Raw genomic sequence first — 57671 nt, forward strand, 5'->3', positions numbered from 1 at the left:
GACGCCGACGCGCTCGCGCTGGCGCTCGATGCGCGCGGCCGCTTCGAGAGCGACGAGGAACGCCAGCGCGTCGAGCGCATGCTGCCGCGTCTGCTGCGCCGCGCCGGCCAGCGCGTCGAACGTGCGGCAGCCGCGGCCGACGTGCCGCGCGAGACGCTCGTGCTCGCGCGTCCCGACGCGTTCGTCAGCGTCGAATTCGCGGTGCGCGATCATCTCGCGCAGCCGGCGGCGCCGGTCCATTACGTCGAAAACACGCTGATCAATTCGCTGTTCGGCCTGCTGTGCTGGGAGCCCGTGTTCGCGGCCGTGCCCGGTGCGTTCTTCCACCCGTTCCAGCGCGGCCCGGCCGACCTGCACGCGCCCGATTTCGCCGTGCGCCGGGCGGACGCATTCGACGCCTGTTTCGCGCAGCTCGATTCGGGCGCGTACCGTGACACGATCCGCCGGCATTTCGCGACGAAGGCAGGGTTGCAGTCGCCGTTCGTATTCTGGGGCGTGCTGACCGACGCGCTGCTCGAAGAGGCGCTCGCGTGCCTGCCACCCGAGCACCTGCGGCTGTGGTTCACGCGCCTGCTCGCGGATATCCGCAGCAACCGCTCGGGGCTGCCCGATCTGGTCCGCTTCTGGCCCGATGAGCGCCGTTACGAGCTGATCGAGGTGAAAGGCCCCGGCGACCGGTTGCAGGACAACCAGACGCGCTGGCTCGCCTACTGCGTCGCGCACGGCATGCCGGTGCGCGTCGTCGACGTGGCATGGGCCGGCGAGGGCGTGGCGCGCGCGGAAACGGCGGGGCTGTCCGCATGAGCTACGTCGTCGCGGTGCGTGCGATGTGCGAGTTCACCGCGCGGCGCGGCGATCTCGACCTGCGCTTCACGCCCGCGCCGACCGCGCTCGAAGGCATCGCCGGCCACGGCGCGGTTACGTCGAAGCGCGGCGCGCGCTACGAAACCGAGATCGCGCTGACGGGCACGTGGGGCACGCTCACCGTGCGCGGCCGCGCGGACGGCTACGATCCCGTGGCGAACCGCATCGAGGAAATCAAGACCTATCGCGGCAGCTTAGACGCGATGCCGGCCAACCACCGCACGCTGCACTGGGCGCAGGCGAAGGTCTATGCGCACCTGATGTGCGACGCGCGCGGCCTGAAGGAAATCGACGTCGCGCTCGTGTATTTCGACATCGTGTCCGAGCGCGAGACCGTGCTGACCGAGACGCTCGATGCCGGCACGCTCGCCACGTTCTTCGCCGAGCAATGTGCATGCTTCGTCGGCTGGGCCGAGCGCGAAACGGCTCATCGCGCCGCACGCGACGCGGCGCTGCGTGCGCTGGCATTTCCGCACGGGCAGTTCCGCAGCGGCCAGCGCGAGCTGGCGGTCTCGGTCTATCGCGCGGCGCGCGACGCGCGCTGCCTGATGGCGCAGGCGCCGACCGGCATCGGCAAGACGCTCGGCACCGTGTTTCCCCTGCTGAAGGCGTGCGGCGAGGGCGAACTCGACCACGTATTCTTCCTGACCGCGAAAACGCCCGGCCGGGCGCTCGCGCTCGAAGCGGCGACGACGCTTGGCGCCGGCACGCGCGCGCTGCCGCTGCGCGTGCTGGAACTCGTCGCGCGCGACAAGGCGTGCGAGCATCCGGACAGCGCGTGCCATGGCGAATCGTGCCCGCTCGCGAAAGGCTTCTACGACCGGCTGCCGGCCGCTCGCGATGCGGCGATCGAGGCCGGGCTGCTCGATCGCGATACCGTGCGCACGGCCGCGCGGGCTCACGACGTCTGTCCGTACTACCTGTCGCAGGAACTCGCGCGCTGGTCGGACATGGTGATCGGCGACTACAACTACTACTACGACGGCAGCGCGATGCTGCATACGCTCGCGCAGCAGAACCAGTGGCGCGTCGGCGTGCTCGTCGACGAAGCGCACAACCTGCTCGACCGCGCGCGCAGGATGTACAGCGCGTCGCTCGATCCGTTCGCGTTCGCGGCCGCCCGCGAAGCTGCGCCGGCGGCGCTGCGCAAGGCGTTCGACCGGCTCGCTCGTGCCTGGGGCACGGTCAATCGCGCGCAGACCGAGCGTTATGCCGCGTATCCGGACGTGCCGGGCCCGATCGTGTCGGCCGTGCAGAACCTCGTCGCGGCGATCGGCGAACACCTGACCGACGCGCCGCGCGCGAACGGCGATGCGCTGCTGCGATTTCATTTCGACGCGATCCAGTTCGGCGTACTCGCCGAAGCGTTCGACAGCGCATCGATCTTCGACGCGACGCTGCATGGCGAACCGATGCCGCGCCAGCCGGCGCTCGATGGCGTCGCCTCGGCGAGCCGGCGCCGCCGCGTCCAGTCGACGCTGTGCGTGCGCAACGTGATTCCGGCCGGCTTTCTGGCCGCGCGCTACGACACCGCACGCGCGACCGTGCTGTTCTCGGGCACGCTGAGCCCGTTCCATTTCTATCGCGACACGCTCGGGCTGCCGAGCGATACCGGCTGGCTCGACGTCGACGGGCCGTTCCGCGCCGAGCAGCTGACGGTGCGCGTCGCGAGTCACGTGTCGACGCGCTGGCGCGATCGCGACCGGTCGCTCGAACCGATCGCCGACCTGATCGCCGCGCAATACGCGACGCGGCCCGGCAACTACCTCGGTTTCCTCAGCAGCTTCGACTACCTCGGGCGCGTGGTCGCGCTGATGCAAACGCGCCATCCCGACGTGCCCGTATGGGCTCAGGCGCCCGGCATGGCCGAAAGCGAGCGCGACGCGTTTCTCGCGCGCTTCGACGCGGGCGGGCGCGGCGTCGGCTTCGCCGTGCTGGGCGGGGCGTTTTCGGAAGGCGTGGACCTGGTCGGCGAACGGCTGATCGGCGCGTTCATCGCGACGCTCGGGCTGCCGCAGGTCAACGACATCAACGAGCAGATGCGGCGCACGATGGAGGCGCGTTTCGGCAACGGCTACGACTACATGTACCTGTATCCGGGCTTGCAGAAGGTCGTGCAGGCGGCCGGGCGCGTGATCCGCACCGAGCACGACGAAGGTGTCGTGCACCTGATCGACGACCGGTATCGCAGGCGCGAAGTACGCGACCTGCTGCCGCGATGGTGGCGGATCGGATGACGGAGCTGGTGGGGCTGCCCGCCGCTACAGCACGTTGAGCATCGCGAGTGCGGCTTCCTGCAGGTGCGGCAGCACGCGCCGCACGGCTGCGTCGGCCGTCTCCGCGCCGATCGGCATGTTCGTGCTCAGTGCGGCGACCACTTCGCCGTGACGGTTCTTCAGCGGCACCGCGATCCCGCGCACGCCGACCTGCAATTGCTGCTCGATCGCCGCGAAACCGGCGTCGCGCGCATGGTCCACCTGTTCGAGCAGCCGCGCCTTGTTGGTGATCGTATGCGGCGTGAACGGCGGCAGCTCGGTTTCGTCGAGCCACGCGCGCACGGCCTCGCGATCGGGGTGATGGGCGAGCAGCACGACCCCCGGCGACGTCAGCGGCGCCGGCACGCGTGCGCCGAGCACGAAGCCGGTCGTCATCACCCGCGACACGCCATTGCGCGCGATGAACACCAGTTCCCAGCCATCGAGCACGCTGACGTACGCCGATTCGTTCAGCGACGCGCTCAGTTGTTGCAGATAGGGCTGGACCGTGCGCGGCAGACGCGCCGAATCGAAGTACGACCAGCCGACCCGCAGCACGCGCGGCGTGAGGCCGTACAGCTTGCCGTCGGTGTACACGTAGCCGAGCGATTCGAGCGTCAGCAAGTAGCGCCGCGCGGCCGTGCGCGTGAGGCCCGTGCGGGCGGCGGCCTGCGTGGGCGTCATGCGTGCGTGCTGGCTGTCGAAGGCTTCGAGGATCATCAGGCCTTTTTCGAGGCCGGCAATCCAGTCGCGTCGGTCGAGCTCGGGCTTTTTCATCGGTGGATGGCGGAACGCGTGTGCGCGGTGAGCGCGCAGAATTGGGCGATTATCGCGCAGATCGACCGGGCTGGCGAAGCCGCGCTAGAATCGCCGCTCCGACTGGAACAGAACAATGAAAATCCGAGAATCCGCCCTGGCCGCGCTCGTCGCGGCCGTGCCGCTGCTTGCCGCGGCGAATCCCGCGACTGGCGACGCAACCCTCTCCAAACCGGCCGTCGACATCCGTGCGTGGCCCCGCATGGCGTCGCCGGCATTCGGCTGCTACGTCGAAACGACGTTCGGTTACCGCGACAAACGCTTCAATTGCGCGCTCAAGAAGTACCGGAACGCGGGCGACGCATGCAAGAACACGAAGGCGTACTACGAAGGCCCGGCGTTCCCCGACCGGCTTGCGGCCAGCGTGCATCCGCTCGCGACGAAGGTCGACCTGGACTGGGAGCATGGCAACCTGCAAATGGTCACGGTCACGCTGAAGGGAACGTGGAACGAAGCGGAGGTGCGCAAGGCATTCGGGCTGCCGCGTGCGGAGGGAAGCAAGCTGACCGAGGCGGAACTGCGGTCGCAGCCGGGCAATGTGATGGATACGAGCGTCCAGTATCCGTCGGCCGCGCTCGATGAACGCCTCGCGAAGCGGCCGAGCGACCCTGCACGCGGCACGACGGCCGTGATGCTCAATGGATTCGACCACATGGGCGCCGGCGACGCCGATTGCAGTGGCGGCGAATAACGCGGGAAGGGGGCCTGGCAGAGGCCGGCGGCCGGTCAAAGCCGCCACGTGAACGCGGCGCCCGAATCGTGCGCGCCGCGTGCTTCAGCGCGTTACTCGCTGCTCGTCCACTCGACGTTCGCGCCGACCGACCGCAGGTTCTCGACGAAATGCGGATGCGCGCGGCGAATCGGCAGCGCGTTCATGATTTCCGAGCGGCCTTCGATGCTCGCGGCGACCATCAGCAGCGCGATCGCGACGCGGATGATGTATGGGCTCTCGACGCGTGCCGGCGTCAGTTGCAGCCCGCCGAACGTGATCAGCCGGTGCGGATCGGACAGCAGCACGTGCGCGCCGAACTTCGACAGCTCGCCGGACCAGCCGAGCGCGCCGTCGTAGACCTTGTTCCAGAACATCGCGCTGCCTTCCGCCCGCACGCCGAGTGCGATGAAGATCGGCAGCAGGTCGACCGGCAGGTACGGCCACGGCGCGGCTTCGACCTTGGTCAGGATGTTCTGCGTGAACGGCCGGCGCACGCGCAGCGGGCCGTCGCGTTCCGCGCGCGACCAGCCGTCGCGGTGCGTGACGTTGACGCCGAACTTCGCGAACGTGCGATCGATCAGCGGGAAATGCTCGGGCGACGAGTTGCGCACCGTGATGTCGCCGCCGGTGATCGCGCCGAGCGCGAGGAACGTCGCGATCTCGTGGAAATCCTCGGCGAAGCGGAACTCGCCGCCGCCGAGCTTGCCGCCGCCCGTCACGCACAGTCGCGACGTGCCGATGCCCTCGATCGTGACGCCGATCATCGCGAGGAACTGGCAGAACTCCTGCACGTGCGGCTCGGACGCCGCGTTCATCAGCGTCGACGTGCCGCTCGCGGCCGTCGCGCACAGCGCGAAGTTCTCGGTGGTCGTCACCGACGCGTAGTCGAACCAGTGATCGTTGGCCGTCAGCGGGCCGTCGGTGCGAACGATCAGCGAATCGGGCGTGCGCTCGATGTGCGCGCCGAAGCGCTCGAATACCTCGACGTGCGGGTCGATCTCGCGCACGCCGAGCGTGCAGCCCTTCACGTCGTTCTCGAGGCGCGCGACGCCGAAGCGCGCGAGCAGCGGCGGAATCAGCATGATCGACGAGCGCATCGCCTCGGGCAGCCGGTGGACGGCCGGATCGAACCTGGTGTTGCGATGGTGGAGTTCGAGCAGGCCGGTCGTGAAGTCGACCGACACGTCGCTGCCGAGCGTGCGGAAGATGTCGAGGATCTTGCGCACGTCGGTGATGTCCGGCACGCCGACGAGGCGCAACGGCTGATCGGTCAACAGGGTGGCGCACAGAATCGGCAGGACGGCGTTCTTGTTCGCGGACGGCTTGATGTCCCCGCGCAGCGGAGTGCCGCCGTGGACGATGAGATTCGACATGATATGGGGGCGTATCGGTGACTGACGTAGGCCCATATGATGCCATTGGTCGGCCGGTGGCGTGGAATGTTCAGAAGGGAAAAGGGGGAATCGGGCGCGCGATTGACGGTGTTTGACGTTGGCCCGCGATACGGCGGTCGATTGCCCGCCGACGCACGAAAAATGGCCGGCAGCGAGTCGGGCCGGCCACGCACTCATTCCATCACCCCGCCGCGCGCATTCGCGCGGCGACCACCAGCGAGATCAGGCAGCCCACCGCGAGATAGCCTGCGACCAGGTGCCACGAACCGCCGGCCAGGCTGACGAGGCCGACCGCGATGAACGGCGTGAACCCGCCGCCGACGACGCTCGCGAACTGGTAGCCGACACCCGCGCCGCTGTAGCGGTACTCGGCGCCGAACAGCTCGGTGAACAGCGGCTGCTGGACGCTTACGACCATGTCGTGCGCGGCGTTCGCCAACAGGATCGAGAAGATCACGATCCAGGCGATCGACCGCGCCTCCAGTGCGACGAAGAACGGCACCGCGGACGCGAGCCCGATCAGCGCGCCGATCAGGTAGATCCGGCGCAGGCCGTAACGGTCCGCCAGCCACGCGAAGCACGGGATCGTCACGCAGCTCACCGCGCCGACCAGCAGGCCGATGTTCAGGAACAGGTCGCGCGACATGCCGAGGTTCGTCGTCGAATAGCTGAGCGCGAACGCGGTGACGATATACATCGTGAACAGTTCGGCGAGCCGCAGCGCGATGATCAGCAGGAACGCCTTCGGATGGCGCGTCAGTGCTTCCAGCACCGGCAGGCGAAGCTTGCGATTGCCGTGCTCGACCTTCTCGACGAACTCCTGCGACTCGTCCATGTTCTTGCGGACCCACAGCCCGATCAGCACCAGCACGATGCTGAACACGAACGGCAGGCGCCAGCCCCACGACTTGAACGCGGCCTCGCCGAGCGTATGACTCAGGATCGACACGATGCCCGTTGCCAGCACGAGGCCGACACCGTAGCCGACCTGCACGCCGCTGCTGTAGAACGCCTTCTTTTGCTTGGGCGCGCTCTCGACGGCCATCAGCGCCGCGCCACCCCATTCGCCGCCGACCGCGAAACCCTGGATCGCGCGCATCAGCACCAGCAGCACGGGCGCCCACCAGCCGATCGTCGCGAATGTCGGCAGCAGGCCGATCGCGACCGTCGACAGCCCCATCAGCATCACGGTCAGCACCAGCATCCGCTTGCGCCCGAGCCGGTCGCCGTAGTGACCGAACACGACGCCGCCGAGCGGCCGGAACAGGAAGCCGACGCCGAACGTCGCAAACGCCGCGAGCGTGCCCATCGTCGGACTGACTTTCGGGAAGAACTCGGAATTGAATACCAGCGCGGCGACGATCCCGTACAGCAGGAAGTCGTACCAGTCGACGACGGCGCCGACGAAGCTGCCGATCGCGGCCTTGCGGGCCTGGTTGCGAGCTCGGGCGCCGGCCGCGGCGTCGAGGGTGTCGAAGGTTGGGGTCATGGCGGTGTCTCCTGGCACGGCGCATCGTGGAATCGTGGCGGCGCCGCGTTCGATGCTGCATTCAAGTCGATGGGTGAACGGAGAATAGGGTGCGCGCCGCATGGCGGCAATTGGCCAAACGGACGAAATGCGCGATTATCGTTCAAATTCGTGCGATTATCGAACGCTTTTCGGGTTTGCACTAGGCGTCGTGACGATATCCCGTTCGGCCAGGGTGTGCCGTCGTGAACGATCTGGTTAAAATCTGCAGCATCGACAATTCGCCCGTTCGGCGCGGATGCGTGGCCCACCATCAGCCGCGCACGCCGCACGCGACGGGCGCCATCCCCATCGACCGCATGCCCCCGGAGACTGGAATGCCCGGCAATTCCCACCCCCTGCCCAGCGATACGCCGCCCGTTGCCGATCCGGCCGCCAATCCGCTCGGAATGGCCGGCCTCGAATTCGTCGAATTCGCTGCGCCCGTGCCGGAGGCGCTCGCGCAGCGCTTCGAGCAGCTCGGGTTCAAGGCGATTGCACGCCACGTCAGCAAGAACGTCACGCTGTACCGGCAGGGGCAGATGCACTTCCTGATCAATGCCGAGCCCGATTCGTTCGCCGCGCGCTATGCGGAGGAATACGGGATGGGCGTCTGCGCGATCGGGTTGCGGGTGGCGAGCGCCCGGCGCGCGTTCGAACGCGCGATCGAGCTCGGCGCGTGGGCGTTCGAGGGTGAAAAGGTCGGCGTGGGCGAGCTGAAGATCCCGGCGATCCAGGGCATCGGCGATTCGCACCTGTATTTCGTCGACCGCTGGCGCGGGCGGGGCGGCCAGCGCGGCGGCGTCGGCGACATCTCGATCTTCGACATCGATTTCCGGCCGATCGACATCGCCACCGCGCACACCGATCTCGACTGCGTCGGCGTCGGCCTGCAGCAGGTCGACCACTTCACGCAAACCGTCGGCGCCGGGCGCATGCGGGAGTGGCTGGATTTCTACCATGACCTGCTGCATTTTCGCGAGATCCACGAAATCGATGCCCACTGGCATGTGTCCGAGGAATCGCGTGTGATGGTGTCGCCGTGCGGCGCGGTGCGGATTCCGGTCTACGAGGAAGGCACGCGGCGCACCGAGCTGATGCACGCGTATCTGCCCGATCATCCGGGTGAGGGCGTGCAGCACGTCGCGCTGGCCACCGACGACATCCTGTCGTGCGTCGATGCGCTGCGTGCGAACGGCGTCGAATTCATCGAGCCGCCCGCGCGCTATTACGACGACGTCGATGCGCGGCTGCCGGGGCACGGCGTCGATCTCGATGCGCTGCGCCGCCGTGCGGTGCTGGTCGACGGCGAGATCGGCAGCGACGGCGTGCCGAAGCTGTTCTTCCAGACCTTCGTGAAGCGCCGGCCCGGCGAGATCTTCTTCGAGATCGTGCAGCGCCAGGGGCACCACGGGTTCGGCGAAGGAAACCTCGCGGCGCTCGCCCGCGCGCGCGCCGCCGGCTGAGCGGTCAGGCGCCGGAGCACACGGCGCGCACGTACCCGCGCGCGATCTTTTCGAAGACGGGTGTCACGCGGCAGGCAACGCTCATGCGGATTCCGCTCGGAAGTGCGGTGCCGCTCGGGGAAGTGGCCGGGCTATCGGCATCGGGCGAGGGGTCGTGAATTGCGCGGTGGCGACGGCCTTCTGCAAAAGAGGCTCGCACCGTGCGAGCCTCTTCTTCATTCCGTGCCGCCGAGGGCATGTATCGGACGTTCACCCCGCCGCGTTCACGATCCGCGCGTCGATCGATTCGCCCACCCGACGAGCGCCGGCCATTGCGAGCAGCCGCGCCGGACGAATCCGACGCCCGTGCGGATCACGAGCGCGCCGATCGCGAGCGCGGCCACGTCGTCAAGGCGGGCGAAGCCGACCAGCGCCGCGCTCATCGCGAGCGCCGCCAGCAACGACGACAGCGCATCGGTACGCACATGCCAGCCGGTTGCCTCGAGCAGCGCGGAACCGGTCTCGCGCGCCTTGCGCAGCATCCAGTGCGACAACGCGGCCTTGCCGACGAGCGTGACGGCAACGAGCGCGAGCGTCGCCGCACCCGGCTGCACGACGGGTGGCGCATCGAACCGGTTCATCGCCTGCCAGATCATCTGCGCGCCGGTCGCGACGAGCAGCGCGCCGAGGCCCGCGAGCGCGAGCGGTTCGTAGGTCGGACGCCGCTCCGGCGGCAGGCGTGCGTCGAGCCGGCATGCGACGAGGATCAGCGCATCGGCCGCGAGGTCGATCGCGGCATGCGCGACATCCGCGAGCAGCCCCGACGAATGCGCGGACCACGCCGCGGCCGTCTCGGCGGCGAGCAGCATCAGGTTGATCGCGAGGCTGACGGCGAGGGCGCACGACGTGGCCGCATAAAGATGGGGCGTGGCGCGAGACGTGCGCTGCATGGCGGATTCGTCTGTCGATAGCGTGGGTCAGCCCCGAACGCTACCGGTCGACGGTGGCAGATCCATGACAGTCGACTCGGCGTGACCGTCTGCGCGACCCGGGCATCGGCCGGGCTCCGCGATATTCGGTTTTTCAGTTGACACCGCAAGGCAGGGGCGGCCGGCTTTCCAGCGCAGCTGTAGCAGCGTGTTTGCCATGCAGCCTGGGGCAAGGCGAAAGCGAGGCAGTCGATCATGTGCCGCGATATCGAACAGGAGAGCGACGCCCATTGAATTCAACATTATAGAAATAATGTCAAATTAATCCCCATGATTGATTGGATATTTAACGGTTTACGTTATATTATTTACAAAATTCCCGACGAACACCGCCATGTCCGACCTCGCTGCCGACGAACCACGCTTGACCGCCGAAATCGAGCGCCTCAAGGCCGACTTCCCGAAAACCCGCGAGCTCTACCGCGAAGCCTGCGCGCTGCTGTTCTTCCGCTTCGGCATCACGCCTACGGCAAACCGCCTGTATCAGCTCGTCCGCAAGGGCAGCATGAGCACGCCGACGGCCGTCCTCGGCGAGTTCTGGGCCGAGCTGCGGGAGAAGAGCCGCGTGCGCATCGAGCATCCCGATTTGCCGGCCGATCTGCAGGCGGCAGCCGGCGAGCTGGTCGCCGCACTATGGAGCCGGTCGAGCACCGATGCCGCTGCCGCGCTCGATGCGCTGCGCGCGGAAGTCGAAGCAGAGCGCGCCGCGGCGAAAGCGGAGGTCACGACGCGGCAGGCCGAGCTGGCCCGCACCGAAACCGCGCTGGAGCAACGCACGGCTGCGTTGCTGGCTGCGCAGGTACGCATTCAGGAACTGGAGCAGGCGAGGGCGGCCGACGAAGCCTCGCGGCAAGCGCTGCAAGCGGATATCGAACGCCTGAAGGCCGACAACACGGAAGCCGACCGCGCACTCGCGCAGGCACGTGCGGATTTCACGACCCAGCTCGACCGGTTGCGCGACGACGCGGGCCGCGCCGAGGAACGCCTGCGCGCGTCGGAAAAACGGGCGCTTCAGGAGATCGATCGCGAGCGGCTCGCGGCCGCGCGATTGCAAAAGGAACTCGACGCGACCGCATCGCGCATGGAACAACGCGATGCGCGGCACCGAAAGGACATCGCCGACCTGCAGACGCAACTCGGCGACGCGCTGCATCGTTGCGGCGTGCTTCAGGGGCAACTCGACGGCGCGCAGGCGACCGATGCGGCACGCGTCAAGGAACTGGATACGTTGCGGCGCGAGATGGCGGTACTCGCCCGCCGGGCGCCGCTGCGCGGCGTCAAGACGGCACCTGCCGCGCAGCGGGAAGAGCGGAAGGCCCGCACGAGAAAGCGCACCGGCGAAGCGGCGGGTTGACCGCCTACCCGCGAGCATGTGCCGACCGATGTCGACGCACGCCTCGAGCGCCGACCGGCAGCCGCCCCGACGCAACGCAACGCAACGCATTCGAACGCGAAACGGCTCGCTCCGACTCCGCTCAACTCGTCACATACCGAGACAGCAACGGCGGCGCATCGGCCGGAATCGTCACGAGCGACGTATTCAGCCAGCCCTGCGGCGTACCGTTCGACTGCGCATAGGCGCCGACGTACGGCATCATCCGCGTCGTCTGGTAGACCTGCGGCGTCCAGCCGGCCGGCGCGAGGAAGATCGACGTCGCGCGCTTCTCGCTGTACGCGGACGCGCCGTACGTCGAGATGTTCCACAGCGTCTGCTGATACGTCGCGTAGTCGGCGTTGTGACGTGAGCCGCCGGCCTGCCATCCTTCGAGCTGGATGAACGTGTTGTACGTACCGGCACCCGCGAGCAGGTTGTTCACGGTGCGCCCGTACAGGAACGACAGGATCAGCCCGCAGTTCACCGGCGCGAAATCGTTGCCGACGCTCAGGTAGTAACGGCCCGTCGTGTTCACGACCGACGCATAGTGCGAATTGCCGATATCCGTCGACGTCGTCAGCCCGCTCGCGCCCATGAAGCTGTCGAACGCCTGCATCGTGACGCCCGCCGGCAGATCGCTCGTCGCACTGATCGCGACGAGGTGCGAACCGGCCGCCAGCAGTGTTAGGAACGCGGACAACGTCGCCGCGACCCAGTTGCCCTGCGCGTCGACGAACGGAAACGCGCGATAGCCCGTCAGCGAGAAAACCGCCGGATCCGTGCCGGCCTGCCACGCGATCTGCGGCACCCACATCGTCAGCGGGCCGGCGTTCGACGCGCTCGACACGTACTGCTTCAGCGCATCGACGAGCTGCGCATCGGCGCCGGGCAGCACGGTGTACGACACGCCTTTCTGCCAGCGCTGCACCCATTGCGCGACGAAGCCCGCGAGCTGGCCGCCGGTGAAGTCGGCAGGCGGCACATAGCCGAGCGGCCCGGTGCCCGGGTACGCAGACTGGATGGCCGCGGCTGTGCGCACGCCGCTGCCGAACATGCTGTTCGCGAAATCCTGGCAGTTGTTGGACGGCGGCGTCGCGAGTTGCGCGAGCGGGACGACCCATGCGCCGTTCGCGGTCGCGACGCCCCGATACAAGGTGAGATTCGCGACCGAGTCGTGGCCGGGAAACGTCGCGGCGTCGGCGCCCGACACGTAGCCGGCCGACGGCGTGACGCCGACGGTGGTCGGCTGCGAGCCGAACGGATGCGTGTAGGCAATCGCGAACGACGCGTCGCCGCCGGCGAGGCTGAACGACCCCGTGCAATCGCCCCAGCTGTTCGATGCGCGGACGGCCGTCGATTGCCCGGTTGCGACCAACGCTTGCGATGCCTGCGGCGTCGAGCCGCTCTGGCTTGCCGCATTGCCGAACGCGAGCGACGTCGACGGGATCGCATTGGTGACGTTGATCGTGATCGAGCGGTCGGCGATGCCGTAGCTGCGCGCGGCCGGATTCGCGCCGCCGGTCGCGGCCAACGACGACGCGGATGTCGTGTTGCCGTCGCCGCCGCAAGCGGCCAGCGTGCCGACGAGCGGCGACAGGGTCAGCGCGGCGCCGCGCTGGATGAAGCGCCGGCGGGTCGGCGCGGGCGGGCGAGCGGGTTTCGAGGCGGTCATGGGGCGTTCCTGGTCACGGGTTCGAGAGGAGGCAACGACGGTCCGGCGCATTGCACACGTGTGCAATGCCGGCTGCTGTTGGGCCACCGCCGGCACTTGCGCCGCGCGTATTTAAGCGGGAGATCGATGAAACGCCTGCGACGAAACCGAGTCGCCCGTGTGACGCCGCGCACGCCGTGGCGGGGGGAACGCCGCCGGGCATTGGGCGCGCGCCGGGGATCGGGTAAAGTGCCGCTCAACATGCCGGTTCGACGTCGCTAGACGACCGGTCTAATCGTTGCTACCATACGCCATCATGAATGCATCTTCAGGCGCGGAAGTTCGCCAGCACATCCTGAATATCGCGAAGCCGATCATGCTCCACAAGGGGTTTTCGGCGGTCGGTCTGAACGAGATTCTCGCTGCGGCGGGCATCCCGAAGGGCTCGTTCTACCATTACTTCGGCTCGAAAGAGGCATTCGGCGAAGCGCTGCTCGAATCGTATTTCGAAGGCTATCTCGCGCATCTCGACAACCTGCTCAAGCAGCAGGCCGGCACCGGCGCCGAGCGCCTGATGACGTACTGGGGCAACTGGCTGCACACGCAGTGCGCGGACGATCCGGAAGGCAAGTGCCTTGCGGTGAAACTCGGCGCGGAAGTGTCGGACCTGTCGGAGGCGATGCGTGCGGTGCTGCGACGCGGCACGAGCCAGATCATCGAACGGCTCGCGAGCGGCATCGAGGCCGGGCTGGCCGACGGCTCGCTGCGCGCGGTCGACGATCCGGCGTACACGGCCGCGATCCTGTACGAGCTGTGGCTGGGCGCGACGCTGCTGGAAAAGATTCACCGCAACCGCCAGCCGCTCGAAAGAGCGATGGTCGAAACGCGGCGCATGCTGAACCTGCCGCCGGCCGCGCAGGGCGGTGCGCCGTCGTAAGCCGGGCGCGCTTCCGCGCGCCTTGTTTTTGCCCTGATTCTAGACGACTGGTCTACTCAAATCCGCATGACGAATGCTTCACGCCGCGTTACGCTGTCCCGATTGTCCCAACCGCCCGTGTGCGCCCACGCCGGCGTGAACGCCGGCGCGCATCTTCTGCTGATCCACCCCTGATCCGATCGTGCTCACGAAGCATCTTCATTCCTGTCGACGGAGGCCCACATGCCGCAAAGCAAGACCACAAACCGCCAGATCATCCTGAATTCGCGCCCGGTCGGCGCCCCGACACCGGACAACTTCCGCGCCGAAACCGGCGACGTGCCGACGCCGGGCGCCGGCCAGGTGCTGCTGCGCACGATCTGGTTGTCGCTCGATCCGTACATGCGCGGCCGGATGAACGACACGCCGTCCTACGCGCCGCCTGCCGAGCTCGGCCAGCCGATGGTCGGCGGCACGGTCAGCCAAGTCGTAACGTCGAACCTGCCTGCCTTCCGCGAAGGCGATCTCGTCGTCGCCGGAGCCGGCTGGCAGGACTACGCGCTGTCGGACGGACGCGACCTGATCCCGCTCGGCCGCGATTTCGCGCATCCGTCGTTTGCCCTCGGCGTGCTCGGCATGCCGGGCTTCACCGCGTACACGGGGTTGCTGAAGATCGGCGAGCCGAAAGCCGGCGAGACGGTGGTCGTCGCGGCAGCGAGCGGCGCGGTCGGCGCAGTGGTCGGCCAGATCGCGAAGCTGAAGGGCTGCCGCGTGGTCGGCGTCGCGGGCGGCGCCGACAAGTGCGCGTACGTGACCGGCACACTCGGCTTCGACGCATGCGTCGACCATCGCGATCCGGCGTTCGCCGCGAGGCTGAAGGACGCGTGCCCGAACGGCATCGACGTCTATTTCGAGAACGTGGGCGGCGCGGTGTTCGACGCGGTCTGGCCGCTGCTGAACGACCATGCGCGCGTGCCCGTCTGCGGGATCATTGCGCATTACAACGACACGGCATACGACGACAAGGCCGTGTCGACCGGCCGCGATCGCGTGCCGGCGCTGATGGGCACGATCCTGCGCAAGCGCATCCGGATGCAGGGTTTCATCATCCTCGATCACTATGCGACCGGCTATGCGCCATTCCTGAAGGACATGAGCGAGTGGGTCGCGCAGGGCAAGGTGAAGACGCGCGAGGACGTCGTTCCCGAGCTTGCCGACGCACCGGAAGCCCTGATCGGCTTGCTTGCCGGCAAGAATTTCGGCAAGGTCGTCGTGCGCGTCGGCCCGGACGAACTGGCTTGATCTCGCGGTACGACCACCCGCATGCGTTGCACGCTGGCGTCGCGCGCCGCCAGCTTGTGGCATGCTCGATTCCGTTTCCAAAGGAGTGACGACATGGCGCTTCACGTAATCGCTTCGCTGTTCGTGAAACCCGAACATGCGCAGGCCGCCGAGGCCGAACTGCGCAGCATGGTCGCGAAGACGCGTACCGAACCGGGCAACCGGCGCTACGACCTGTTCCGCGAACAGGACGGCTCGCCGAACCTGCACCTGTACGAGATCTACGACGACCAGGCCGCGTTCGACGCGCACCTCGCGAGCCCGTATTTCGGCGAATTCCGTGTGAAGTCGGCCGACTGGTTCACGGCGCCGCCGGTCATCAAGGTGCTGTCGGGCATCGACGTGGCCGAGTAACGATGCAGTACCCCCACGCGGCTCGCCCCCATCAGGGCCGCGCGGCATCCGTTGCGCACCACGCAGCGGACATGAAGAAAACACGGCGCAACGTCGTTCGCGCCGCTTCCCCAATACACCGGCCCGGAGGCTGAATGGTCACCCTCAACATCAACGGCGAAACCCGCACGGTCGACGCCCCCGACGACATGCCCTTGCTCTGGGTACTGCGCGACGTCGTCGGTCTGACCGGCACCAAGTTCGGCTGCGGAATCGCGCAATGCGGCGCGTGCACCGTGCATCTCGACGGCGTCGCCGCGCGTTCGTGCGTCCTGCCGGTCGCGGCCGTCGCGGGCCGCAAGATCACGACGATCGAAGCCGTCGGCGCGACGCCGGCCGGCCACAAGGTCCAGCAGGCATGGCGCGAGCTCGACGTCGTCCAGTGCGGCTACTGCCAGTCGGGGCAGGTGATGGCGGCCACCGCGCTGATCGCGTCGAACCCCAACCCGAGCGACGCCGACATCGACGCGGCGATGGCCGGCAATATCTGCCGCTGCGGCACGTACAACCGGATTCGCGCGGCCGTGAAGCAAGCCGCGAAGGAGGCCTGACATGTCGCGAGGATTGATCGAAGCAGGTCGGGCCGGCGCGGGCGTGTCGCGCCGTTCGTTCCTCAAACTCGGCATGTCGCTTGGCGCGGCGGCCGGCGGCGGATTGCTGCTCGGCTTCAGCCTGCCGGCGGCGGGCGACGATGCGCGGCGCTCGGTGATCGGCGGTGACGCGGCCGAACCGGCGCAGCCCGGCGTGTTCGCGCCGAACGCGTTCGTGCAGATCGACCGTGCCGGCAAGGTCACGCTGGTGATGCCGAAAGTCGAGATGGGGCAGGGTGTCTATACGGCGCTGCCGATGCTGATCGCCGAGGAGCTCGAAGTGCCGCTGTCGAACGTGACGCTCGACCACGCGCCGCCGAACGAGAAACTGTTCATGGATCCGCTGCTCGGCGGCCAGCTCACCGGCGGCTCGACGTCGGTGCGTTATGCGTGGGAACCGATGCGCCGCGCGGGCGCCACCGCGCGCACCCTGCTGGTCTCGGCGGCCGCGAAACAATGGAACGTCGATCCGGCCACCTGCCGCGCGGCGAACGGCGAAGTGCAGCATCCGCCCAGCGGCCGGCGCGCATCGTACGGCCAGTTGGCCGACGCCGCGGCGAAACTGCCGGTGCCGAAGGACGTCGTCCTGAAGAAGCCCGAGGATTTCAAGCTGATCGGCACGCCCGCGAAGCGCCTCGACTCGCCGGAGAAGGTCGACGGCACCGCGCAGTTCGGGCTCGACGTGCGCCTGCCCGGCATGCTGTACGCGGTGATCGTGAACAGCCCGGTATTCGGCGGCACGGTCGCGAGCGTCGACGATACGGCCGCGAAAAAGATTCCCGGCGTGCGCCAGGTCGTGCGCGTCGACAACGCGGTCGCGGTGGTCGGCGATCATACGTGGGCCGCGAAGCGCGGCGCATCGGCACTCGTCGTGAAGTGGAACGAGGGCGCGGGCGCGAAGGTGTCGACCAAGGATCTGTTCGCGGATCTCGCGCAGGCGGCGGCGAACGGCAAGGGCGCGGTCGCACGCAAGGAAGGGGACGTCGGCAAGGCATTCGCGAACGCGAAGACGCGTGTCGACGCCGTCTACGAACAGCCGTTGCTCGCGCACGCGACGATGGAGCCCGTGAACTGCACGGTGCACGTGCGCGGCGACGGCTGCGAGATCTGGGTCGGCACGCAGGTGCCGACGCGCGCGGTCGACACCGCGCAGCAACTCACGGGCCTGTCGCCCGACAAGATCGTCGTGCACAACCATCTGCTCGGCGGCGGCTTCGGGCGTCGGCTCGAGACCGACATGATCGGCCAGGCCGTGAAGGTCGGCAAGCAGGTCAACGCGCCGGTGAAGGTGATCTGGACACGCGAGGAAGACGTTCAGCACGACATGTACCGGCCGTGCTACTACGACAAGATTTCGGCCGGCCTCGACGCGAACGGCAAGCCCGTCGCATGGCAGCACCGAATCGTCGGTTCGTCGATCATGGCACGCTTCGCGCCGCCCGCATTCCAGAACGGCGTCGATCCCGACGCGGTCGAGGTCGCGGCCGAACTGCCGTACGACCTGCCGAACCAGCTCGTCGACTACGTGCGCCAGGAGCCGCGCCACGTGCCGACCGCGTTCTGGCGCGGCGTCGGGCCGACCCGGGGCACGTTCGTCGTCGAGAGCTTCATCGACGAACTCGCCGCGCAGACCAAGACCGACCCCGTGCAATATCGCCGCGCGCTGCTCGACAAGACGCCGCGCGCACGCAACGTGCTCGACGTCGCGACGAAGGCCGCCGGCTGGGGCGCGTCGTTGCCGAAGGGGCAGGGGCGGGGCGTGTCGGTGATGCACGCGTTCGGCAGCTTCTTCTCGATCGTCATCGACGTCGCGGTGGACGGCGGCGAGGTGCAGGTCAAGCGCGCCGTGTGCGCGGTCGATTGCGGGATGGTCGTCAATCCGAACACGATCGAGGCGCAGGTGCAGGGCGGCATCATCTTCGGGATCACGGGCGCGCTGTACGGCGAGATCACGATCGAGGACGGCCGCGTGATGCAGAGCAACTTTACCGACTACCGGATGATGCGGATCAACGAGACGCCGCCGATCGAGGTCCATCTGGTCAAGAGCGGCGAAGCGCCGGGCGGGATCGGCGAGCCGGGCACGGCGGCGACGGCGGCGGCGCTGTCGAACGCGATCTTCGCGGCGACCGGCACGCGGCTGCGCAAGCTGCCGGTCGGCAACCAGCTGAAGACGGCTTGAGGGAGGGGACGACCATGCGAAACCTCACCCTGAACACGCTCCGCGCGTCGCTGCTTGCATTGTCCGTGCTGCTGGCCGGCACGATCGCGCATGCCGCGGAAACGGCACCGACCGACAGCGCGCTCGTCGCGCGCGGCGCCTATCTCGCGAAAGCCGGCGACTGCGTTGCGTGCCACACCGCGCCGCGCGGTACGCCGTTCGCGGGCGGCCTGAAGATGGTCACGCCGATGGGCGCGATCTACACGACCAACATCACGCCCGATCCGGAGACGGGCATTGGCGGCTATACGGAAGCCGAGTTCGCGGGCGCGCTGCGCAAGGGCGTCGCGAAGGACGGCCACAACCTGTATCCGGCGATGCCGTATCCGTCGTACGCGAAGCTGAAGGACGACGACGTGAAGGCGCTGTATGCGTACTTCATGCACGGCGTCGAGCCGGTCAAGCAGGCGAACCGTCCGTCCGACATTCCCTGGCCGCTCAACATGCGCTGGCCGCTCGCGCTGTGGAACATGGTGTTCCTCGACTCGACGCCTTATGCCGACAAGCCGGACAAGGACGCGATGTGGAACCGCGGCGCCTATCTCGTGCAGGGGCTCGGGCACTGCGGGTCGTGCCACACGCCGCGCGGTGTCGGCTTCCAGGAGAAGGCACTCGACGAACGCGGCACGGCGTTCCTGTCGGGTGCGTCGATCGACAACTGGTTCGCGTCGAACCTGACCGGCGAGCACAATACGGGGCTCGGCCGCTGGAACGAGGCCGAGGTCGCGCAGTTCCTGAAGACCGGCGCGAACCGTCACGCGACCGCATTCGGCTCGATGGTGAGCGTGATCAACCACAGCACGCAGGCGTTGACGGACGACGACCTGGCCGCGATGTCGCGCTACCTGAAATCGCTGCCGGCCGCAGGCGGCACCGGTGCGCCGCCGTACAGCTACGATCCGAAGGCGACGCAGGTGGCGCTGGGCCGGCCGGCAGCCGATCCGGGCGCGAAGGTGTATAACGCTTACTGCCTGCATTGCCACGGTGCGGACGGGCGCGGTTACGCGCCGCTGCTCGCGCCGCTCGCCGGCAATCCGAACGTGCTCGAGGCCGATGCATCGTCGCTGATCAACGTGACGCTGAACGGCAGCGACACGCTCGTGATCGGCGGTGTGCCGTCCGCCTATCCGATGCCGGCGTTCTCGAACCAGCTGAACGACCAGCAGATCGCCGACGTGCTGACGTTCATGCGCGCCGGCTGGAACAACGGCGCGCCGGCCGTGCAGGCGGCGGACGTCGCGAAACTCCGCAAGGCGACGGCGGCCGCGCACTGAGCGCGGCGCGATGCGGGACGACGGCGGGCCGCGCCTGTCGTCGACACCGCCGGGTGCGTGCCTGCCCCGGCGGCCTGGCTCTTTCTGTCAACCGGCGCGCGGCCGTTCGCGGCAGCGCGCCTTCAATCGACGCAATGTAGGGGTGTCTGGATGGCTAACGTGACTTATACGGATACGCAACTGCTGATCGACGGCGAGTGGGTCGACGCCGCGAGCGGCAAGACGATCGACGTCGTGAACCCGGCGACCGGCAAGCCGATCGGCAAGGTGGCCCACGCGGGCATCGCCGATCTCGACCGTGCGCTCGCCGCCGCGCAGCGCGGCTTCGAAACGTGGCGCAAGGTGCCCGCGCACGAGCGCGCGGCGACGATGCGCAAGGCGGCCGCACTCGTGCGCGAACGCGCCGACGCGATCGCGCAGCTGATGACGCAGGAGCAGGGCAAGCCGCTCACCGAAGCACGCGTCGAAGTGCTGTCGGCGGCCGACATCATCGAATGGTTCGCGGACGAAGGCCGCCGTGTGTACGGCCGGATCGTGCCGCCGCGCAACCTCGGCGCGCAGCAGACGGTCGTGAAGGAACCGGTCGGCCCGGTTGCCGCATTCACGCCGTGGAATTTCCCGGTCAACCAGGTCGTGCGCAAGCTGAGCGCGGCGCTCGCGACCGGCTGTTCGTTCCTCGTGAAGGCGCCGGAAGAAACCCCGGCGTCGCCGGCCGCGCTGTTGCGCGCGTTCGTCGACGCCGGCGTGCCGGCCGGCGTGATCGGCCTCGTGTACGGCGATCCTGCCGAAATCTCGTCGTACCTGATCCCGCACCCGGTGATCCGCAAGGTCACGTTCACCGGTTCGACGCCGGTCGGCAAGCAGCTTGCCTCGCTGGCCGGCCTGCACATGAAGCGCGCGACGATGGAGCTGGGCGGCCACGCACCGGTGATCGTCGCGGAAGACGCCGACGTCGCGCTCGCGGTGAAGGCCGCCGGCGGTGCGAAGTTCCGCAACGCAGGGCAGGTCTGCATTTCGCCCACGCGCTTCCTCGTGCACAACAGCATCCGTGACGAATTCACGCGTGCGCTGGTCAAGCATGCGGAAGGGCTGAAGGTCGGCAACGGTCTCGAGGAAGGCACGACGCTCGGTGCGCTCGCGAACCCGCGCCGCCTCACCGCGATGGCGTCGGTCGTCGACAACGCACGCAAGGTCGGTGCGCGCATCGAAACCGGCGGCGAGCGGATCGGCTCGGAAGGCAACTTCTTCGCGCCGACCGTGATCGCGGACGTGCCGCTCGAAGCGGACGTGTTCAACACCGAGCCGTTCGGCCCGGTCGCGGCGATTCGCGGCTTCGACAAGCTCGAGGACGCGATCGCCGAAGCGAACCGTCTGCCGTTCGGGCTGGCCGGCTATGCGTTCACGCGTTCGTTCGCGAACGTGCATCTGCTCACGCAGCGCCTGGAAGTCGGGATGCTGTGGATCAACCAGCCGGCAACGCCGTGGCCGGAAATGCCGTTCGGCGGCGTGAAGGATTCGGGCTATGGGTCGGAAGGCGGGCCGGAAGCGCTCGAGCCGTACCTCGTCACGAAGTCGGTCACGGTGATGGCCGTCTGACGCGTGTCGCGTGTGCCCGCTACGGCGGGCATTTTTTCAGGTTTCGCGTGTCACCGGGCGCATGCCATGCACGGCATGCGCCCGGTAATTCCTTGAGTGCTTTGTCGGAAGGATTTATCACGATCGAAGATCGTCGGGACGTGCGGGAAAACGGGGTAGCCGTCATCCAATATTTGATTTTACATAACATGAATTATCGACAGTTTGGATTGTAGTGGCTAGATTGAAATGTCCGCTTTTGGCTACATAGAAATGTCCGCTTTCGTGCCGCGTAAGCTGTCCGGCCGCCGGGTGTCCGGCGCCGGAGGCTGCGATGGCTGCAACGGAGCGGATCACGATGACGATGCGCGAGCTGGACCGATTCAAGGTCATTCAGGACGTGGCGGATGGCAAGCTCAAGCCGTGGCGTGCAGCGGAACGGCTGGAACTGACGACCCGGCAGATTCGCCGGCTGGTCGCCCGACTTCGGGAACATGGCGCGGCGGGTTTGGTATCGGGACACCGATCGAAGCCCGGCAACCGTCGGCTGGACCCAGGAGCCGCCGACCGGGCGCTATCGGTCATCCGTGATCGCTACGCCGATTTCGGACCGACACTGGCTTGCGAGAAGCTCTGGGAATGTCACGGCATTCGGCTGGCCAAGGAGACGGTCCGGAAGCTGATGACGGAGGCTGGCTTGTGGATTCCGCGCCGGCAGCGGCCGCCGAAGGTTTATCAGCCGCGAGCGCGTCGGGCGTGCCTGGGTGAACTGAGCCACGCCGTTTCAGGCGGCAGACATGGATGCCGCAATTCTGCAGGTTACATCTCGAGCGGAATCGAACCAGCGGTCCGCCAAGGCCCGTGGATAAACGCAAGCGCCCTGCTGCTTCAGGCTCGGTGCTTCAACGCTGAATGACGCAAAGGCCGATGAAACATGCGACATCTGTATTGAGCTGGCGCTACGACATCTGAATCCGGGATTCGCTCAGCATCGTATCGGCGATATCGAGCATCGCGCGCAAGCGATCCATATGCCGAAGGTCATGGTGATAACCCACCCATATGTCTCTGGACGGTGGCGGCTCCGGCGTTTCGATGCGCAGCAGTGCCGATGTCGCGTCGCCCAGCGGCCGTGGCAGGACCGCCATGCCCATGCCTGCCCCACACATCCTGGCCTGAACGGCGCGGCTCGTGCTGGTGAAGACACGCCGCGACCGAGGGAACCTGTCGAGCAGCCAGGCGACATCGGGGAAGTGAAATTGCGCCGTGTTCATCACGATCAACCCCACCGAAGCAGGATCATGCCGCAACGCACGGACGGTTTCGGCCGTGCCGTAAAGACCGTACGGAACGCTCATCAGGCGGCGCTGAACGATGTCCGGTTCGGTGAAAGGAACGATCCGGAAGGCCAGGTCGGCCTCGCGGCGTGACAAGCTCAGCAATCGGTAACTCGCGATCACTTCCGGCACCACGGCCGGATGACGGCGCGCCAGTTCCGCCAGAACCGGCGCGAGAACGTAGCCGGCGAACCACTCCGCGCACGATATACGCAAGATGCCTTCGAGACGGTCTTGATTACCGGCCAGACGCCGTTCCATGGCCAGCGCCGCGTTTTCCATGGCTTCGGCCAGGCTCAGCACGGTATCCCCGGCGTCCGTGAGCACGAGCCCATCCGCGGTCCTGCGAAACAACGCCTGCCCGGCTTCATCCTCGAGTGCCTTGATCCGGCGGCCGATCGTCGGATGGCTCACGCCCAGGCTTCGGGCTGCCGCACCGAAAGATCCGCCCCGCTTGACCGCCAGAAAGACCCGGACATCACTCCATTCCATTGCGATGGATCGTCGTTCAAAAATGTACGCCAAATATACAAGAACGACCATTCACAAACAATTGTGTGAGCCTCACGATGGTGACTTTCATCAACCGAACCGCCCCGCCGGGGGCCAACGTCTGCGGAGCGTGAAGTCATGGACAAGTTGAAGGGCAAGGTCGCGATCGTGACGGGAGCATCGAAAGGAATAGGCGCAGGCATCGCGCGCCGGCTGGCGGCCGACGGCGCACAGGTCGTCGTCAACTACGCATCGAGCGCGAGCAATGCCGAAAAGGTCGTCGCGGACATTCAGGCCGCCGGTGGGCAGGCATTGGCGGTGCGCGCCGACGTGACGAACAAGACGGAGGTCGAGGCGCTCGTCAACGTAGCCGTCGACCATTTCGGACGGTTGGATATCGTGGTGAACAACGCCGGCGTCTATCAGTTCGCCAGAATCGAGGAGACCACCGAGGCGCGCTACCGCGAGCAATTCGACATCAACGTTCTCGGCCCGCTGCTGGTCGTCGGGGCCGCGGCGCCGCATCTCGGCAAAGGCGGCAGCATCGTCAACATCGGTTCCAACGTGACGCGCGTCCTGCCGGCCGAAAGCGCCATCTACAGCGGCACGAAAGGCGCCATCGACGCCATCACCGGCGTGCTCTCGCGGGAGCTCGGCCCGCGCGGCATCCGGGTCAATGCCGTGAACCCCGGCCTGGTGGAAACGGAGGGCACCCATGCTGCCGCGGTGATCGGCTCGGACTTCGAAACGTGGAACGCGGACCAGACACCGCTTGGCCGTATCGGCCAGGTGCGGGACATCGCGCCCATCGTTTCGTTTCTCGCGTCGGACGACTCGGGGTGGATGACGGGCGAGATCGTCCTTGCGTCAGGCGGCATGCGCTGACGTGGCCTGCTCGCGGGCATGCACGCCGTGCGCAACAGACATGAGCGCTTCCACGAGAAACATGTCGGTTCCGCATCGGCGCGCATGTTGGCATGCCCCGTCGAGCGAATCGAAACACAGCATCAAGTGAAAGGAGAAACGCATGAACAAAACCTGGTTGATCACCGGCTGCTCCGGCGGCTTCGGCCTGCATCTCGCACGCATGGCGGCCGCGCGCGGCGACCACGTGGTGGCAACGGCGCGTGCGCCGGAAACGCTACGCGATCTCGCTCGGCATTACCCGGACACGCTGCGTGTTGCAGCGTTGGACGTGACGAAGCCGGAGACGATACAAGCGGCCATTGCCTTGACGGCCGAAACGTTCGGCAGGTTGGACGTGCTGGTCAATAACGCCGGGCATGGATTCATGGGGGCGATCGAAGAAGGCACCCCGGAGGAATACCGGCCGTTATTCGATGTGAACGTCTTCGGACTCGTCGAGACGACGCGTGCGGCATTGCCGCTGATGCGACGCACCGGAGGCGGCAGGATCGTAAACCTGTCGTCCGGTGCCGGTATCGCCGGTTCGGGTGGCCGCGGCTATTACAACGCGACGAAGTTTGCGGTCGAAGGCCTGTCGGAGGCACTCGCGCAGGAACTCGAACCGATGGGCATTCGCGTGATCATCGTCGAGCCGGGTCCGTTTCGAACCGAATTCCTGGGGCGCTCGATCGCGGTCGCCAGGCAGCAGATCAGCGACTATGCGGCAACTGGCGGCTCCGCGCGCAGCTACCGCGACAGCAACGACGGACATCAGGCAGGCGATCCTGCCAAAGCCGCCGCGGTAATGATTCAGGCAATCGACTCGGACGATCCGCCCTTGCACCTGCCGATCGGGCCGAACGCGCATGCCATTGCGGAGCGCAAGCTGAAGGCGTTCCGCCAGGACATCGACGCGTGGCGTGCGCTGTCCATCGCAACCGACTTCGATTGATGGCGCCGGGCCGACGTGACGGTCGGCCCGAACACGGAATCGCGGACGCTCCGCCCGGTCCTCGCCCATCGGTTCGATCGGGTTGCACGCCGGCGAACGACGTGTCGCCCGCCGGGCGGCCGGCTTACATCGGAGGTGCGACGCCATCCTTCTCGACCACGATCTGGCGTCCGTCGTAGGCCCCGTCCTTGCCCGGCGTGGCCACGACGAAGATCTTCTTGCCCGTCGACAAATCGGCGCGCGTCGCCGGGACGAGCGTCACGACCGGTGCGTCGGGCGGCACCGTGATCGTGTTGCTGCCGCCCTTGTACGACAGCTTGAGATCGCGCCCGCTCGTGCCTTGAACGACCGTATCGACATTGGCGTTCGTCATCGTGCTGTTCGCGGCGAGATCCCATGCATAGTGGCCTTCACCCATGCCGCGCGCGGCTTCGGGGAACACGAGCACTTCCTTCGCGATCAACTTGCCGTTCTCGCCCGGCATGGCCGCCGCGCCGACATAGGAACCGGGTTTGATATCGGAAAGCTGAATCGCCTTCACCGCGTTCACGTTGGCCGACGGTGCGACATTGATGAGCACGGTCTCGCCGCTGCGGCGGTGTACCTTCAGGCTGCTGCCGGAAAACGAGACGATGTCGCCGCGAATGCGCTCGGGCTTGCTCGCAGCGGATTGCGCGAGCGCACTGCCGGCCAGCGTAGCCGCGACGACGGAAGCGACGAGTTTGAGTCGAATGGACATGAATGCTCCTTTGAAGAGGTTGCGATCGAGAATGTCACCGGCGCGATATCCAGGGCCAAGGGCTCAGGAACCGCCAAACCAGTTGTATCCCTGGTTTTCCCAATAACCGCCCGGGAATGCGTTGGTCACCGTGATGGCGACGATATGTTTGGGATTCTTGTATCCGAGCTTGGTCGGCATGCGCAGCTTCATCGGGAAGCCGTACTTCGCCGGCAAGACGCTGCCGTCATAGGTGAGAGTCAGCAGCGTTTGCGGATGGAGCGCAGTCGGCATGTCGATGCTCGTCCAGTAGTTGTCGGCGCAATGCAGCGCGACGTACTTCGCGGTGGTGTCGGCGCCGGCGCGCAACAGGAAGTCCGAAAATCGCACGCCGCCCCACTTCCCGATCGCGCTCCACCCTTCGATGCAGATATGCCGCGTGACCTGGCTTTCCTGCGGCAGCGCACGGAGTTCGTCGAGCGTCCACGCACGCTTGCCTTTGACCAGTCCGCCGACCTGGAGCCGATATCTCGCCGCATCCACGTCCGGCACCTGGTCGATGTCGTAATACGCATTGAACGGGAAAGGCCGTGCGATCATCGACTCCGGATACGTCGGCGCAAGCTTGCGCGGATCGAACAGCAACGCCTGCACGTCGTCGTTGAACGACGACACGCGGCGCAGCATCGTGTTCACTGACTGGTCGTCGGTCAGCTCGCAGCCGGAAAGCAGCATCAGTCCGCCGAGCGTGAGGATTCGCTTGCCGAACAGGCGGCGTTGCGTCGACTGGAGTGCGTTGCGCGCATCCTTGACGATCGCATCCGCATCGAGCTGCGAGACGCGATCGGCGTGAGGGGAACGTTTTGGCTCATGCATGATCAGCGCCCTCGAATCATCGTCAGCAGTGAGCGCGGAACGAGCGCGACCATCACGATGTGAACGGCAAAAAAACCGACGATCACGCTCATGGCGACGAAATGAACGACGCGCGCGTTGTCGAATCCACCCATCAATGTCCGCAGGACCGGGAACTGCACCGGTTTCCAGATAGCGAGCCCCGACAGCACGAGCAGCCCGATATCGAAGAGCACGCCGAGATACGCGAACTTCTGCACGGCGTTGTACCGTGCCGGATCGTCATGACCCAGCTTTCCGCGCAGCGCGGCGGCGAGGTCGGAAAAGACCGCCCGCACGCCGAGCGGCAGCAGCTTCCTGCGCAACCGCCCGGTTGCAATGCCGAGCACGAGATAGACGAACAGGTTGCCGGCCAGGATCCACATCGCCGCGAAGTGCCACAGGAGCGCACCGCCCAGCCAACCGCCAAGCGTGATGGAAGGCGGAAACGTAACCGTCCTGAAAATCGGCGAAGCGTTGTAGACCTGCCAGCCGCTCAGGCACAGGGCGATGACTGCGGCGGCATTGAGCCAGTGGAAAAGACGAACCCACAGCGGATGAATCGTCGAGCGCTTCAAAGCGAACGTCCTCGTAACCTTGCGGATGGTGCGCGGGCCATGCCGTGGTGACATGGGCGTGACGAGAAGGATCGCAATTGCCGCGACGCGCCGGTATCGGTCGAACGACCGACCCCGGTCGGACTCCTGCCGAGCCGATGTACAGGCGGCCGGCCGGAACAACGGCGGCAGGCCGCCGAGGGACGCGTCAGCGAGGGCCGACCAGCCGCAGGTACGCTTCGACGCCGAGCACGCTCAGCCCCTCGCGCGCATTGAAGGTGGCGGATTTATCCCGCCACATGCCGTCACCGTGCCCGAAAGCGACCCGATAGCGCGCCATCACGTCGTCGGGGGTGGCGACCAGGTCGGCGTTCAGTGTGTCGAGACTCCATGCCGTCTTCACGAAGACGCGGCCGGTGACCCGCTCGACGGGCTTAGTCAGGCGGCGCCGACACCTGGGCGCCTGTGTTGACGCTCCGGGGTTCGCGAGCAGGACCCGGATGGTCAGCTTGCCCGCGTCTTTGGGGGGCGTGGCGGTCACCCTCGTGTCCCAGCTGCCGAGCGCATGCACCGCGCCGCAACCGAACTGCCCTGCCCCCGGGACGATCATGTCGTCGGCCACGCCGACCGCCATACTGCCGGCGCCGACGAAGGCCATGGCGACCGCTGACAGCATGTCCGCACCCGGCTACGCATCGCGGTGCGTCAGGTTTGCAGGACCGATTCCGCACGCACCGTCATCCCGCCCTCGGCCCGGCTCCATTGCACGACCCATTCGGGCAGATCGGGCGATGGCTGGGTCACGCCGATCCGCGCCAGTAGTTCGTCGGTCGGCACGGTGCCGCCGCCGCGCTTCAGGAACCGCGTTCGCACGACGCCGAGCGCGACCTCGGCCCCGCCACGCCTGAACCCCTGCTCCAGAAACACATGTTTTTCGTCCCAACCGATCACACGCGTCGTGACGTCGTAACGCTCCCACAAATGCAGCGATCGATGAAATCGTATCGTCTCGAGCGTGACGACGGGATACCACTTTTGCGCATTGACGCGCGGCCACACGCGCGAGCGCAGCAACAGATCGACCCGCCCCAGATCGAGAATGGCGAAGTAGCGGCCATTCGTCATGTGGCGCAGCACATCGAGGTCATTGGGCCACACGCGGAACGGCGTGACGCAGGTGTCGAGGACATGCAGTCGCCGACGTCGCCGGCTCAGCAGGAACGTAACGCACAAACGCAACAGTAGATTCATGAATGGTGGGGGTTGACGGTGCCGGGGCAGCGCGCGCGTCGCGGCATTCGTACCGAAGGGGAAGCCATCGAAGCGCCCCAGATTACGCGACGACCCATGCCACGCGTATCGGTCGAGTGACCGATACGGCTGGAGTGACCGCCCGGCGCTGGCGGCCCGCTCGCGCGACGGCGACATCGCCGAATCACGATACGTTGCGACCGGGCAAGGCTCTATCGCTACAGCAGCCCCATCGCCGACGCCTTGAGTGTGGCTGCCGCGCGCGTCGAGCAATCGAGCTTGCGAAACATGCTTTCGACGTGGGTGCGCACGGTGCTCGGGCTCATCGCGAGCGCGCGCGCGGCTTCCTTGTTGCTCGCGCCGCGCGAGATCACGCGCAGCACGTCCATCTCCCGCGCCGACAGCCGCGCCCCCTGCGTGGAGCGTTTCGCGAACCGTCCGCCCGTGGGTGCCGGCTCCACGATCGCATCGACCGCTTCGTTGCTCAACCGGCCGCGCTCGACCTCTTCGCGCAACACCTGCCTGGCGGCTTCGGCCGACAGCGCGTCGCGCCAGGGCCGTGGCGAACGCAGCGCCACCCACGCTACCGAGGCGGCCAGCACACGCGCCTCGAGCGTCAACGCACGGCCGGCTGCCCCGCGGAAGTATCCCGATCCGTCCTGCCGCTCGTAAGCGTGGGAAGCGAGCTCGGCGGCCTCGGCGAGGGCCCCGGTTTGCCTGCCGGCGCGCGCCGTCCAGTACGGCACCAGCCGAATCTTTTCCCACGCGCTGGCCGGCAGCGTCTCGCGCTGATTCCACACCGCGTTGGGGACGGCGGCACGGCCTATACCGTGAATCAACGCAGCCTGGTAGACGCGCGCCTGCGCCGTTCGATCGAGTGCAAGCCGCTCGCAGCTTGCCGCCGCGGTCGTCGCGACCGCACGCGAAAAGCCCGTCATCCAGGGCAACTTGAGATCGATCACATCGGCGATCAGTTCGGCCGAGGTCATCCGTTGCATGTCGGGCGTGATCAGCGCGGCGTCGAAATCGTCGAGCGTCGCACGCCCGACCTCCTCCAGCCAGCCGCTTGCGTTCCTGACGGCCGTTCCGACGAGATGGGCCGGATATCGACTGTCGGAACGCTGCTCGATGAGCTCGAGCGCCCGCTCGATGCCATGGGTACGACCGAAAACCTCCAGGTCGCCCGCCAGCGCGACCACAAACACGGGCATCGGCACCGCGTCGCGAGCCATGTTCGCGGGAAACCCCGCGCCATCCCACGTTTCGAAGATGTGACGGAGCGACGTTGCCGTCATGCCGGACAGGCCCGACATGCTCGCAATCTCTCCCGATACCTCGCAGTGAGTCTGCGCGAGCGGCAACATGACGGACGCTGCGCCACCCAGCGCCTCCAGCGGCGGCGCCCAGTCGGATCGTCCCTCGAGCATCGCCAGCCTGATCGCGATGTCGTCGCCGAACACGTCGGCGAAGCCCGCCGCGTTCGCGGTGCAGCCCGACCAGCGCAGCAGCGCCACCTCGCGCACCGTATCGCAAGTCTGCGAATCGAGCCCGGCCGCGCGCGCGAGTCGCGCCGCCAGCCATCCGGTGCGCAATGAATGGTCGGTCGGCTGTCCCATGCTGAGGTCGCCGACGAACGCGAGCGCTCTTACCGAATCGAACACCCGCAGCGTGTTCTGGTTTGCATCGACGTCGAACGTGGGCATGGACACGGAAAATCGTGGAGATCACCGCAGATCATACGCGAGGCCTACGATGCGATGTACGCGGCGCTTCGCCCCCCGCGACGGTGCGCAGCGTCCGCGTGAACAGGCGCCCTGCCGTTACATGCACATTGACATCGGAACCGATCGGTCCATATAATGAAGGCCACTTTCAAGCACCGCATCATTTGCGATACTGACCGATGGCAAATCCGGCTGGCGTGGGCCGCCCCCGCGAATTCGAACTTGGCGATGCCGCGCGCGACGCGATGGAGGTTTTCTGGGACCACGGCTATGAAGGCGCGTCCCTGCCCGACCTGATGGCCGGCACCGGCTTGTCGCGCGGCAGTCTTTACAAGGCATTCGGCGACAAGAAGGCGCTGCTGCTGGCGGCGCTCGACCTGTACATGGCCGACGGGCTCAAGGCGACCGCGGACATCCTGTCGCAACCCGGCCCCGTGAAGGATGCGATTCGCGACTCGCTGCTGCGCTATGCGCACCTGTCCGTCGGCGAGGCGGGCCGGCGGGGGTGCCTCGCGGTCGCGATGACCACCGAACTGGCCGCGCGCGACGCGGATGTCGCGGAGCGCACGGGGCGCATGTTCCGGCGCCTGCAGCAGCTCTATGCGGGCGCGATCGTCCGCGGCCAGGCGAGCGGCGAGATCGCCGAGCAGGACGAACAGGTGTTGGCGCGTCTGCTCGTCTGCCAGGTCGAAGGCATGCGCGTGCTGGGGAAAACCGGCGTACCCGAGCGCGACATGCTCGCGCTGGTCGACCGCACGATGCGCCTCCTCGACTGAATTTTTTTACCCAATTTGGAACCAATCGGTTCCGTATGGAGAGCCGTTGATGTCACAAAATGATCCCGTCTCGCCCGACCCGCGTCGCTGGGCGATGTTTTCGGTCCTGCTCGTCGGCGCGTTCCTGCCGCCGCTGGACTTCTTCATCATCAATGTCGCGCTGCCGTCGATCCGCGCGGAGCTGGGCGCCTCGTCGTCGGCCGAGCAACTCGTCATTTCGTCGTATGCCGGACTGTACGCGGTGACGCTGATCACCGGCGGGCGGTTGGGCGACCTGTTCGGCCGCGGTCGCATGTTCTTTCTCGGGTTGATCGGATTTGCGACGGCCTCGATGCTGTGCGGCCTCGCCAGCTCGCCGTGGACGCTCATCGTCGGTCGCGCATTGCAGGGCGTGACGGCCGCGATCATGGCGCCGCAGGCACTCGCCTCGATCCAGGCGATCTTCCCGGAAGCGGAGAAGCCGCTCGCGCTCAGCCTGTATGGCGCGGTGTTCGGCCTCGCCGCCGTGGTCGGGCAGGCGCTCGGCGGGATCCTGATCTCGCTGAACCTGCTGAACCTGGGTTGGCGCACGATCTTCCTCGTCAATCTGCCGCTGGCGATTCTGGTCGTGCTGTTCGGGATTCCGCTGTTGAAGGAAACGCGCGCGCAGCATGCGCGCAAGCTCGACCTCGGCGGCACCGCGCTGTCGATGCTGACGCTGGGCGCGCTGATCGTGCCGCTGATCGAGGGACGCGAAGCAGGCTGGCCCGTCTGGGCGTGGGTGTCGCTGCTCGCGGTGCCGGCCCTCGCCGCGTGCTTCTGGCGCTACGAGCGTCGGCTGGGCAGCCGCGGCGGCGCACCGCTGCTCGATCCGGCCGCGCTGCGCGCGCCAGGGCTGGGACGGGCATTGCTGATCGCGCTGCTGCTGTATGCGATCGGTGGGTTTTTCCTGCTGTTTTCGGTGTATCTGCAAAACGCGTTGCACGTCGACGCGCTGAGCGCGGGCCTCGTGTTCTTGCCGTTCGGCGTGGGGTTCCTGCTCGGGCCGTTGTCGACGCCTTTCTGCACACGTGTCATCGGCGCTTACGTCAATCCGTTCGGCATGGGGCTGGAGGTCGTCGGGCTCGTCGGCCTCGCGTGGTTGATCGATGCCACGCCGATCGGGATGCCGCTCGCGTCGGTCCCGCTCGCCGCCGCGCTGTTCGTCATCGGTTTCGGACAGGGGCTCGCGCTGCCCACGCTGATGCGCATGGTGACCGGGCGCGTCGCACCGGCGCTTTCCGGCATGATCGCCGGCATTGCCAGTTCGACGCTGCAGGTCAGCACGTCGCTCAGCGTCGCGATCATCGGCGGAATTTTCTATACGGTCCTCGGCACGCGCCAGGATCCGGCCGCCATTGCGCACGCGTTCATCGTCGCGCTTCTCTCGATTTCGTTGTTCCTCGCCGCCGGCGCCGCGCTGGGCATCTCGCTCGCCCGCGCGCCCGCCGCGCCGACCTCGGTGCGGGCGGCCGCCCGGCCGGGCTTCGGCCCTGAACGCAATCGGCCGTAGTCGCCCGTCTCGACATTCATCGTTGCATCAGTCCGACCTGGAGAGGCCTCATGTATTTCGTCGTTTCCTATCGCCGAGCCGCGGGCACCCGGTTCGATGTTCGCTACTACGTCGAGCAACACATTCCGCTGGTGGAAAAATCCTGGAAACGGTACGGGCTCGAATATGTCGATGCCTTCTTCCCCTCGAGAGAGGACAGCGAACTGATCGTCGTGGCGATGTGCCGCTTCGCGGATCGGGCCGCGCTGGACGCCGCGTTCGCGTCGGCGGAGGCGGCGGACGTCATGGCCGACATCGACGCGTTCACCGATATCGCGCCCGATCGGCACATCACGGATGTCGTCTCGTACGCGCAGTAACGGCGGTTGCGCGCCGCCATGCGTCAGTTCCGGCCGGCTCCATCGGTTATTTGTCCGATGGCCCCCGCGAACGGCCGGATGCCAGGATAGGCAACCGTCACGCGAGTGACCGAACCGTGAGGACGGCCGCCATGTCGGAACGTCAGCGCTTCATCGTTGCATTGGCGAGCGGCCTGCCCCGGGCGCTCGGCATATTCGCCGTGCTGTCGGGGGTGCTGCGGATCGGCATCGCCGTGGCGCGCCGGCGGGATGCCGGCACGTCATGGCGAACGATCTCGGCCGGCGCGCGAACGGCACTGGCCGGCGCGCTGCTTTCCTGCGAAGCGATGGGTGCCGTCTACTTCGCGATCGCGGCGCTGGGCGACCGATGGGCGGACGCCGGCGCGCCTGCGCCAGATCGCCCGGCACGAGAGAACGACGGGCCGACCTGAACGGCACAACCGTCATTGTCGATACGCGAGATACCCTGCATCGGCCTGGGCAACCGCCGGACCTTCACCATCGGACATCCGACCGATAGCGGCAGCCCCCGACGATTGAGATACTCGGCGCATTGGAGATCCGGTCAGCTGCGCCCCTGCCCGCCGACCGGAGCGATGATTCGATATACAAAGGAGTGCAAATGGTTAACAGCCGCCCCGAATTCCATGCTCCAGCCGACGGTCGATGGCTGAAACGGTACTACTTTTCCAGGGCGATATTCTCGCTGATCTGGGTCGCGCTGGCATTTTCCGTCGGGCGGCAGAGCGCGGCCTGCGCAGCGATCCTGTTGGTCGTTTATCCGGCCTGGGACGCGCTCGCCAATTTCGTCGACCTGGCTCGCAGCGGCGGGACGGCAGCAAATCGTACGCAGGCGGTCAACGTCGCGATCAGCGCCGTCGCGACCCTGACGGTATTAGCGGCGTTGAATGCTGGCATGCACGCGGTACTCACGGTGTTCGGCATCTGGGCCATTCTCTCCGGTGCGCTTCAGCTCGGCACCGCCGTGCGTCGTTGGAAGCATGTCGGCGCGCAGTGGGTGATGGTCCTGAGCGGTGCGCAATCAGCGCTGGCCGGTTTGTTCTTCATTGTCCAAAGCCACGCATCCATGCCGCCCGCGATCGTGAAGATCGCAGGCTACGCGGCGATCGGCGCCCTCTATTTCCTGATATCGGCCGTTTGGCTGCAGGTGCGGCGGATGCAGCGCAGCAAGTCGTGAGCACCGGATAAATCTCCGTGCACCCGCAGCGCCCTCCCATGCTCAACGCATGGATCAGCGGCGTCTGGAATGACCTCGGAGGCGCCGCGCGCGGATCGGTGCGATCAGATCCGCGAAGGTGGCGGTATCGACGGCCGCGAGCCGGGTAACGAGAAATGTGCCGCCCCGACTTTCGCCCGCAGCTTGCCGCCAGATTGCGGGCATGTGGCCAACATGATTTCGTAGACTTGATCTTTTGCTCCGTTTCTGGATAATTGTTCATGACTCGGGCGACAAGCTCCTTGTAGATTTCGCCACGAGACCCTAGCCCGCCAGCCTCTCTCGGCTGGCATCCCCTTTTTCGGCACCTCATTGTTGGGGCCGCCGAAATACCCTCACGACTCCAGCCGGCAACGGCGGAATCGTTCGCCTGCCACGCAGGCCGTGAAGCGCCAGAGGAGACACTGGCGCCTTGCTCCAAAGTGCGGCTCCAGATCGTGCTCAACCAGAGGAATCGTCACGCCCTCGATCCAAACCGGTTTGGATGGGCCGCGAACGGTTTCCACACTCGGTGACCGACATGACCAGGCAATCCCCCCGGGTACAAACCGGAAGTCCACCCTATCGGCGCGTTCCATTTGCCCGACGCGGCGGCATGCCGCCCGGCCACGTCCACGCGCTCACCTGAGCGTCCGTCTGCGCCGTCCTGCTCCGCGACTTCAGTGAAGCGTTGCCACTCGTGCGGCGGCGCCTTTTACCGGAGCGGGCGCATGTCGTCACGTTACGCGTTCGTTCAACCCGCGCGACGCACGCATTACAAGGAAAACCGTCATGGCTTCTGATTCTGCCTTCCCCGGCACACCCGCGGCCCGCCCCCGGCCCACCCCGTCCGCCTACATGCGTACCGTCGCATCGATCGCGGCGATCGCCGGCGGGCTCTACGGATACGACACCGGCATCATTTCGGGCGCCCTGCCCCTCATCGCGCGTGAGTTCGAGCTCGACTACCGCGCTCAAGAGCTCGTCGCCGCGGCGATCCTGCTCGGCGCAGTGATCGGTGCACTGGCCGGCACCCGCATGTCGGCCGCACTCGGACGCCGCAAGACCATCACGATCGTCTCGGCGATCTATGCGGCCGGCGTGCTGGCTGCCGCACTATCGCCCGACGTGTGGTCCCTTGCCGCATCGCGGCTCGTGCTCGGATTCGCGGTCGGCGGCTCGACGCAGATCGTGCCGACCTACATCGCGGAGCTCGCGGAGCCGGACAAGCGAGGTCGCCTGGTGACCTACTTCAACGTATCGATCGGCATCGGCATCCTGCTCGCGGCATTGATCGGCGTCGCAGGCAACGACCTGTTTCCTTGGCGGGCGATGATCGGCATCGCCGTCGTCCCGTCGGTAATCCTGATGTATGGCATGACCAGACTGCCGCGCAGCCCGCGCTGGCTCGTCGAGCAGGATCGCATCGCCGACGCGCATGGCGAGTTGTCGAAGGTTCGGGAATCTCAAGCAGCCGTCCGGCACGAGATTGCCGATATCCGGGATGTGGTCGAGCGACAACAGCACGGCGCAACATCGGGCTGGCGCACGATGCGCGAGCCCTGGGTACGCCCCGCCCTCGTTGCCGGCCTCGGCGTCGCCGCGTTCACCCAGCTCAGCGGCATCGAGATGATGATCTATTACACGCCGACGTTCCTGCGCGACGCGGGATTCGGGGCGTCGGCATCGCTCTGGGCCGCACTCGGCGTCGCGGTCACCTATCTCGTGATGACCTTCATCGGCAAGCTGATCGTCGACCATGTCGGCCGCCGCACGCTCAGCCTCGCGACGCTGCCCGTCGCGGCAGCCAGCCTTGTCCTGCTTGGCTGCCTGCTGCGCGGCGACGTCGTTTCGCCCATGCGGCAACTGTGGATCGTCGCGTGCCTGATCGCGTTCATGGTGTTCAACGCCGGCGGTATCCAGGTGATCGGCTGGCTGACGGGCGCGGAAATCTATCCCGTCGCGATTCGCAACCAGGCCACCGGCGCGCACGCCGCGATGCTGTGGGGCTCGAACCTGCTGCTGACCGGAACTGCGCTGACCGTGACCAAATGGCTCGGTGTCGGCGGTGCGATGTGGGCATACGCGGGTCTCAACGCGCTCGCATGGGTGTTCATCTACTTGATGGTGCCGGAAACGCGCGGTCGCAGTCTCGAGGACATCGAGCGCGCATTGAAGCGCGGAACCTTCGGACCGCGCCATTCATGATCGACCCCAGTCAAGACAGTCGCATCGATCCCGTCCCCCCATCACGGAAACCGACATGAACGAACTCACTGCCACTCGTCGACTTTCGGACTATGCGCTCATCAGCGATTGCGATGGCGTGCTCGTCAACAGCGAGGCAATCGCCGAACACATCATCGTGACTCGCCTCGAGCACCGGTGGGCGCTCGCCGGCCTTCGCGACGTCGTGCGCCCCATGCTCGGCATGCGCGCCGAGCAACTGCTGCGCGCCGTCGCAACCATCGTCGATCGGCCTCTCGACGACGACACGGTCGAGGCGATTCGCATGGACGTCCACGCAAGCGCGGTGAATGCGCCGGCCATCGACGGCGTGCGCGACGCATTCGACGCCATTCCGCTCGTCAAGGCGTGCGCGAGCAACAGCGATCTTTCCTACGTGCGCAGCGTGGTCGACCGGATCGGCCTGGCCGACATTTTCGGCGAACGATTGTTGACGGCCGACCAGGTGCCCTCGCCGAAGCCCGCCCCCGATGTCTATTTGGCCGCCGCCGTTCGCATGCACGTCGCGCCCGAACGCTGCATCGTCATCGAAGACAGCGCGACGGGTACCGCAGCCGCGATCGCCGCCGGCATGACCGTACTCGGTTTCGTGGGCGCCGCGCATGCGGCACGAACGCAAACGGACAAATTGCGCGCTGCAGGTGCGTCCGTCGTTTTCGACGACATGGCCGCGCTGCCGTCCCTCGTCGAACGCTGGCTGCAACAGATGCACGAAGCGACGCCCGATTTGAGCGTGCGCGCCTGACCTCCCTCGACCAGGAAACACCCCATGATCATGAATGACAACGCTTCCACGCTGGAGCGCGAGGATGCCGCGCTCCAGCCACTCTCCCATGCCACCATCGGACGGGCCGCGCCGCACGTCGCCGTTCCTGGATACGATCATCATCGCCTGACGGCGGGCATCGCGCATATCGGTGTCGGCAATTTCCACCGCGCACATCAGGCGCGCTACATCGACCATTTGCTGCATCTGCCCGGTCACGAAAACTGGGCAATATGCGGAATCGGGCTGGGTAACAGCCGGTCCTCGATCGCAAAGGCCGATGCGCTCCGCGCACAGGATTGCCTCTATACGCTGACGGAGTTCTCGAGCGACGGCACGACAGCCGTGCGCGTCATCGGTGCCATGATCGAGTATCTGCACGCACCGAGCGATCCCGAGGCGGTACTGGCCAGGCTTGCCGATCCAGCGATCCGGATCGTATCGCTGACGATCACGGAAGGCGGTTACAACCTCGACGAGACGACCGGCGCATTTCGGTTCGATGCGCCCGACGTCGCATACGATCTCCTGGGTGGGCCACCCCGTACCGCGTTCGGGTTTATCGTCGAAGCGCTCAGACGGCGCCGTGCCGCGAACGTACTGCCCTTCACCGTGATGTCTTGCGACAATCTGCGCGGTAACGGCGATACCGCACGACGCGCGGTGCTCGATTTCGCGCGTGCGGTCGACGTCGATCTCGCTGCCTGGATCGAGCGTTATGTCGCGTTCCCGAACAGCATGGTCGATCGGATCGCGCCGCAGGTGACGGACGCGGTTCGCCTGCGCGCCAACCGGTCGTCAGGCATTGACGATACGGCACCCGTCGTTGCCGAAACGTTCTCGCAATGGGTGGTCGAGGACAGTTTCAGCGCTGGACGCCCTGCATTCGATGCCGCGGGTGTCGAATTGCGCGACGACGTCCATGCGTACGAGGCAATGAAGGGACGCATGCTGAACGCTTCTCACATGTTGCTCGCTTATCCGGCGATTCTGTTGGGACATCGCTTCGTCCATGACGCAATGGCTGATCGCGATCTCGCCGCGCTGCTCGACACCTTCCTTACCCGGGACGTCGGCCCGATCCTCACGCTGCCGCACGGCGTGTCCGCGCGCGCCTATGCTCAAGATACGCTCGCGCGCTTCCGCAACGCCGCACTGGGCGACCAGTTGCTGCGCGTCGCGCACGACGGCACGTCGAAGATCCCGGTGTTTCATGAAAAGACCATCGGGGCACTGATCGCGCACAACGGCGACATGCGCCGTGAAGCACTGCTGCTGGCTTGCTTTCAGCATTACCTGAAGGGTATCGACGATCTCGGCCACCCGTTCGCCGTCAGCGAACCGCGGTTCGATGCAGCGGATCTCGATCGCGTGCGAAGCGGCGATCCGCTCGCGATCCTCAACTCGAAGCCGTTCGCCGCTCTGGGCCTCGATGCCCACGCGAGATTCATCGAGCCATTCCGCACGATGCAGGCCGCCGTGGCACGAGGCAGGACTCGCGATGCGATCCGGCTCGCGCTCGATCCGGATGCTTGAACGACGTATCGCGACCGGAACGTCGGTCGCGCGAATGCTCCCGTCCGGGCAATGCGCTGGACGATCGTCCGAATGACCTGCGGATAGCGGGTACCGCCGACGGCCTGTCGGCGGCCCGCCCCGGCGAGATCAGCCGGTTCCGGTCGCACCCGCACTCGCGTCGGCGAGCAAGGGGGGAGTGATGCGAGAGCCGCAGTTGTCCCGACCATCGTTCCTTGCCCGGCTCTTTCCGAACAGCGCGTCCTCGAATACCCGATTGAGTTCGATCAACTTCGCGTCGAGCCGGGCCAGGTCCCGCTGGGGCGGTAACGGATGATCACCGGACATTGAGAGCGGCCCGTGCGCGACGTTCGCGGCCGCATCGAGTCGAATCGAGCCGTTGCGCTCCAGATCGCGCATCAACGCATCGATTCGTGTAACGATGACCGCGCGCGCATGCCGCTCGAATGCGACCACCGGGTCATCGGCATCAACAGGCAGGCGTGTCGCTACGATTCGGCCATACAGCCAGCAGTAGCGCAGCGTGTCCGACAACCGTCGCGCATCGCCGGATACACGGCGCATGCGCCACGCGGCCAGCGGCCTGATGGCCAGGCGCACCTCGTGAAAACGGCGATCGGCCGCGCGCGTCTGCACCGCCCCCGGCCGCGTGCCGTCGTCGCGTTCGTACACGAGTTCGCGCAGCGCCGCCAACAGGCTGTGCGAGCGCGTCGCAATGTGGCGCGACGCCGCCAGCGGCATCACCAGCATCGCCGCCGCGAGCGACACCGCACAGCCGATCAACACCTCGCCGATACGCAGTTCGGCAAGCGGGCCGATCTCGAACCCCAGTTGCGCATAGACGAGGCCGATCAGCACCGTGAGGAAAAAAACACCGCGCCCGTATGCATGCAGGATGTGGTACGCCCAGGCAAACACACAAACGCCCATTACGATGACCACGAGTGCATTCGCATGATGAATGGCACCAACGACGAGTACGCTCGCGAGCGCGCCGGCGAGCGTACCGGCAACACGTTGCGCGCCGCGATAGATCGTGTCCGCGCACGAATACGTGCCAAAGAACACGACGAATGTGCTGAGCACCGCCCACATCCACCGCTCCGACGACAGCGTCTCGCCGATCAACATCGCGGCGAACGCAGCCGCCGCGGCGCGGATCGCCGGCAACCATGCGAGCGTGCGCCATCCGGCGATCCACGGAACCACGGGCGCGCGCTGCGGCGTCACGGGCGGACGTGTGACGGTCATGCGCGCCACCACTTCGCCGGCTACGGTATCGAAGCGAGCAATCGCGGCGCGTAGCGCCGCGGCGGCAACGTCGGTCCGATCGTGGTTCAGCACGCGTCGAGCCGCCGCGATCTCCAATGCGACGAGCGCGGCGTGCAACGCGTGCGCGTCGCCTTCATCGAGTGTCGATGCGTGATGCTCGAGTGCGATGGCGGCCTCGTTCAGCGCCAGTAAATGCGCCATCGCGTCCAATGCGCCGGCGGCCGGCACGTCACTCCGTGCGATGCATGCCGCTTGCAGCGATACCGAACGCGCGATGAGCCGGGGCGTGCGCGCCGCATGCATCGGCAACAGCATCCGGCAGACGAATACGACACTCGCGAGGCCTGCGATCGACATCACCAGCATGCGGCCGACCTGCGGCGCGATCGGATGCAGATAGAGACCGAGGTAGTACATGGCAATCGCCAGGAACGCGCATCCGATCGTGCGCGGCCCCCGGGTCTGGCACAGCATCGAACAGAACAGGACGAACACGAAACCCGCCTTGCCAACGGCTGGCCAAGCGCTCACGACGGCGGCCGCGGCGAAACTCGCGCAGGCGACGCCGTACTGCCATGCAAGCGATTCATACCAGTCCAGCCGATGAGCGTCACGCAGGAAAAGCGGTGCGATCATCGCAAAAAGTATTCCAACGGCGCCGGTGGTGATCGCAAAACCGAGGTGAAGCGCCAATGCAATGCCGAACGCGCCGGCGAGCAAGCTCGCCAGCGCGGCGCGCACACCGCCCAGCAGCCGATGAATACCGGGGTCGACAATAAACAGGCGGTCAATGGCACGCGACAACGAAACAGCTGACATGATCGAAGAATTCCAAGAGGCAGCGCGGCAGCTTCCGGCCGAACGCCGGCCGCGGCTTTCATGACGGCCCTCGCGAGTCGTGAGGGCCGCGTTGCCGAACTCAAAACACGCGGTCCACCCAGCCGTGGCGATCGGCTTCGCGCCCGTTCTGGATATCGAGCAGCGCCGCCTTCAGGCGCAATGTGACCGGCCCCGCGCCACCATCGCCGATCGTGAAGTCGTACGCACGGCCCTTCACCCGGCCGATCGCCGTCACGGCCGCCGCCGTGCCGCATGCGAACGCCTCGACCAGACGGCCGCTGCGTGCATCCGCCTGCCACTGCTCGATCGTGTAACCCTCCTCCCGCACCGTGTAATTCATATCCCGGGCCAGCGTGATCAACGACGCGCGCGTGATGCCTGGCAGAATCGTCCCATTCAGCGGCGGCGTCTGGATCGACCCGTCGTCGAACACGAAGAACACGTTCATCCCCCCCAGTTCCTCGATCCAGCGGCGTTCGACCGCATCCAGAAACACCACCTGCTCGCAGCCTTCGCGGATCGCCTCCGCCTGGGCAGCCAGGCTGGCTGCATAGTTGCCGCCGCATTTCGCGTCGCCCGTGCCGCCCGGTGCCGCCCGCGTGTAGTGTTCCGACACCCACAGCGTCACGCCCGACGCGCCGCTCTTGAAGTACGCGCCGACCGGCGTCGCGATCACGCAGTACAGGTACTCGGGCGACGGCTTCACGCCGAGCACCGCCTCCGTCGCGATCATGAACGGACGCAAATACAGGGCCGCCCCGTCGAACGCCGGAATCCAGTCACGATCGGCCCGGACCAGCGCGCGTACCGATTCGACGAACATCGCCTCCGGCAACGGTGCCATCGAGAGCCGCTCGGCCGAATGGCGAAAGCGCCGCGCATTCGCATCGGGACGGAATAAGGCCGCGCCGCCGTCCGGCAACCGGTAGGCCTTCAAGCCCTCGAAAATTTCCTGCGCGTAGTGCAGCACGAGCGTCGCCGGATCGAATCGAAACGACTCGCGCGGCCCGATTTTCGCGTGATGCCACCCTTGTTCCGCCGAGTACCGGATCGTCACCATGTGGTCCGTGAAGACCCGGCCGAAACCGGGATTGTCGAGCAGCGCGGTGCGCTCGGCGGCCTCGACAGGGTGAGGATTTCTTTCGAATTCGAAGTCCTGGACAGGACTGGCGCTCATCTTTTGCTCCTTGATCGGCAGCGGGACCGTTCCGGCTGCTACGGACAAAAATTTATCGTAGAAAAAATAATTTCCGGTTGCGTGTTCGACCTAAGATGAAACCGGTTTGGCAATTCAATGCTTCAAAAGTCGAACATTCAGGCATCGTGTGCCTCAATCGAACAAGCTGGGTCAATGGCCGTGATCGAACTGGACGAAATGGACCGTCGCATTCTGAGAGTGCTTCAGGAAGATGGGCGAATCCAGAATGTGGAACTGGCGCAGAAGGTGGGCTTGTCGCCGTCGCCGTGCCTGCGTCGAGTCAAGCAGCTGGAACAGGCCGGCGTCATCGAGCGCTACTCGGCGCTGCTCGACGCATCGAAGATCGGTGCGGGGCTGACTGTCTTCGTCCGCATCTGGCTGACAAGCCAGGACGCGAAAACCGTCGACCATTTCACCGAGGTGGTCCAACGTCTTCCACAGGTTCTCGAATGCCACTTGATGGCGGGCGATTGCGATTGCCTGCTGCGCGTCGTGACCGCCAATATCGACGCCTATCGGAAATTCCAGATCGATCACCTGACCCGGATCGACGGCGTGCAGAGCGTGAAAACCGAGATTCCGATGCAGAAGATCAAGCAGACTTCCGTGCTGCCGCTTTGATCGCGCACGCCGCTGCGAAAGTGAATCGATACCGCCCCGGGCCGGCAGTGCATGGAGATCCACGAAAGCGACGATCGATGGGGCGCGTCATGGCGAGCGCTTGGCCCGTGATGCGGACACCGTCAGGCAGTTTCGCGCGCGATGCGGCACGCGGCGGTTGGCGGTGTATCGCCGACGACAGCGGGTCGGTAACCCGCCGCAGCAAGATCGGTCGGTTCCTGTCGAACCGGGACTCGTGTCGGCGATTGAGGGGTGAGATGGGGGTCGCGGAGGCTGCATGACTCCGCGAACGGCATTGGTGTCAGAAATGATGCAGCAGCGCGATACGCGCGACATATTGATTCGGGCCTGACGAGATATCGGCGGCGCCCGGAATGTACGCGTAGTCGAAGTCGGTTCCGGTGTGCGCGTTCATCGCATGCTGATAGACGCCCTCCACAAATACCGATGTGCGTTTCGACAAGTCGTAATTCAACTTCGTGCTCAGTTGATGCCACTTCGGATTGAACGCGCCGACCGTCGACGCGACGCGGGCCTGAGTGTACGTATATGCCGCGCCGATGTAGAACGCGGTCGTGAAGTGATAGAGGCCGTTCACCTCGAAGTTGTCGAACTTCCACGATTTCCACGCACCGCCCGCCGGCTGCGTCGTACCGGTGAAATACGCGTTCGAAGTCGGATCGTAGACGTCGACGTGCGAATACGTGAATCCCACCAGCGCGTTCGAGAACGCATAATTCACGCCGATGCCGATGTTCTGCTGCGACGATGCGTCGAACGTATTGTCGCCGGTGATCGCGCCGGTCGAATCGGCATTGCTTGCGTGATTGATCTTCAAATACGACGCGCCGACCGTCAGCCCGCCCTGCTGGTATTGCAGCGCGGCGCCATACAGGCGGTTGTTCGCGAAGCCACCCGCCTGATTGCTGAATCCGTACATCGCCTCCGCGGTGACGCCGTGCCACACCGGCGACACGTACTTGACCGCGTTATTCACGCGAAACGAGTAGTCGGTGTTGTCGTTGTCGTACGGATGCGAGAACAGGTAGCCGGTCCAGTTGCCGTTGGCGGTGAGCGGCGAGAAGATGTCGACGCTCGGATCGTACTGGCGACCGAACGTCAGGGTGCCGTACCGATCCGACGCGATGCCGACGAAGGCTTGGCGGCCGAATTCCCGGCCACCTTGGTTCATTTTGCCGGTGTTGACGTCGAAACCGCTTTCGAGCGTGAAAATCGCTTGGTAGCCTCCGCCAAGATCTTCCGTGCCCTTGATACCCCAGCGGCTGCCGTAGTCATAGCCGCTTTGCAATTGCACGGTTCCGTGGCCGCGTGCGTTGCTCGTGTAGTTGATACCGTCCTCGATCTTGCCGTAGAGCGTCACGCTGCTCTGCGCATGCGCGGTGGCAGCAAGCAAGGTGGCGGGTGCGATGATCCCCCAACGCATTCTCATGACGATTTACCCCCAGGTCTTTCGTTTTCCGGTCGTAACGCTTCCGCGCTCCGTATATGCCGCGTCGAGGCTGCTCGGCGATGCGACGGGCGCAGTGTAATGAGCCGATTTTTTTCTGTTAGCCCCTCGCGGTGGGAAGGTGCTCTCCAGAATGGGGGATATTTGTCGGCGCGAAATAGGGCTAGCGGGCTGGTGGAAAGTGGACCGGCCCCCGCCACGACAGCCGTGATCTCGTGAGAAGCGCGTCATCTATCAACCGCATACGATGCGTAGCCAGCCGCCGCGGAGACCCGAAGCGGCGGTGCGCCCGCAGCTGGCTCGAACGAGCGCTTGCCGCGGCCGCGCCACTTTCCGTGCGACCGCCCCCTTTTCTGCCGGCAACGCCTTGCCGTCACCTCCGTGGACCGTGCCGCATCTTCCTCACCATCGCATCGAACAGCTTGATCGCGAACCGGTCATGGCGGATCAACTGCGCCGCAAGCTCCGAACAGCGCGCCTTGACCGCATCCGCCAGCTGCACATCGCTGCCGCGCAGCGCAGCGGCCTGGCATTGAATTTCAGCGGCACGTTGCGCCGTCCACAGCAGCATGAAGGTTCCCGGAATGTCCTTCTCGCAAACGGCGATACCGTGATTACGCAGCACGAGCACATGTTTGTCGCCGAGGCTCGCGAGCATCCGTGTCTTCTCGTCAGCAAACAGCGTGATCCCTTCAAACGTGTGATAGGCCACCCGCCCGAACAGCTGCGCGCCGTAGAAGTCGTCGTGGCGAAAGCCCTCTTCCTTCAGGGCGATCGCCGAAATCGGCGTCGTATGGGTGTGGACGATGCAATGCACATCCTCCCGTGCGCCATGAATCGCACTGTGCAGCGCGAACCCGGCGGGATTGCCCGGATACGGTGATGGATCGATCAGATGCCCCTCGTGGTCGACCTTCAGCAAGTTCTCCGGCGTCACTTCGTAGTAGTTCAAACCGAATGGATTGACGAGGTAATGTGCATCTTCGCCCGGCAACCGCGCCGAGATATGGTTGAAGATCATTTCCGTCCAGCCCATGTAATCGATCAGATGATAGAACTCCGTCAGCTGAACACGCAGCGCCCATTCTGCGTCGGCAATGTGGCTCGGTTTTTGAATATCTGAAAGGGTGGCATATGTCATGACTATTCCCGTTTGAAATGCCCTTCTGTCGTACATGCTTTAACGAAGCGTGCGCTGCGTCGTTCGATAACGCGTGAGCGCGAGAATCGCGCGGGTAGTCGGCATTGGAATGCCATACCGGTCGGCAAGCTCGACCACGGCGTCGCCAATCGCCGCCAGTTCCAGACGCTGTCCCTTCTCGTAGTCCTGCAGCATCGATGTGCGGAATGCCCCCATCTTTTCCCCCTGGACGAGAAATGCGTCCTGATTCAGCGCGATGCGTGCGCCGTAGCGCTCGGCCACGCTGATCACCTCGCCCATCATGTCGACCACCACCTCGCGCAATTCCGCTGCGCCATAAATGTCCTGCAAGGTCCCACCGGTGATGACGGAGAGCGGATTGGACGAGAGATTGGCAACCAGCTTGGTCCATACGTCATCACGAATGCGCCCGCTGGCGCGCGTATCGATGCCCGCATCCGAGAGCAGCGCACAGACTTGCTCCAGGCGCACGCTCGGACGGTTGTCCAGTTCGCCGAGAATCATCCGGTGCGGATTGGTTGCGACAACGCGCCCGGGTTCGCGCACTTCGGCGGTGATATACACGACGCACCCAAGGATCTGCCGTGACGGCAGCATCGCGGCAAGGCTGCCGTCCGGGTCCACCGCGCGTACCGATTCGTAGTCGGGGCCACTGCCGGCGCTTCCGTGCTCACGACCGCCCTCGCCGCCGAAATACCACCACGGCACCCCGTTCACCGCCGGAACGACCACCGTCTCCTTTCCGAGCATGGGCTTGATAGACGTCAGCAAACCCGGTAACGCGTGCGCCTTCGCACAAACGAATACGATGTCCTGTCTATCGAAATCGTCGGCTCGATCGCTGGCGGGGACATTCACCCGGATCGAACCGGACAGATCATCCAGTTCGATCCCTCGTCGGCGGATGGCCCCGAGTGTCGCGCCCCGCGCAAACACGCTGACCGCCCGACCACTGGCGGCAAGCCGTGCCGCCAGGGTGCTGCCGATCGCGCCGGCACCCGCCACGCAGATCTTCGTGCCCGATGGATTGCCGCCTCGACGGCCTTGTTCTTCCTTCCGCTCCATCTCAAGATAATCCCAGGTAAACGTCGACGATCCGCGAGTCCCGGGCGATCTCGTCCGCCGGTCCCTCCATCGTCAACGTGCCGGTTTCAAGCACGTACGCGTAATCCGCGACTTTCAGCGCGGCACGCGCGTTCTGCTCGATCAGCAGGATCGACACGCCGCGCTCACGCAGCGCCGCGACAATACGGAACATTTCGCGCACGATCAGCGGCGCCAGCCCCAGACTCGGCTCGTCGAGCATCAGCAGCCTGGGCCGCGCCATCAACGCGCGTCCGACCGCAAGCATCTGGCGCTCGCCGCCGGACAGCGTGCCCGCGGCCTGGTTGCGACGCTGCCGCAAGCGAGGAAACAGGTCGTAGACCTCCTGCATCGTCTGCGGGTGATCGCGATGGCCTTGGCGAATCCGGCTGAATGCGCCTAGCAACAGGTTGTCCTCCACCGGCATTTCGGCAAACAACTCGCGCTTTTCGGGCACGAGATTCATCCCGGCCGCGACCCTGTCCTCGATCGGCGCATGCGGGTGATGACCGCCGCAGAATGCGATCTCGCCGTCCGACGGCAGCACACCCATGAGTGCCGACAGCAACGTGGTCTTGCCTGCGCCGTTCGGTCCGATCACGGTCACGATCTGCCCTTCGCCCACCCGCAGGCTGACGTTCGACAGCGCGCGCACCTTGCCATATGAGGCCGACAGATTGCGTACCTCCAGCAGTTCTCCGACCATTCACTCCTCCCCGCCCAGATAGGCCTCGAGTACCGCTGGATGCTTTTGCACCTCGGCCGGCAGACCTTCGGCGATCTTCTTGCCAAAATCCATCACCACCACGCGATCGACCAGATTCATCACGAAGTCCATGTCGTGCTCGACCAGCAGAATCGCGAGGCCCTCTTCGCGCAGCTTGTTCAGCAACTCGGCGAGATCGCGCTTCTCCTGATAGCGCAAGCCGGCCGCGGGCTCGTCGAGCAACAGCAGGCAAGGATCGGACGCGAGTGCCCTGGCGATTTCCAGTACGCGTTGCTGTCCAAGAGCCAGCGATCCGGCTTCCTCGTTCAGATGGGCCCCAAGCCCGACGCGGTGGATCTGCCGTGCGGCTTCGGCAAGCAAACTGCGCTCTTCGTCGCGTTCGCACCGGAACGCGGCGCGCAGTTCGCCACTGCTTCCGCGCAGGTGCGCACCCAGCGCGACGTTGTCAAGCACGCTCATCCGGCTCAGCAACCGCACATGCTGAAACGTGCGACTCATCCCGCGCTGCGCGATCTTTCTCGAACCGATGCCGGTGATGCGTTCGCCGCGAAACACGACCTCGCCGGAGGTCGGCGTATCGACGCCGGAGATCTGATTGAACATCGTGCTCTTGCCCGCGCCGTTCGGCCCCAACAACGCAACAATCTCCGCTGCGCGCACGTTCAGGCTGACGGCATCGTTCGCCACCAGACCACCAAATCGGCGCGTGACCTCACGCACTTCCAGCAGGACGTCACGCCTCGGCGGCATGGCGCGCTTCGGCAACGCCGCGGCATTCGCATCCACACGGGCGCGCTTGCGGCTCGCATTTCGGCCGAGCATCGACAGCCGGCGCGCGAACAGCGGCCACAAACCGCCCCGCGTGTAATGCAGCAGGAACACCATGCCGAAGCCGAACACGATGATCTCGAAGTTGCCCGTTTCGCCGAGCAGCTTCGGCAGGATGTCCTGCAACCACTGCTTGGCGATGGTGAATACACCCGCCCCCAGCAGCGCACCCCACACTTGTCCCGCACCGCCGATAACGGCCATGAACACGTAGTCGATCCCCATCTGGATGCCGAACGGCACCGGGTTCACGAACTGCTGCATATGCGCATAGAGCCAACCGGACGCGCTCGCCTGCAATGCCGCGATGACGAAGATCACCATGCGCGCCCGCGCCGTATTCACCCCCATCGCTTCAGCCATAACCGTGCCGCCCTTGAGCGCCCGTATCGCACGGCCCGCGCGTGAATCGAGCAGATTGCCGGTACAGACGATCGCCACCAGCAGGAACAGCCAGATCAGGTAGTACATCCGGGCGCCGTCGCGCAGGCTGACGCCCGCCAGCGTCACCGGCGGAATATCGGCGATGCCCGTATTGCCGCCCAATCCGCCGATCGCGCCGAACGCGAAATAGAGACTCAGGCCCCATGCGATCGTCCCGAGCGGCAGGAAGTGGCCCGACAGGCGCAAAGTCAACGCACCGATCAGGCACGCGGCCACCAGCGTCGACACCAACCCCGCCACGAGCGTCAACCACGGCGATGTGCCCAGCCAGCCGATCCATGCCGGCAGCGTCGCGGCATGCGCGGTCAGCACCGCGGTGGTGTAGGCGCCGATACCGACGAAGGCCGCCTGGCCGAAGCTGGTCATGCCGCCGACGCCCGTCAACAGCACGAGGCCGAGCGTCACGAGCGCGTACAACGCGATGTAGTTGAACAGCGTCACGTAGAACGGCGGCAGCACGACCGGGACAACCGCCAGCAACACCAGTGCACAAATGAAGATGCGGCGAGGCGTCATTCTTCCTCCTCAACAGGATGACTCTTCAGGGAGCGCCACAGGAGCACCGGGATGAGCAGCGTAAAAACGATGATCTCCTTGTAGGGGCTAGCCCAGAATGCCGAGAACGATTCGATCAGTCCCACCACGAACGCCCCTGCCGCCGCGACGGGATAGCTGACGAGCCCGCCGATGATCGAGCCGACGAAACCTTTCAGACTGATCAGAAAGCCCGAGTCGAAATACAGTGTTGTCAGTGGCGCAATCAGAATCCCGGACAGCACGCCGATTAGCGCGGCGATGAAAAACGTCGCCTTGCCCGCGAATACCGGCGAAATACCCATCAGCCGGGCACCGACCCGGTTGAACGCGACTGCACGCAACGCCTTGCCGTAAACGGTGCGTTCGAATGCCTGCCTCATCACGATCATCAGCAGTACGGTCGTCGAAATGATCAGCAATGCCTGGCTGCTCAGGTTGATGGCGCCGAGCTGCAACGGCACGTCGACGAACGGCGTAATGCGCGCACCCTCCGGGCCGAAGATCAGCAAACCCAAACCCACCAGCGCCATATGCACCGAAATCGACACGATCATCAGCACCAACACCGACGATCCAGCAAGCGGTTGATAGAACAGCCGATACAACTGGGGGCCGAGCGGCACGATCAGCGCAAAGGTCAGCAGGGCCTGCAGCGAGACAGGGAGTTGAGCCACCGGCAACACATGCACCAAGGCAGCGAGCACGCACGCATAAGCGAGCTTCGCGCCCCCGGTGGCGGACAGGCGAAGCACGCCGGTGCGCCGATAGCGCTCGGCGAGGTCCGCCGCCACTTCGGCCAACGAGAAAGCGACCAGCAACCACACGACGAGCAGTGACTTGCCCGACTGCATCGCGGCCATCGTCAATGCGCCGTAGACCACGAATTCACCCTGAGGGATGAACAGCACCCGGGTGACACTGAATACCAGCAGGATCGACAACGCCAGCAACGCATAAATTGCACCGTTGGTGAAGCCGTCCTGACCTAGGATCAAAACTATCTGAGCGTTCATCGGGACGTCTGGCTTTCGCTTATTTGATGAGCGCCCAATTGCCGTTCTTGACGGTAATCAGCACGCGGCCGCGATCGTCGAAACCGCTGTGATCGACGGAACTCATGTTGTAGATGCCCTGCGTGCCGACCAGATCGCGGGTCTGCTCGAGTGCGTCTCGCAATGCGCTGCGAAACGCAGGCGTACCGGGGCGCCCCGCCTTTTTTTCCGCGATCGGCACCGCACGTTCGAGCAGGAGGCCCGCATCGTAGACGTTCGCGCCGAAGGTGGCGGGCTTCGTGCCGTTCAGCTTCTGATAGGCATCGATGTAGGTGGTCGCGACTTTCTTCGACGGATTGCTATCGGGTATCTCGGGCAGCACGAGCATGAGACTCGCAGCCAGCACCGTGCCCTCGACCTTGCGGCCGCCAAGCTTCAGAAAATCCGGCAACGCCGCGCCGTGCGTCTGATAAAACCTGCCCTTGTAGCCGAGGTCGTACAGCGTCGATTCCGGTAGTACGCTCGCGCCGCCGGGTGCCGCGATCAGCACCGCATCCGGATGGCTCGCCATCACCTTGAGCGCCTGCCCCGTTACCGAACTGTCGGCGCGCTGATAGCGTTCATTCGCGGTAATCTGAATCCCGTGAGTCTTCGCGAGGCCCGAGAACACCCGATACCAGTTCTCGCCATACGGGTCGTTCAAGCCGATGAAAGCCACGGTTTTCACACCGGTCCTGACCATATGGTCGACCAGCGCCTGAGCAATCAGGTCATCGTTTTGCGTGGTCTTGAACACCCACTTTTTCTGCTCGGTCATAGGCAGAACCACCGCGGCGGTCCCGACCGGGGCCAACATCGGCGTGCCGGATTCGGCGGCGAACTGGATCACCCCCATCGCGTTGGGTGAGCCGGTCGGTCCGATGATCGCGTCGACCTTGTTTTCGGAGATGAGCTTCTTGAAGTTGGTCACCGACGCGGTGGGGTCGCTCGCGTCATCCAGCGAAATATAGTCGACGCTCAGATCGCCGATTTTCTTCGGCAACAGCGGCACCGTATTTTTCTGCGGAATGCCGACAAGTGCCGTCGGCCCCGTCGACGAAGTAACCACACCGATCTTGAGCTGCGCGTGAGCCGGCAGCCAACAGGCGGCTAGTGCGACGAGCGCCACCGTCGAAATCTTCTTCAACAACATTGCAAACTCCCGAGGACAGGTTAGCGAACACCAGTGAGTTAATCGAGGATCGGCCATTCATTCGGTTCGACGGATTCGCGCACGCATCGCAGTCGATGAAACGGTCGGCCGTCGCAGTTCAGTGCGCCGGCGTCTTCTCGAGCCTTGATGTCGAGCGCATCGACGCACAACGGTCCGTTAACCGCAAACACGCCATGCCTGCCGCTTGATCGGTTCAGGCACACCAGCAATGTCGGCGGCGATTCAGGCGTGGGTGCTTTGCATCGCCTTATCGGACAAAGCCGAGCGGCACGCATCGGATGAGCCGACTCGTTAAACCGTGAAGGCAGTCTAAGAGAACTCTTTTTTGACGGTAACCCAACAAAACCACCTGACGACCTAGGAAAATCTTTAGTCGGCCGCCGAGTCGAAAACGGGTTCGTGTAATGAATCGACGGGTTCCGCACTCCGTCGCTGCTACTGTCAAACCGGCGAAGAATTCAGTACAAACCTAAAGATTCTGCTGCTGCGATACGTGCATCCCTTGGCTTACCGCCAAAAAAGCGATCACCTAGACTGCGCTCGTCGTCGGGATATTTCAGCGTGCCGAAGTCGGTACCGGCGGCGCCTCCCCCATCGCCCCAGCCTTCCTGCGCCTGGCATGGCCCAGCGAATTCACTGCGGCATGGTCGTTTTCTCGAAGGACACGATCGCCGGTCTTTTGGAAAGGGCTCCACCTTCCTTACCAATATGGACTACGAATCATGTCGTCGAATACCGGCTTCCAAAAACGACGAGACACGTAACGGACCTTCACTCCAGGGGAACCAACAGCATGACCAAGCGAATCATTCTCACCTCTGCATTGACGTTGTGCGCAACGCCAGTCCTTGCTCAATCGAGCATTACCCTGTATGGCCGGATCGACACGTCGATCGAATATTCGAACTTCGGTCCCAATCACGCAGTCCACATGGGCAGCGGCGACATAGCCGCCACCTCATGGGGACTCAAGGGCGTCGAAGACCTCGGGGGAGGACTGCGTGCCATTTTCAAGCTCGAGAATGGATTCAACTCCTTCAACGGCGTTGGCGGGCAGAACGGCGCACTGTTCGGCCGCGAATCGTGGGTCGGTCTCGCGGGATCGTTCGGCGCGTTTCAGGCCGGCGTCAACTACACCCCGATTCACACGATCCTCGTCACGTATTCGCTGCCCGCGTACGGCGCGGGCCTGGGCTGGGGCAATGCGGCCGACAATTTCGTCTACGGCCCTTCACTGCGCGTGAGTAACTCGTTGCGCTATGTATCGCCGCGCATCGGCGGGTTCGTCGTTCGTGCACTGGTGGCCAGAGGCAACAACGGCGCGTCGAACGGCGCCCCGGCGTCGCTTGGCGACACCTACAGCGGGGGCGTCAACTACGTGTACAACAATTTGTCTGTAGATATCGGCTATCAGCTTCAACGCTTCAGCCCGGTCAAGACGCTCACCGCAAGTAGCCCGGTGGAAGGCGGCAATTACGCACTGGCCGGCGTGTCGTACAACTTCGGCTTCGTAAAACCCGCCTTCGTTTATGTGAGGCACCGCGGCGGCCAGGACGTTCCCAACATGGCCGGTTCGACCTACGTGAATCCGCATTCCGATTTTTTCGAAGCAAGCGCCGAAGTACCGATCAGCATCGGCAAACTACTGCTCAGCTACGGCCACTATCGCAAGATCGCCAATAGCGATGGCAACGCGGATTCGTTCGGTATCCGTTACGACTATCCGTTGTCGAAGCGCACCATCGTCTATGCCGGCGCCGCCGAGGTTCGCAACGGCGACGCCGCGGCGTTCTCGCTGAACAATGCGGGCGGTCCCGCTGCGCTCGCCGCCCCCAAGCCGGGCCAGAATTCGAACTCGGTCGTGATCGGCATGTTGCACTTGTTCTAGACGCGGAATCGCTTACCGAAATTTTTTTTGAACCGCTACGATGACAGCTGACCGGCTCGATGTTTCGGGGCGGCCAGCTATTCTCATTGCAGCGAACCGAAGCACGATATGGATGCACCGACTCAGCTCCCCCTTGTGTACGTCGTCGATGACGACGAGGATATGCGTACGTCGCTTTCCTGGTTGCTCGCCTCGGTGAAGATTCAAACCCGCTGCTTTCAGGGGCCAGTGGAATTCCTGGAACAGTTCGATCCTGGCGTACCGGGTTGCCTGGTGCTGGACGTGCGCATGCCTGGGGTCAGCGGCTTCGATCTGCAAGCGGAACTCAACCGTCGAGGTGTTTCGCTGCCGATCATTTTCGTTTCGGGTCATGGCGATATCCCGATGTCGGTACGTGCCCTGCAGAACGGCGCGATCGATTTCGTCGAGAAGCCCTACAACTCGCAACAGATGCTCGACCGCATCCAGAACGCGATGAAGATCGCCAGCGAAACGCATCGCGCGAATCAGCACCTCCAGGCGCTGATCCAGCGCATCCGAGCGCTTACGCCGCGTGAGCAGGAAGTACTGAATGGCGTGATCGAAGGAAAAGCGAGCAAGCTGATTGCGCGCGAGCTGGGTATCAGCGCCAAAACCGTCGACGTCTATCGCGCGAGCATCAAGGAGAAACTCGGCGCGACCTCATTTGCGAGCCTGCTCAAGGACGTAATCGAGGCGCGGCACGCAATGGCCGCGCCCCACCCGCGTGGCTAGCCTTCACGGGCAGACATTCAGCCGGCCACTTCGACCGATCAGCCTGCCCTGAATGGGCGCGCGGCCGGGCGTCACGCCGCACGCAGAAATTGCGGACCTAACGCCTCGATCGAGGGACAACCAAGCTGTCCCAGCGTACGGTCGATTTCGGCGCCCAGCAAGGATAGCGCATGCAGCGCACCCTGCTCTCCGCCCGCCGCGACCCCGTAAAGCACCGGTCGGCCGATCATCACCGCATGCGCACCAAGTGCGAGTGCCTTCACCACATCGGTACCGCGGCGAAAACCGCTATCCACGATCACCGTTGCTCGTCCCGCGCAAACGCGAACGATCTCGGCGAGCACGTCGATCGACGGCACGGTGCCGTCGAGCTGACGACCGCCGTGATTGGAAACGACCAAACCCTCCGCACCCGCCTGAATTGCGCGGGTGGCATCGTCGGCATCCAACACGCCCTTGACGATCAGCGTGCCCTTCCAGCGTTCGCGCAGCCATGCCACATCGTCCCACGTGATCGAAGCATCCATCTGGCTCGCCATATAGCCCATGCCGCTACGCACGCTTTGCTGACCGGCCGGCAGATATTCGGCAAGGTTTGCAAACGTCGGCGCACCGTTCGGCATCAGCACATTCCCGATCCAGCGCGGGTGGCACAGCGCATCGACCCGATTGCGCCAGTTCAATTTCATCGGTGCACGAAACGGCCGCTGCGCCCATTCCCGATTGCCGAGATGGGTCGCGTCCGTGGTCAGGACCAGCGTGTCGCAACCCGCCTGAGCCGCCCGATACATCAATCCCGAGGTTACCGCGCGATCCTTCAGCATGTAGAGCTGCATCCAGACGCGTCCGCCCGCATCGCGCGCCAGTTCGTCGACGCGCCGGTTCGACACCGTGCTGAGCGTGAACGGGATGCCCGTCCGCGCCGCGGCCCGAGCGAGCGACAGATCCGCGTGACGGTGGTAGATGCCGTTGAAACCGGTAGGCGCGACGATCAACGGCAACGCGACGCGCTTGCCGAACAGCGTGCTCGACAGGTCCCGCCGCTGGGTGTCGACGAGTGTCTTCGGCACGAAGCGCCAGCGCTCGAATGCGCTTCGGTTGGCTCGCATTGTCACCTCGTCCTCTGCGCCGCCATCCAGATATTCGAACGCGAAATTCGGCAGCCTGCGCCGAGCCAGCATCCGGAGTTCCTCGACATTGCAGGCATGGTTATATTGAGTCGGAACGGACAGACGTCTTTTCATCGGTGTTCGAGGCATGGATCAGGTGTGAACGAATTGCGGCGGTTAACTCGCGGCCGACCGTGAGTCATCCATTCGGCGCTTCCAGCGGAAGCGTGAAGCAGAAAGACGTGCCGCGGCCCGGATTGGCTTCGGCCCAGACATCGCCGCCATGCCTGGAAACGATGTTCTTGCAGAGCGAGAGCCCGATACCGTTACCCCCGAGCTTCGACGTGAAGAAGCCATCGAATACCTTCTCATGCTGGCCGAGATCGATTCCGACACCGGTGTCCGACACGCGCAGCACTGCGCGACCGTGCTCCGAACAGGTCCCGATGGTCAGGAAACGCGATGTCTCGGGCACGTCGAGCATGGCCTCGACCGCATTGAAGGCGAAATTGAGGATCACCTGCCCGATCAGAATCTTTTCACAGCGGACCCGTATCGGGCGATCGCTAAGCGCGAATTCGAACGCCACGCCAACCTCACGCGCCTTCAGGGCGATGAAATACTCGACATCGTGCACGATGTCGTTCAGGTCGATCGCCTCTTCAACCTGCTCGAGCTTCACGACGTAATCACGCACGCTCTTGATGATGACCGATGCGCGCTCGACCTGCTTGAGCACGCTCTCCAGCCCCCACATCACTTCGTCCGGCGTAACGGGCGACTCGTTGAGTCGCATCATGCCGCCCTCGAGAAAATTGCGCGCCGACGCAAGTGGCTGACTGAGTTCGTGCGAGAGCGTCATCGCCATCTCCCCCATCGCGTTGTAGCGTGCGAGGTATTCGAGCTTGCGTTCGCTTGCCCGACGCATTTCCTCCGCCTCGACTTGAGGCGTGACATCGCGAAAATGCAGCAGGATGCCGGTCAGATCGTCTTCCAGTTCGACGTGGCGGCAAAATGCGTCATGCCAGCGCAGCGATCCATCACCATTTCTGATCCGGTAGCGAAACGAAGTCGGCTCGTGATGCAGCTCCGCCTCGGCGAGCTGGGCAAGCACGACCCGCCGCGACGCGCCATCGCATAACGCGGTGAAATCGATCAGCGTCGACGCATCGGCCTGCAAGCCAAGCAGCCGGCATGACGACTCGCTCAGATATTTGATCTCGCCGTTTGCCGACAACACTGCAATCCCTTCGCTCAGGTCGTGCATGAACTCCCTGAGGCGGGTCTCGAATCGCTTCAGGTCCTTCTTGATCCGCTCCTCGGCGGCGATATCCCTGAACTGGACCATCAGCACGTCGCGATCGTGCAGCTTGACGCATGTCGCTACCGCTTCCGACAGGATCTCCGTGCCGTCTTTCGCGCGATAACACCACTCGATGATGCTCTCGCCGTTCTCCGCTGCATCCTTCAGCCACTGCAAGCCGATCTCGTGTCGGTATTTCTCCGCGTTGCGGCTCATATCGGGCGCCTTGAGCGGTCGCAATTCTTCGACGGTGAAGCCCAGTGCATTGCATGCGGCGGCGTTGGCCCAAAGAATGGCCTTGGTCTTTGCGTCGTGCAGGATCATGCACGTCTTCAGCGATTGAAGAAGCGCAAGGCGATCGGCATCCAGCAGTTCGAATCCGGAGGACGTTTCCATTCGCTCAGCCCCAACGATGAAGTGTGAAGGCCGTGCAACGAAGGCCTGACCAAAGCTTAGCGCATCGTCAATTTTGACTCATAGGGTTGAAATGGGGTCTCGCGCCAAAGGTTTCTTTATCGGGTCGGCCTCAAGAGCCGGCATTTTCCAACCAAGACCGGGACGAAAATTGGACTGGTCGGTCCGGCCTCCCCCCGTTCATCCAGGCACACCGGCCAAGCTGCTGTAATCCTCGGAGGGAAAAACGAGCGGAACAAGAAGGCACGCTCGGAGGTTTCGGGCGCCCATGGCATCGCACCCAATCATCTGAAACGTCCGTTTTCAGCCGCTGCACCGAATCGGAAATGGGTTGCAGACGCTTCACTGATGGCACGCTGGCGGCGCGGCCGATGCGAAAGCTCTGCCTGGGCGAAAGCGACACGGGACATCGGGAAGCGCCTCAAGGAAGATCGGTTCGCGGCGCGGCCGGGCAGCACGCCGCGCCGCGTTATCGTTGCCGCGTGGACAGCGGGACACGCATGGCGCGAGCGGAATCATGCACAATGCTCGCCATTAGCGTGGTGGAGACTTGTGCGTGGCGATCAACTTCGATTTAACCGACTTGCAGGCATTTCGCGCCGTCGTGGAAACGGGCAGCTTCCGAAAGGCCGCGGACGCCGTCAGTATTTCCCAGCCGGCCCTGAGCCGCCGGATCGACAAGCTCGAGGAAGCGCTCGGTGTGCGGCTCTTCGAGCGCACCACGCGCAGCGTCTCGCTCACCACCGTCGGTCGCGTGTTCGCGCAGAGTGCCGAACAACTGCTGGACGACCTCGATGCCGCGCTGCTCGGCATTCGCGACGTGTCATCGAGCCGCCTGGGTCATGTGACGATCGCCTGTGTGCCGTCGGTCGCCTACTACTTCCTGCCCGCCGTCATCGCGCGCTATCATCAGCGCTTTCCGCGCATCAGGGTGAAACTGCTCGATGCAAGCGCCAACGAGGTGCTCGGGGCCGTCATCAGCGGCGAGGCGGATTTCGGCGTGAGTTTCATCGGCAGCCAGGAGGCGGAGATCGAGTTCAAGGTGTTGCTCCAGGAGCGGTTCGTTGCCGCCTGTCGCCGCGACCACCCGCTCGCTCGTAAGAAGCGCGTGACCTGGAGCGAGCTTTACGAGCACGATTATGTGTCGGTCGACAAGACTTCCGGCAACCGTCTGCTGCTGGACCAGGCGCTGGCTGCCGTCGCGCCGCGCACGCCGAGCGTCTGCGAGACACGCCACGT

General features: G+C 65.2%; 49 protein-coding genes and 1 pseudogene (1 of these 50 running past the window's edge). 27 read left to right on the forward strand and 23 right to left on the reverse strand.

Going from position 1 to position 57671, the window contains the following annotated elements:
- Both G3N62_RS09430 and G3N62_RS09435 read left to right on the forward strand, forming a co-directional pair.
- A partial coding sequence (locus G3N62_RS09430) for a VRR-NUC domain-containing protein (protein ID WP_206141227.1) occupies nucleotides 1-804 on the forward strand: 804 nt, incomplete at its 5' end.
- A complete protein-coding gene (locus G3N62_RS09435; RefSeq protein ID WP_034191397.1) occupies nucleotides 801-3101 on the forward strand; it encodes an ATP-dependent DNA helicase in 2301 nt (766 codons plus the stop codon). The genes G3N62_RS09430 and G3N62_RS09435, both read left to right, overlap by 4 nt.
- A gap of 24 nt (nucleotides 3102-3125) precedes the next feature.
- Here G3N62_RS09435 and G3N62_RS09440 read toward each other — a convergent pair whose 3' ends face one another.
- On the reverse strand, nucleotides 3126-3896 hold the full coding sequence (locus G3N62_RS09440) for an IclR family transcriptional regulator C-terminal domain-containing protein (protein WP_034191396.1): 771 nt from the start codon (nucleotides 3894-3896) through the stop codon (nucleotides 3126-3128).
- Nucleotides 3897-4011: 115 nt separating this feature from the next.
- Between G3N62_RS09440 and G3N62_RS09445 the strand changes: the two genes are divergently transcribed.
- Complete coding sequence (locus G3N62_RS09445; RefSeq protein WP_124669330.1) at nucleotides 4012-4626, forward strand: hypothetical protein; 615 nt, start codon at nucleotides 4012-4014, stop codon at nucleotides 4624-4626.
- Between the two features lie 92 nt (nucleotides 4627-4718).
- Here G3N62_RS09445 and G3N62_RS09450 read toward each other — a convergent pair whose 3' ends face one another.
- Nucleotides 4719-6020 (reverse strand): UDP-N-acetylglucosamine 1-carboxyvinyltransferase, encoded by a 1302-nt coding sequence (locus G3N62_RS09450; RefSeq protein ID WP_124608344.1) that lies wholly within the window; start codon nucleotides 6018-6020, stop codon nucleotides 4719-4721.
- Nucleotides 6021-6222: 202 nt separating this feature from the next.
- The gene (gene shiA / locus G3N62_RS09455; RefSeq protein ID WP_049028589.1) at nucleotides 6223-7530 is read right to left on the reverse strand and encodes a shikimate transporter; all 1308 of its coding nucleotides are present in this window, start codon (nucleotides 7528-7530) and stop codon (nucleotides 6223-6225) included.
- Between the two features lie 356 nt (nucleotides 7531-7886).
- On the opposite strand from shiA, the gene G3N62_RS09460 reads away from it, so the two are divergent.
- Nucleotides 7887-9014, forward strand: a complete 1128-nt coding sequence (locus G3N62_RS09460; RefSeq protein ID WP_034191392.1) for a VOC family protein — start codon at nucleotides 7887-7889, stop codon at nucleotides 9012-9014.
- 263 nt (nucleotides 9015-9277) lie between these two features.
- Here G3N62_RS09460 and G3N62_RS09465 read toward each other — a convergent pair whose 3' ends face one another.
- A complete protein-coding gene (locus G3N62_RS09465) occupies nucleotides 9278-9943 on the reverse strand; it encodes a cation diffusion facilitator family transporter (protein ID WP_124669329.1) in 666 nt (221 codons plus the stop codon).
- Between the two features lie 373 nt (nucleotides 9944-10316).
- On the opposite strand from G3N62_RS09465, the gene G3N62_RS09470 reads away from it, so the two are divergent.
- On the forward strand, nucleotides 10317-11336 hold the full coding sequence (locus G3N62_RS09470; RefSeq protein ID WP_124669417.1) for a DNA-binding protein: 1020 nt from the start codon (nucleotides 10317-10319) through the stop codon (nucleotides 11334-11336).
- 121 nt (nucleotides 11337-11457) lie between these two features.
- Here G3N62_RS09470 and G3N62_RS09475 read toward each other — a convergent pair whose 3' ends face one another.
- Nucleotides 11458-13029 carry a hypothetical protein gene (locus G3N62_RS09475; protein WP_124669328.1) on the reverse strand — a complete coding sequence of 524 codons (1572 nt, stop codon included), beginning with the start codon at nucleotides 13027-13029 and terminating at the stop codon, nucleotides 11458-11460.
- Between the two features lie 295 nt (nucleotides 13030-13324).
- Between G3N62_RS09475 and G3N62_RS09480 the strand changes: the two genes are divergently transcribed.
- From G3N62_RS09480 to G3N62_RS09515, 8 genes and pseudogenes are all read left to right on the forward strand, one after another.
- Nucleotides 13325-13945: a TetR/AcrR family transcriptional regulator gene (locus G3N62_RS09480; RefSeq protein WP_124669327.1), complete on the forward strand. Its 621-nt coding sequence runs from the start codon at nucleotides 13325-13327 to the stop codon at nucleotides 13943-13945.
- A gap of 222 nt (nucleotides 13946-14167) precedes the next feature.
- Nucleotides 14168-15226 carry an NADP-dependent oxidoreductase gene (locus tag G3N62_RS09485; protein WP_124669326.1) on the forward strand — a complete coding sequence of 353 codons (1059 nt, stop codon included), beginning with the start codon at nucleotides 14168-14170 and terminating at the stop codon, nucleotides 15224-15226.
- 93 nt (nucleotides 15227-15319) lie between these two features.
- Nucleotides 15320-15619 (forward strand): putative quinol monooxygenase, encoded by a 300-nt coding sequence (locus G3N62_RS09490; RefSeq protein WP_034191386.1) that lies wholly within the window; start codon nucleotides 15320-15322, stop codon nucleotides 15617-15619.
- Nucleotides 15620-15753: 134 nt separating this feature from the next.
- On the forward strand, nucleotides 15754-16209 hold the full coding sequence (locus G3N62_RS09495) for a (2Fe-2S)-binding protein (protein WP_021162722.1): 456 nt from the start codon (nucleotides 15754-15756) through the stop codon (nucleotides 16207-16209).
- 1 nt (nucleotide 16210) lies between these two features.
- Entirely contained in the window at nucleotides 16211-18430 is a 2220-nt protein-coding gene (locus G3N62_RS09500) for a xanthine dehydrogenase family protein molybdopterin-binding subunit (protein WP_124609847.1), read from the forward strand.
- 14 nt (nucleotides 18431-18444) lie between these two features.
- Entirely contained in the window at nucleotides 18445-19743 is a 1299-nt protein-coding gene (locus G3N62_RS09505; protein ID WP_124669325.1) for a cytochrome c, read from the forward strand.
- A 150-nt stretch (nucleotides 19744-19893) separates the two neighbouring features.
- Entirely contained in the window at nucleotides 19894-21339 is a 1446-nt protein-coding gene (locus G3N62_RS09510) for an NAD-dependent succinate-semialdehyde dehydrogenase (protein ID WP_124669324.1), read from the forward strand.
- 313 nt (nucleotides 21340-21652) lie between these two features.
- Nucleotides 21653-22090, forward strand: a pseudogene (locus G3N62_RS09515) (helix-turn-helix domain-containing protein); the annotation flags it as partial.
- A gap of 187 nt (nucleotides 22091-22277) precedes the next feature.
- Here the strand turns inward: G3N62_RS09515 and G3N62_RS09520 are convergent.
- On the reverse strand, nucleotides 22278-23147 hold the full coding sequence (locus tag G3N62_RS09520; RefSeq protein WP_124669323.1) for a LysR family transcriptional regulator: 870 nt from the start codon (nucleotides 23145-23147) through the stop codon (nucleotides 22278-22280).
- Between the two features lie 138 nt (nucleotides 23148-23285).
- On the opposite strand from G3N62_RS09520, the gene G3N62_RS09525 reads away from it, so the two are divergent.
- Nucleotides 23286-24032, forward strand: a complete 747-nt coding sequence (locus tag G3N62_RS09525) for a glucose 1-dehydrogenase (RefSeq protein WP_124669322.1) — start codon at nucleotides 23286-23288, stop codon at nucleotides 24030-24032.
- A gap of 142 nt (nucleotides 24033-24174) precedes the next feature.
- A complete protein-coding gene (locus G3N62_RS09530; protein ID WP_124669321.1) occupies nucleotides 24175-25005 on the forward strand; it encodes an oxidoreductase in 831 nt (276 codons plus the stop codon).
- A 124-nt stretch (nucleotides 25006-25129) separates the two neighbouring features.
- Here the strand turns inward: G3N62_RS09530 and G3N62_RS09535 are convergent, their stop codons facing one another.
- The 6 genes from G3N62_RS09535 to G3N62_RS09560 all read right to left on the reverse strand — a co-directional run bounded on the left by G3N62_RS09535 (nucleotide 25130) and on the right by G3N62_RS09560 (nucleotide 30128).
- Nucleotides 25130-25744 carry a hypothetical protein gene (locus tag G3N62_RS09535; protein WP_124669320.1) on the reverse strand — a complete coding sequence of 205 codons (615 nt, stop codon included), beginning with the start codon at nucleotides 25742-25744 and terminating at the stop codon, nucleotides 25130-25132.
- Nucleotides 25745-25807: 63 nt separating this feature from the next.
- Nucleotides 25808-26599: a molybdopterin-dependent oxidoreductase gene (locus G3N62_RS09540; protein ID WP_034191378.1), complete on the reverse strand. Its 792-nt coding sequence runs from the start codon at nucleotides 26597-26599 to the stop codon at nucleotides 25808-25810.
- 2 nt (nucleotides 26600-26601) lie between these two features.
- Nucleotides 26602-27195, reverse strand: coding sequence for a cytochrome b/b6 domain-containing protein (locus tag G3N62_RS09545; RefSeq protein ID WP_059556534.1), 594 nt, complete (start codon nucleotides 27193-27195; stop codon nucleotides 26602-26604).
- 187 nt (nucleotides 27196-27382) lie between these two features.
- Nucleotides 27383-27850, reverse strand: coding sequence for a hypothetical protein (locus G3N62_RS09550; protein WP_059556535.1), 468 nt, complete (start codon nucleotides 27848-27850; stop codon nucleotides 27383-27385).
- 29 nt (nucleotides 27851-27879) lie between these two features.
- Complete coding sequence (locus tag G3N62_RS09555; protein ID WP_124669319.1) at nucleotides 27880-28425, reverse strand: thioesterase family protein; 546 nt, start codon at nucleotides 28423-28425, stop codon at nucleotides 27880-27882.
- A gap of 218 nt (nucleotides 28426-28643) precedes the next feature.
- Nucleotides 28644-30128 (reverse strand): HD domain-containing phosphohydrolase, encoded by a 1485-nt coding sequence (locus tag G3N62_RS09560; RefSeq protein ID WP_124669416.1) that lies wholly within the window; start codon nucleotides 30126-30128, stop codon nucleotides 28644-28646.
- A 200-nt stretch (nucleotides 30129-30328) separates the two neighbouring features.
- On the opposite strand from G3N62_RS09560, the gene G3N62_RS09565 reads away from it, so the two are divergent.
- The 8 genes from G3N62_RS09565 to G3N62_RS09600 all read left to right on the forward strand — a co-directional run bounded on the left by G3N62_RS09565 (nucleotide 30329) and on the right by G3N62_RS09600 (nucleotide 38580).
- Nucleotides 30329-30925, forward strand: coding sequence for a TetR/AcrR family transcriptional regulator (locus tag G3N62_RS09565; RefSeq protein ID WP_034191374.1), 597 nt, complete (start codon nucleotides 30329-30331; stop codon nucleotides 30923-30925).
- A 49-nt stretch (nucleotides 30926-30974) separates the two neighbouring features.
- On the forward strand, nucleotides 30975-32456 hold the full coding sequence (locus tag G3N62_RS09570) for an MFS transporter (protein ID WP_124669318.1): 1482 nt from the start codon (nucleotides 30975-30977) through the stop codon (nucleotides 32454-32456).
- A 50-nt stretch (nucleotides 32457-32506) separates the two neighbouring features.
- Nucleotides 32507-32815 (forward strand): EthD family reductase, encoded by a 309-nt coding sequence (locus G3N62_RS09575; protein WP_069704757.1) that lies wholly within the window; start codon nucleotides 32507-32509, stop codon nucleotides 32813-32815.
- A gap of 131 nt (nucleotides 32816-32946) precedes the next feature.
- Nucleotides 32947-33246 carry a hypothetical protein gene (locus G3N62_RS09580; RefSeq protein WP_034191371.1) on the forward strand — a complete coding sequence of 100 codons (300 nt, stop codon included), beginning with the start codon at nucleotides 32947-32949 and terminating at the stop codon, nucleotides 33244-33246.
- Between the two features lie 191 nt (nucleotides 33247-33437).
- Nucleotides 33438-34013, forward strand: coding sequence for a DUF308 domain-containing protein (locus tag G3N62_RS09585; protein ID WP_124669316.1), 576 nt, complete (start codon nucleotides 33438-33440; stop codon nucleotides 34011-34013).
- 810 nt (nucleotides 34014-34823) lie between these two features.
- The gene (locus G3N62_RS09590) at nucleotides 34824-36239 is read left to right on the forward strand and encodes a sugar porter family MFS transporter (RefSeq protein WP_124669315.1); all 1416 of its coding nucleotides are present in this window, start codon (nucleotides 34824-34826) and stop codon (nucleotides 36237-36239) included.
- A 55-nt stretch (nucleotides 36240-36294) separates the two neighbouring features.
- The gene (locus G3N62_RS09595) at nucleotides 36295-37023 is read left to right on the forward strand and encodes an HAD-IA family hydrolase (RefSeq protein ID WP_124669314.1); all 729 of its coding nucleotides are present in this window, start codon (nucleotides 36295-36297) and stop codon (nucleotides 37021-37023) included.
- A 24-nt stretch (nucleotides 37024-37047) separates the two neighbouring features.
- Nucleotides 37048-38580, forward strand: coding sequence for a mannitol dehydrogenase family protein (locus tag G3N62_RS09600; protein ID WP_241013045.1), 1533 nt, complete (start codon nucleotides 37048-37050; stop codon nucleotides 38578-38580).
- A gap of 129 nt (nucleotides 38581-38709) precedes the next feature.
- Here the strand turns inward: G3N62_RS09600 and G3N62_RS09605 are convergent, their stop codons facing one another.
- Nucleotides 38710-40671 (reverse strand): FUSC family protein, encoded by a 1962-nt coding sequence (locus G3N62_RS09605; RefSeq protein WP_241013046.1) that lies wholly within the window; start codon nucleotides 40669-40671, stop codon nucleotides 38710-38712.
- Between the two features lie 100 nt (nucleotides 40672-40771).
- Nucleotides 40772-41869: a branched-chain amino acid aminotransferase gene (locus tag G3N62_RS09610; RefSeq protein WP_049029464.1), complete on the reverse strand. Its 1098-nt coding sequence runs from the start codon at nucleotides 41867-41869 to the stop codon at nucleotides 40772-40774.
- Between the two features lie 183 nt (nucleotides 41870-42052).
- Between G3N62_RS09610 and G3N62_RS09615 the strand changes: the two genes are divergently transcribed.
- Nucleotides 42053-42511: an Lrp/AsnC family transcriptional regulator gene (locus G3N62_RS09615; RefSeq protein ID WP_034191669.1), complete on the forward strand. Its 459-nt coding sequence runs from the start codon at nucleotides 42053-42055 to the stop codon at nucleotides 42509-42511.
- Between the two features lie 301 nt (nucleotides 42512-42812).
- Here G3N62_RS09615 and G3N62_RS09620 read toward each other — a convergent pair whose 3' ends face one another.
- The 7 genes from G3N62_RS09620 to G3N62_RS09650 form a co-directional block, all read right to left on the reverse strand.
- Nucleotides 42813-43961 carry a porin gene (locus G3N62_RS09620; RefSeq protein WP_034191366.1) on the reverse strand — a complete coding sequence of 383 codons (1149 nt, stop codon included), beginning with the start codon at nucleotides 43959-43961 and terminating at the stop codon, nucleotides 42813-42815.
- A gap of 391 nt (nucleotides 43962-44352) precedes the next feature.
- Complete coding sequence (locus G3N62_RS09625; protein WP_049029462.1) at nucleotides 44353-45120, reverse strand: class II aldolase/adducin family protein; 768 nt, start codon at nucleotides 45118-45120, stop codon at nucleotides 44353-44355.
- 39 nt (nucleotides 45121-45159) lie between these two features.
- Nucleotides 45160-46206, reverse strand: a complete 1047-nt coding sequence (locus G3N62_RS09630) for a 2-dehydropantoate 2-reductase (RefSeq protein WP_059556545.1) — start codon at nucleotides 46204-46206, stop codon at nucleotides 45160-45162.
- 1 nt (nucleotide 46207) lies between these two features.
- Complete coding sequence (locus G3N62_RS09635) at nucleotides 46208-46930, reverse strand: ABC transporter ATP-binding protein (RefSeq protein WP_124669313.1); 723 nt, start codon at nucleotides 46928-46930, stop codon at nucleotides 46208-46210.
- Nucleotides 46931-48739: a branched-chain amino acid ABC transporter ATP-binding protein/permease gene (locus G3N62_RS09640; protein WP_124669312.1), complete on the reverse strand. Its 1809-nt coding sequence runs from the start codon at nucleotides 48737-48739 to the stop codon at nucleotides 46931-46933.
- Nucleotides 48736-49773, reverse strand: coding sequence for a branched-chain amino acid ABC transporter permease (locus G3N62_RS09645; protein WP_124669311.1), 1038 nt, complete (start codon nucleotides 49771-49773; stop codon nucleotides 48736-48738). Before G3N62_RS09645 ends, G3N62_RS09640 begins: the two co-directional genes overlap by 4 nt.
- A gap of 19 nt (nucleotides 49774-49792) precedes the next feature.
- The gene (locus tag G3N62_RS09650; protein WP_124669310.1) at nucleotides 49793-50944 is read right to left on the reverse strand and encodes an ABC transporter substrate-binding protein; all 1152 of its coding nucleotides are present in this window, start codon (nucleotides 50942-50944) and stop codon (nucleotides 49793-49795) included.
- 814 nt (nucleotides 50945-51758) lie between these two features.
- Here G3N62_RS09650 and G3N62_RS09655 point away from each other — a divergent pair.
- A complete protein-coding gene (locus G3N62_RS09655) occupies nucleotides 51759-52853 on the forward strand; it encodes a porin (RefSeq protein WP_124669309.1) in 1095 nt (364 codons plus the stop codon).
- Between the two features lie 108 nt (nucleotides 52854-52961).
- On the forward strand, nucleotides 52962-53606 hold the full coding sequence (locus tag G3N62_RS09660) for a response regulator (RefSeq protein WP_034191359.1): 645 nt from the start codon (nucleotides 52962-52964) through the stop codon (nucleotides 53604-53606).
- A 71-nt stretch (nucleotides 53607-53677) separates the two neighbouring features.
- Here G3N62_RS09660 and G3N62_RS09665 read toward each other — a convergent pair whose 3' ends face one another.
- Together G3N62_RS09665 and G3N62_RS09670 are read right to left on the reverse strand one after the other, a co-directional pair.
- Nucleotides 53678-54850, reverse strand: coding sequence for an alpha-hydroxy acid oxidase (locus G3N62_RS09665; RefSeq protein WP_124669308.1), 1173 nt, complete (start codon nucleotides 54848-54850; stop codon nucleotides 53678-53680).
- A gap of 64 nt (nucleotides 54851-54914) precedes the next feature.
- Entirely contained in the window at nucleotides 54915-56414 is a 1500-nt protein-coding gene (locus tag G3N62_RS09670; protein ID WP_049032811.1) for an ATP-binding protein, read from the reverse strand.
- Between the two features lie 574 nt (nucleotides 56415-56988).
- Here G3N62_RS09670 and G3N62_RS09675 point away from each other — a divergent pair.
- A protein-coding gene (locus G3N62_RS09675) for a LysR family transcriptional regulator (protein WP_034191665.1) crosses the window boundary here: on the forward strand, nucleotides 56989-57671 show its 5' portion. The gene runs 241 nt beyond the window's last position; only the first 683 of its 924 coding nucleotides appear in the window; it begins with the start codon at nucleotides 56989-56991; the stop codon falls past the right edge of the window.

It is taken from the genome of Burkholderia sp. Tr-20355, assembly GCF_017104685.1.
Classification (GTDB): domain Bacteria; phylum Pseudomonadota; class Gammaproteobacteria; order Burkholderiales; family Burkholderiaceae; genus Burkholderia; species Burkholderia seminalis.

Excerpts from the sequence above, each read along its gene's own strand:
- G3N62_RS09435 (WP_034191397.1), top strand. The coding sequence starts at position 801 with ATGAGCTACGTCGTCGCGGTGCGTGCGATGTGCGAGTTCACCGCGCGG.
- G3N62_RS09440 (WP_034191396.1), bottom strand. The coding sequence starts at position 3,896 with ATGAAAAAGCCCGAGCTCGACCGACGCGACTGGATTGCCGGCCTCGAA.
- G3N62_RS09445 (WP_124669330.1), top strand. The coding sequence starts at position 4,012 with ATGAAAATCCGAGAATCCGCCCTGGCCGCGCTCGTCGCGGCCGTGCCG.
- G3N62_RS09450 (WP_124608344.1), bottom strand. The coding sequence starts at position 6,020 with ATGTCGAATCTCATCGTCCACGGCGGCACTCCGCTGCGCGGGGACATC.
- shiA (WP_049028589.1), bottom strand. The coding sequence starts at position 7,530 with ATGACCCCAACCTTCGACACCCTCGACGCCGCGGCCGGCGCCCGAGCT.
- G3N62_RS09460 (WP_034191392.1), top strand. The coding sequence starts at position 7,887 with ATGCCCGGCAATTCCCACCCCCTGCCCAGCGATACGCCGCCCGTTGCC.
- G3N62_RS09465 (WP_124669329.1), bottom strand. The coding sequence starts at position 9,943 with ATGCAGCGCACGTCTCGCGCCACGCCCCATCTTTATGCGGCCACGTCG.
- G3N62_RS09470 (WP_124669417.1), top strand. The coding sequence starts at position 10,317 with ATGTCCGACCTCGCTGCCGACGAACCACGCTTGACCGCCGAAATCGAG.
- G3N62_RS09475 (WP_124669328.1), bottom strand. The coding sequence starts at position 13,029 with ATGACCGCCTCGAAACCCGCTCGCCCGCCCGCGCCGACCCGCCGGCGC.
- G3N62_RS09480 (WP_124669327.1), top strand. The coding sequence starts at position 13,325 with ATGAATGCATCTTCAGGCGCGGAAGTTCGCCAGCACATCCTGAATATC.
- G3N62_RS09485 (WP_124669326.1), top strand. The coding sequence starts at position 14,168 with ATGCCGCAAAGCAAGACCACAAACCGCCAGATCATCCTGAATTCGCGC.
- G3N62_RS09490 (WP_034191386.1), top strand. The coding sequence starts at position 15,320 with ATGGCGCTTCACGTAATCGCTTCGCTGTTCGTGAAACCCGAACATGCG.
- G3N62_RS09495 (WP_021162722.1), top strand. The coding sequence starts at position 15,754 with ATGGTCACCCTCAACATCAACGGCGAAACCCGCACGGTCGACGCCCCC.
- G3N62_RS09500 (WP_124609847.1), top strand. The coding sequence starts at position 16,211 with ATGTCGCGAGGATTGATCGAAGCAGGTCGGGCCGGCGCGGGCGTGTCG.
- G3N62_RS09505 (WP_124669325.1), top strand. The coding sequence starts at position 18,445 with ATGCGAAACCTCACCCTGAACACGCTCCGCGCGTCGCTGCTTGCATTG.
- G3N62_RS09510 (WP_124669324.1), top strand. The coding sequence starts at position 19,894 with ATGGCTAACGTGACTTATACGGATACGCAACTGCTGATCGACGGCGAG.
- G3N62_RS09520 (WP_124669323.1), bottom strand. The coding sequence starts at position 23,147 with ATGGAATGGAGTGATGTCCGGGTCTTTCTGGCGGTCAAGCGGGGCGGA.
- G3N62_RS09525 (WP_124669322.1), top strand. The coding sequence starts at position 23,286 with ATGGACAAGTTGAAGGGCAAGGTCGCGATCGTGACGGGAGCATCGAAA.
- G3N62_RS09530 (WP_124669321.1), top strand. The coding sequence starts at position 24,175 with ATGAACAAAACCTGGTTGATCACCGGCTGCTCCGGCGGCTTCGGCCTG.
- G3N62_RS09535 (WP_124669320.1), bottom strand. The coding sequence starts at position 25,744 with ATGTCCATTCGACTCAAACTCGTCGCTTCCGTCGTCGCGGCTACGCTG.
- G3N62_RS09540 (WP_034191378.1), bottom strand. The coding sequence starts at position 26,599 with ATGCATGAGCCAAAACGTTCCCCTCACGCCGATCGCGTCTCGCAGCTC.
- G3N62_RS09550 (WP_059556535.1), bottom strand. The coding sequence starts at position 27,850 with ATGCTGTCAGCGGTCGCCATGGCCTTCGTCGGCGCCGGCAGTATGGCG.
- G3N62_RS09555 (WP_124669319.1), bottom strand. The coding sequence starts at position 28,425 with ATGAATCTACTGTTGCGTTTGTGCGTTACGTTCCTGCTGAGCCGGCGA.
- G3N62_RS09560 (WP_124669416.1), bottom strand. The coding sequence starts at position 30,128 with ATGCCCACGTTCGACGTCGATGCAAACCAGAACACGCTGCGGGTGTTC.
- G3N62_RS09565 (WP_034191374.1), top strand. The coding sequence starts at position 30,329 with ATGGCAAATCCGGCTGGCGTGGGCCGCCCCCGCGAATTCGAACTTGGC.
- G3N62_RS09570 (WP_124669318.1), top strand. The coding sequence starts at position 30,975 with ATGTCACAAAATGATCCCGTCTCGCCCGACCCGCGTCGCTGGGCGATG.
- G3N62_RS09575 (WP_069704757.1), top strand. The coding sequence starts at position 32,507 with ATGTATTTCGTCGTTTCCTATCGCCGAGCCGCGGGCACCCGGTTCGAT.
- G3N62_RS09580 (WP_034191371.1), top strand. The coding sequence starts at position 32,947 with ATGTCGGAACGTCAGCGCTTCATCGTTGCATTGGCGAGCGGCCTGCCC.
- G3N62_RS09585 (WP_124669316.1), top strand. The coding sequence starts at position 33,438 with ATGGTTAACAGCCGCCCCGAATTCCATGCTCCAGCCGACGGTCGATGG.
- G3N62_RS09590 (WP_124669315.1), top strand. The coding sequence starts at position 34,824 with ATGGCTTCTGATTCTGCCTTCCCCGGCACACCCGCGGCCCGCCCCCGG.
- G3N62_RS09595 (WP_124669314.1), top strand. The coding sequence starts at position 36,295 with ATGAACGAACTCACTGCCACTCGTCGACTTTCGGACTATGCGCTCATC.
- G3N62_RS09600 (WP_241013045.1), top strand. The coding sequence starts at position 37,048 with ATGATCATGAATGACAACGCTTCCACGCTGGAGCGCGAGGATGCCGCG.
- G3N62_RS09605 (WP_241013046.1), bottom strand. The coding sequence starts at position 40,671 with ATGTCAGCTGTTTCGTTGTCGCGTGCCATTGACCGCCTGTTTATTGTC.
- G3N62_RS09610 (WP_049029464.1), bottom strand. The coding sequence starts at position 41,869 with ATGAGCGCCAGTCCTGTCCAGGACTTCGAATTCGAAAGAAATCCTCAC.
- G3N62_RS09620 (WP_034191366.1), bottom strand. The coding sequence starts at position 43,961 with ATGAGAATGCGTTGGGGGATCATCGCACCCGCCACCTTGCTTGCTGCC.
- G3N62_RS09625 (WP_049029462.1), bottom strand. The coding sequence starts at position 45,120 with ATGACATATGCCACCCTTTCAGATATTCAAAAACCGAGCCACATTGCC.
- G3N62_RS09630 (WP_059556545.1), bottom strand. The coding sequence starts at position 46,206 with ATGGAGCGGAAGGAAGAACAAGGCCGTCGAGGCGGCAATCCATCGGGC.
- G3N62_RS09635 (WP_124669313.1), bottom strand. The coding sequence starts at position 46,930 with ATGGTCGGAGAACTGCTGGAGGTACGCAATCTGTCGGCCTCATATGGC.
- G3N62_RS09640 (WP_124669312.1), bottom strand. The coding sequence starts at position 48,739 with ATGACGCCTCGCCGCATCTTCATTTGTGCACTGGTGTTGCTGGCGGTT.
- G3N62_RS09645 (WP_124669311.1), bottom strand. The coding sequence starts at position 49,773 with ATGAACGCTCAGATAGTTTTGATCCTAGGTCAGGACGGCTTCACCAAC.
- G3N62_RS09650 (WP_124669310.1), bottom strand. The coding sequence starts at position 50,944 with ATGTTGTTGAAGAAGATTTCGACGGTGGCGCTCGTCGCACTAGCCGCC.
- G3N62_RS09655 (WP_124669309.1), top strand. The coding sequence starts at position 51,759 with ATGACCAAGCGAATCATTCTCACCTCTGCATTGACGTTGTGCGCAACG.
- G3N62_RS09660 (WP_034191359.1), top strand. The coding sequence starts at position 52,962 with ATGGATGCACCGACTCAGCTCCCCCTTGTGTACGTCGTCGATGACGAC.
- G3N62_RS09665 (WP_124669308.1), bottom strand. The coding sequence starts at position 54,850 with ATGAAAAGACGTCTGTCCGTTCCGACTCAATATAACCATGCCTGCAAT.
- G3N62_RS09670 (WP_049032811.1), bottom strand. The coding sequence starts at position 56,414 with ATGGAAACGTCCTCCGGATTCGAACTGCTGGATGCCGATCGCCTTGCG.